The 56595-nt window shown below is 73.3% G+C and carries 50 protein-coding genes, 2 pseudogenes and 2 riboswitches (1 of these 54 cut by a window edge); of the genes and pseudogenes, 16 read left to right on the top strand and 36 right to left on the bottom strand.

Going from position 1 to position 56595, the window contains the following annotated elements:
* Both ACZ56B_RS16650 and ACZ56B_RS16645 read right to left on the bottom strand, forming a co-directional pair.
* Positions 1 to 1157: the 5' portion of an MMPL family transporter gene (locus ACZ56B_RS16650; protein WP_468790477.1), read on the bottom strand. It extends 1090 nt beyond the left edge of the window; only the first 1157 of its 2247 coding nucleotides appear in the window; its start codon is at positions 1155 to 1157; its stop codon lies beyond the left edge, outside the window.
* A 264-nt stretch (positions 1158 to 1421) separates the two neighbouring features.
* The gene (locus tag ACZ56B_RS16645) at positions 1422 to 1898 is read right to left on the bottom strand and encodes a hypothetical protein (RefSeq protein WP_468790475.1); all 477 of its coding nucleotides are present in this window, start codon (positions 1896 to 1898) and stop codon (positions 1422 to 1424) included.
* Positions 1899 to 2085: 187 nt separating this feature from the next.
* Between ACZ56B_RS16645 and ACZ56B_RS16640 the strand changes: the two genes are divergently transcribed.
* Entirely contained in the window at positions 2086 to 2889 is an 804-nt protein-coding gene (locus ACZ56B_RS16640; protein WP_468790473.1) for an SAM-dependent methyltransferase, read from the top strand.
* Between the two features lie 107 nt (positions 2890 to 2996).
* Here the strand turns inward: ACZ56B_RS16640 and gatB are convergent, their stop codons facing one another.
* The 10 genes from gatB to ACZ56B_RS16590 all read right to left on the bottom strand — a co-directional run bounded on the left by gatB (position 2997) and on the right by ACZ56B_RS16590 (position 14481).
* On the bottom strand, positions 2997 to 4511 hold the full coding sequence (gatB, locus tag ACZ56B_RS16635) for an Asp-tRNA(Asn)/Glu-tRNA(Gln) amidotransferase subunit GatB (protein WP_468790471.1): 1515 nt from the start codon (positions 4509 to 4511) through the stop codon (positions 2997 to 2999).
* 15 nt (positions 4512 to 4526) lie between these two features.
* Positions 4527 to 4766 carry a hypothetical protein gene (locus ACZ56B_RS16630; protein WP_468790469.1) on the bottom strand — a complete coding sequence of 80 codons (240 nt, stop codon included), beginning with the start codon at positions 4764 to 4766 and terminating at the stop codon, positions 4527 to 4529.
* Positions 4763 to 6256 carry an Asp-tRNA(Asn)/Glu-tRNA(Gln) amidotransferase subunit GatA gene (gene gatA / locus ACZ56B_RS16625; RefSeq protein WP_468790467.1) on the bottom strand — a complete coding sequence of 498 codons (1494 nt, stop codon included), beginning with the start codon at positions 6254 to 6256 and terminating at the stop codon, positions 4763 to 4765. The genes ACZ56B_RS16630 and gatA overlap by 4 nt, the downstream gene beginning before the upstream one ends.
* A gap of 6 nt (positions 6257 to 6262) precedes the next feature.
* A complete protein-coding gene (gatC, locus tag ACZ56B_RS16620) occupies positions 6263 to 6559 on the bottom strand; it encodes an Asp-tRNA(Asn)/Glu-tRNA(Gln) amidotransferase subunit GatC (RefSeq protein ID WP_004925108.1) in 297 nt (98 codons plus the stop codon).
* A gap of 166 nt (positions 6560 to 6725) precedes the next feature.
* The gene (locus ACZ56B_RS16615) at positions 6726 to 8912 is read right to left on the bottom strand and encodes a putative bifunctional diguanylate cyclase/phosphodiesterase (protein ID WP_468790464.1); all 2187 of its coding nucleotides are present in this window, start codon (positions 8910 to 8912) and stop codon (positions 6726 to 6728) included.
* A 259-nt stretch (positions 8913 to 9171) separates the two neighbouring features.
* Positions 9172 to 11367 carry an NAD-dependent DNA ligase LigA gene (gene ligA / locus ACZ56B_RS16610; RefSeq protein ID WP_468790462.1) on the bottom strand — a complete coding sequence of 732 codons (2196 nt, stop codon included), beginning with the start codon at positions 11365 to 11367 and terminating at the stop codon, positions 9172 to 9174.
* A 14-nt stretch (positions 11368 to 11381) separates the two neighbouring features.
* Positions 11382 to 12389, bottom strand: a complete 1008-nt coding sequence (locus ACZ56B_RS16605) for a methionine synthase (protein WP_468790460.1) — start codon at positions 12387 to 12389, stop codon at positions 11382 to 11384.
* Positions 12390 to 12424: 35 nt separating this feature from the next.
* Positions 12425 to 13123 (bottom strand): SDR family oxidoreductase, encoded by a 699-nt coding sequence (locus ACZ56B_RS16600; RefSeq protein WP_468790458.1) that lies wholly within the window; start codon positions 13121 to 13123, stop codon positions 12425 to 12427.
* 18 nt (positions 13124 to 13141) lie between these two features.
* Positions 13142 to 13681 carry an LOG family protein gene (locus ACZ56B_RS16595; RefSeq protein ID WP_468790456.1) on the bottom strand — a complete coding sequence of 180 codons (540 nt, stop codon included), beginning with the start codon at positions 13679 to 13681 and terminating at the stop codon, positions 13142 to 13144.
* Positions 13678 to 14481 carry a class I SAM-dependent methyltransferase gene (locus ACZ56B_RS16590; protein ID WP_468790454.1) on the bottom strand — a complete coding sequence of 268 codons (804 nt, stop codon included), beginning with the start codon at positions 14479 to 14481 and terminating at the stop codon, positions 13678 to 13680. Before ACZ56B_RS16590 ends, ACZ56B_RS16595 begins: the two co-directional genes overlap by 4 nt.
* 115 nt (positions 14482 to 14596) lie before the next feature.
* Between ACZ56B_RS16590 and ACZ56B_RS16585 the strand changes: the two genes are divergently transcribed.
* The 3 genes and pseudogenes from ACZ56B_RS16585 to ACZ56B_RS16575 form a co-directional block, all read left to right on the top strand.
* Positions 14597 to 14920 carry a DUF427 domain-containing protein gene (locus tag ACZ56B_RS16585; RefSeq protein WP_468790452.1) on the top strand — a complete coding sequence of 108 codons (324 nt, stop codon included), beginning with the start codon at positions 14597 to 14599 and terminating at the stop codon, positions 14918 to 14920.
* Positions 14921 to 15012: 92 nt separating this feature from the next.
* Complete coding sequence (locus tag ACZ56B_RS16580) at positions 15013 to 15792, top strand: alpha/beta fold hydrolase (protein WP_468790450.1); 780 nt, start codon at positions 15013 to 15015, stop codon at positions 15790 to 15792.
* A 31-nt stretch (positions 15793 to 15823) separates the two neighbouring features.
* Positions 15824 to 16087 (top strand): annotated as a pseudogene (locus ACZ56B_RS16575) (VOC family protein); the annotation flags it as partial.
* 179 nt (positions 16088 to 16266) lie between these two features.
* On the opposite strand, the gene mnmA reads toward ACZ56B_RS16575, so the two are convergent.
* Positions 16267 to 17403, bottom strand: coding sequence for a tRNA 2-thiouridine(34) synthase MnmA (mnmA, locus tag ACZ56B_RS16570; protein WP_468790448.1), 1137 nt, complete (start codon positions 17401 to 17403; stop codon positions 16267 to 16269).
* A gap of 60 nt (positions 17404 to 17463) precedes the next feature.
* Between mnmA and ACZ56B_RS16565 the strand changes: the two genes are divergently transcribed.
* Positions 17464 to 18159, top strand: a complete 696-nt coding sequence (locus ACZ56B_RS16565; protein ID WP_468790446.1) for an N-acetylmuramoyl-L-alanine amidase — start codon at positions 17464 to 17466, stop codon at positions 18157 to 18159.
* A 54-nt stretch (positions 18160 to 18213) separates the two neighbouring features.
* Here ACZ56B_RS16565 and ACZ56B_RS16560 read toward each other — a convergent pair whose 3' ends face one another.
* The 3 genes from ACZ56B_RS16560 to ACZ56B_RS16550 form a co-directional block, all read right to left on the bottom strand.
* Complete coding sequence (locus tag ACZ56B_RS16560) at positions 18214 to 19383, bottom strand: cysteine desulfurase family protein (protein ID WP_468790444.1); 1170 nt, start codon at positions 19381 to 19383, stop codon at positions 18214 to 18216.
* A gap of 84 nt (positions 19384 to 19467) precedes the next feature.
* Positions 19468 to 19734, bottom strand: coding sequence for a DUF4190 domain-containing protein (locus ACZ56B_RS16555; protein ID WP_468790442.1), 267 nt, complete (start codon positions 19732 to 19734; stop codon positions 19468 to 19470).
* A gap of 65 nt (positions 19735 to 19799) precedes the next feature.
* Positions 19800 to 19967, bottom strand: coding sequence for a hypothetical protein (locus tag ACZ56B_RS16550; RefSeq protein ID WP_468790440.1), 168 nt, complete (start codon positions 19965 to 19967; stop codon positions 19800 to 19802).
* Between the two features lie 114 nt (positions 19968 to 20081).
* Between ACZ56B_RS16550 and ACZ56B_RS16545 the strand changes: the two genes are divergently transcribed.
* On the top strand, positions 20082 to 20741 hold the full coding sequence (locus ACZ56B_RS16545) for a TetR family transcriptional regulator (RefSeq protein WP_468790438.1): 660 nt from the start codon (positions 20082 to 20084) through the stop codon (positions 20739 to 20741).
* Between the two features lie 58 nt (positions 20742 to 20799).
* Here ACZ56B_RS16545 and ACZ56B_RS16540 read toward each other — a convergent pair whose 3' ends face one another.
* The 10 genes from ACZ56B_RS16540 to ACZ56B_RS16495 form a co-directional block, all read right to left on the bottom strand.
* On the bottom strand, positions 20800 to 21660 hold the full coding sequence (locus ACZ56B_RS16540) for a thioesterase family protein (RefSeq protein ID WP_468790436.1): 861 nt from the start codon (positions 21658 to 21660) through the stop codon (positions 20800 to 20802).
* Between the two features lie 158 nt (positions 21661 to 21818).
* Positions 21819 to 22475, bottom strand: a complete 657-nt coding sequence (locus tag ACZ56B_RS16535) for a trimeric intracellular cation channel family protein (protein WP_468790434.1) — start codon at positions 22473 to 22475, stop codon at positions 21819 to 21821.
* A gap of 121 nt (positions 22476 to 22596) precedes the next feature.
* Positions 22597 to 24042, bottom strand: coding sequence for an ABC transporter ATP-binding protein (locus ACZ56B_RS16530; protein WP_468790432.1), 1446 nt, complete (start codon positions 24040 to 24042; stop codon positions 22597 to 22599).
* Positions 24039 to 25040, bottom strand: a complete 1002-nt coding sequence (locus tag ACZ56B_RS16525; RefSeq protein WP_468790430.1) for an ABC transporter ATP-binding protein — start codon at positions 25038 to 25040, stop codon at positions 24039 to 24041. Before ACZ56B_RS16525 ends, ACZ56B_RS16530 begins: the two co-directional genes overlap by 4 nt.
* A 6-nt stretch (positions 25041 to 25046) precedes the next feature.
* Positions 25047 to 26006 carry an ABC transporter permease gene (locus tag ACZ56B_RS16520; RefSeq protein WP_468790428.1) on the bottom strand — a complete coding sequence of 320 codons (960 nt, stop codon included), beginning with the start codon at positions 26004 to 26006 and terminating at the stop codon, positions 25047 to 25049.
* Position 26007: 1 nt separating this feature from the next.
* A complete protein-coding gene (locus tag ACZ56B_RS16515; protein WP_468790426.1) occupies positions 26008 to 27012 on the bottom strand; it encodes an ABC transporter permease in 1005 nt (334 codons plus the stop codon).
* A 110-nt stretch (positions 27013 to 27122) separates the two neighbouring features.
* Entirely contained in the window at positions 27123 to 28793 is a 1671-nt protein-coding gene (locus ACZ56B_RS16510; RefSeq protein WP_468790424.1) for an ABC transporter substrate-binding protein, read from the bottom strand.
* 441 nt (positions 28794 to 29234) lie between these two features.
* Complete coding sequence (locus ACZ56B_RS16505) at positions 29235 to 30026, bottom strand: enhanced serine sensitivity protein SseB C-terminal domain-containing protein (protein WP_468790422.1); 792 nt, start codon at positions 30024 to 30026, stop codon at positions 29235 to 29237.
* A 126-nt stretch (positions 30027 to 30152) separates the two neighbouring features.
* Positions 30153 to 30923, bottom strand: a complete 771-nt coding sequence (locus ACZ56B_RS16500; protein WP_468790420.1) for an enhanced serine sensitivity protein SseB — start codon at positions 30921 to 30923, stop codon at positions 30153 to 30155.
* A 67-nt stretch (positions 30924 to 30990) separates the two neighbouring features.
* Entirely contained in the window at positions 30991 to 31659 is a 669-nt protein-coding gene (locus ACZ56B_RS16495; protein WP_468790418.1) for an AAA family ATPase, read from the bottom strand.
* A 221-nt stretch (positions 31660 to 31880) separates the two neighbouring features.
* Positions 31881 to 31981: riboswitch (glycine riboswitch) on the top strand.
* Positions 31982 to 32107, top strand: a riboswitch (glycine riboswitch).
* 100 nt (positions 32108 to 32207) lie between these two features.
* Here ACZ56B_RS16495 and gcvT point away from each other — a divergent pair.
* The 5 genes from gcvT (at position 32208) to ACZ56B_RS16470 (ending at position 37301) form a co-directional block, all read left to right on the top strand.
* A complete protein-coding gene (gcvT, locus tag ACZ56B_RS16490) occupies positions 32208 to 33335 on the top strand; it encodes a glycine cleavage system aminomethyltransferase GcvT (RefSeq protein ID WP_468790416.1) in 1128 nt (375 codons plus the stop codon).
* A 127-nt stretch (positions 33336 to 33462) separates the two neighbouring features.
* Positions 33463 to 33840 carry a glycine cleavage system protein GcvH gene (gcvH, locus tag ACZ56B_RS16485; RefSeq protein ID WP_468790414.1) on the top strand — a complete coding sequence of 126 codons (378 nt, stop codon included), beginning with the start codon at positions 33463 to 33465 and terminating at the stop codon, positions 33838 to 33840.
* A gap of 14 nt (positions 33841 to 33854) precedes the next feature.
* The gene (gene glyA / locus ACZ56B_RS16480; protein WP_468790412.1) at positions 33855 to 35114 is read left to right on the top strand and encodes a serine hydroxymethyltransferase; all 1260 of its coding nucleotides are present in this window, start codon (positions 33855 to 33857) and stop codon (positions 35112 to 35114) included.
* 158 nt (positions 35115 to 35272) lie between these two features.
* Positions 35273 to 36640: an L-serine ammonia-lyase gene (locus ACZ56B_RS16475; protein ID WP_468790410.1), complete on the top strand. Its 1368-nt coding sequence runs from the start codon at positions 35273 to 35275 to the stop codon at positions 36638 to 36640.
* A 103-nt stretch (positions 36641 to 36743) separates the two neighbouring features.
* Complete coding sequence (locus tag ACZ56B_RS16470) at positions 36744 to 37301, top strand: glycoside hydrolase family 25 protein (RefSeq protein WP_468790408.1); 558 nt, start codon at positions 36744 to 36746, stop codon at positions 37299 to 37301.
* A gap of 38 nt (positions 37302 to 37339) precedes the next feature.
* On the opposite strand, the gene ACZ56B_RS16465 is transcribed toward ACZ56B_RS16470, so the two are convergent.
* The 6 genes from ACZ56B_RS16465 to ACZ56B_RS16440 form a co-directional block, all read right to left on the bottom strand.
* Complete coding sequence (locus ACZ56B_RS16465) at positions 37340 to 38209, bottom strand: NADPH-dependent F420 reductase (RefSeq protein ID WP_468790406.1); 870 nt, start codon at positions 38207 to 38209, stop codon at positions 37340 to 37342.
* Positions 38206 to 38418: an EF-hand domain-containing protein gene (locus ACZ56B_RS16460; protein WP_468790404.1), complete on the bottom strand. Its 213-nt coding sequence runs from the start codon at positions 38416 to 38418 to the stop codon at positions 38206 to 38208. The genes ACZ56B_RS16465 and ACZ56B_RS16460 overlap by 4 nt, the downstream gene beginning before the upstream one ends.
* Positions 38419 to 39032: 614 nt before the next feature.
* Entirely contained in the window at positions 39033 to 39536 is a 504-nt protein-coding gene (locus tag ACZ56B_RS16455) for an ATP-binding protein (protein ID WP_468790402.1), read from the bottom strand.
* A 288-nt stretch (positions 39537 to 39824) separates the two neighbouring features.
* On the bottom strand, positions 39825 to 40592 hold the full coding sequence (locus ACZ56B_RS16450; RefSeq protein WP_468790400.1) for an enoyl-CoA hydratase/isomerase family protein: 768 nt from the start codon (positions 40590 to 40592) through the stop codon (positions 39825 to 39827).
* Positions 40593 to 40787: 195 nt separating this feature from the next.
* On the bottom strand, positions 40788 to 42023 hold the full coding sequence (locus ACZ56B_RS16445) for a L,D-transpeptidase (RefSeq protein WP_468790398.1): 1236 nt from the start codon (positions 42021 to 42023) through the stop codon (positions 40788 to 40790).
* Between the two features lie 174 nt (positions 42024 to 42197).
* Positions 42198 to 43424, bottom strand: coding sequence for a L,D-transpeptidase (locus ACZ56B_RS16440; protein WP_468790396.1), 1227 nt, complete (start codon positions 43422 to 43424; stop codon positions 42198 to 42200).
* Positions 43425 to 43608: 184 nt separating this feature from the next.
* Between ACZ56B_RS16440 and glgX the strand changes: the two genes are divergently transcribed.
* Entirely contained in the window at positions 43609 to 45867 is a 2259-nt protein-coding gene (gene glgX, locus ACZ56B_RS16435; protein WP_468790394.1) for a glycogen debranching protein GlgX, read from the top strand.
* 25 nt (positions 45868 to 45892) lie between these two features.
* Here the strand turns inward: glgX and ACZ56B_RS16430 are convergent, their stop codons facing one another.
* Genes ACZ56B_RS16430 through ACZ56B_RS16415 form a run of 4 tightly spaced genes read right to left on the bottom strand, consistent with a single transcriptional unit; the run spans position 45893 to position 49530 of the window.
* Positions 45893 to 46537 (bottom strand): response regulator, encoded by a 645-nt coding sequence (locus tag ACZ56B_RS16430; protein WP_468790392.1) that lies wholly within the window; start codon positions 46535 to 46537, stop codon positions 45893 to 45895.
* The gene (locus ACZ56B_RS16425) at positions 46527 to 47831 is read right to left on the bottom strand and encodes a sensor histidine kinase (RefSeq protein WP_468790390.1); all 1305 of its coding nucleotides are present in this window, start codon (positions 47829 to 47831) and stop codon (positions 46527 to 46529) included. The genes ACZ56B_RS16430 and ACZ56B_RS16425 overlap by 11 nt, the downstream gene beginning before the upstream one ends.
* A 29-nt stretch (positions 47832 to 47860) precedes the next feature.
* On the bottom strand, positions 47861 to 48610 hold the full coding sequence (locus ACZ56B_RS16420) for an ABC transporter permease (protein ID WP_468790388.1): 750 nt from the start codon (positions 48608 to 48610) through the stop codon (positions 47861 to 47863).
* Positions 48607 to 49530, bottom strand: a complete 924-nt coding sequence (locus tag ACZ56B_RS16415; RefSeq protein ID WP_468790386.1) for an ABC transporter ATP-binding protein — start codon at positions 49528 to 49530, stop codon at positions 48607 to 48609. The genes ACZ56B_RS16420 and ACZ56B_RS16415 overlap by 4 nt, the downstream gene beginning before the upstream one ends.
* 388 nt (positions 49531 to 49918) lie before the next feature.
* Here ACZ56B_RS16415 and ACZ56B_RS16410 point away from each other — a divergent pair, with 388 nt between their 5' ends.
* The 4 genes and pseudogenes from ACZ56B_RS16410 to ACZ56B_RS16395 all read left to right on the top strand — a co-directional run bounded on the left by ACZ56B_RS16410 (position 49919) and on the right by ACZ56B_RS16395 (position 56489).
* Positions 49919 to 51682, top strand: coding sequence for an ABC transporter ATP-binding protein (locus tag ACZ56B_RS16410; protein WP_468790526.1), 1764 nt, complete (start codon positions 49919 to 49921; stop codon positions 51680 to 51682).
* The gene (locus ACZ56B_RS16405) at positions 51679 to 53532 is read left to right on the top strand and encodes an ABC transporter ATP-binding protein (protein ID WP_468790384.1); all 1854 of its coding nucleotides are present in this window, start codon (positions 51679 to 51681) and stop codon (positions 53530 to 53532) included. The genes ACZ56B_RS16410 and ACZ56B_RS16405 overlap by 4 nt, the downstream gene beginning before the upstream one ends.
* 134 nt (positions 53533 to 53666) lie before the next feature.
* Positions 53667 to 54101 (top strand): annotated as a pseudogene (locus tag ACZ56B_RS16400) (ABC transporter ATP-binding protein); the annotation flags it as partial.
* 339 nt (positions 54102 to 54440) lie between these two features.
* Positions 54441 to 56489: a M4 family metallopeptidase gene (locus ACZ56B_RS16395; RefSeq protein WP_468790524.1), complete on the top strand. Its 2049-nt coding sequence runs from the start codon at positions 54441 to 54443 to the stop codon at positions 56487 to 56489.
* Positions 56490 to 56595: the final 106 nt, after the last annotated feature.

Below are 56595 nucleotides of genomic sequence, written 5' to 3'. Positions count from 1 at the left end.
AGGGAGAGGGTGGGCAGCGCGAGGACGGCCATGACGGCCACCGCGATCGCGCCGAGCAGCCGGGGACGGCGCTCCACGAACGCCGACCAGCGGGCGGCGAGCCCGGTCGGCACCTCCGGCTCGGGCCCGTGCTCGGCCAGCCGGCGCCGTTCGCGGCGGCTGAGCGCGCGCGTGCCGATGAGCGACAGCAGGGCGGGCAGCAGGGTGACCGAGGCGGCGACGGTCAGCACCACGGTGAGGGAGGCGGCCACGGCGACGCCGTTGAGGAAGTTCAGCCGGAGGATCAGCATGCCCAGCAGGGCGATGCACACGGTGGCACCCGCGAACACGACCGCGCGTCCGGTGGTGGCGACGGCGTCGGTGGCGGCCTCGGTGACGGTGAGGCCGCGCTTCAGGCCGCGCCGGTGCCGGGTGACGATGAACAGCGCGTAGTCGATGCCGACGCCGAGACCGATCAGCATGCCGAGCATCGGCGCGAAGTCGGCGACGGTCATGACGTGCCCGAGCAGCCCGATCCCGGCGTAGGCGGTGCCGACGCCGACCAGGGCGGTGGCGATGGGCAGCAGCGAGGCGGCGAGCGAGCCGAAGGCGAGGAAGAGGACGACGGCGGCGACCAGCACGCCGACGACCTCGGCGAGGTGCCCGCCGGGGGCCTCGGTGACCTCGACGGCGCTGCCGCCCAGCTCGACGCGGAGGCCGTCGGTCCCGGCGGCCTCGGCCGCCTCCGCCACGGCGGCGGCCTCGCCCGCGTCGATGTCCTTGGCCTGGTCCTCGAAGGTGACCGTGGCGTACGCGGTGCGGCCGTCCCCGCTGATCCGGCCCGCGCCCTCCTCGCCGTACGGTCCGGTCACGGCGGCGACGCCGGGCAGGTCCTCGATCCGGTCCAGGGCGCGGCTCACGGCCTGCTCGACACCGGCGTCCCGGACGGTGCCGGACGGGGTGTGCCAGACCACGGTGTCGCTGTCGCCGCCGAGTCCCGGGAAGCCCTCCCGGAGCAGCTCGGTGGCGCGCCCGGACTCGGTCCCGGGGACCTCGTAGTCGTTCGAGTAGGCGGAACCGGCGGCGACGGCGGCCGCGGCGGTCCCGCTCAGGGCGAGGAGCCACAGCAGGACGGTGATCAGACGGCGTTGGACACACCAGCGGGCAAGGGCTGCCACGAACGTGCTCCCAGGGTGACTGAGTGCGGCTCTTTGACCGGGTACAGCCGGAACCAGGCTGAACGATCCGCAAAGAACACATGAGCGATGCACTGCCACTGTTGCAGCCGAAAATGATCGTTTGTCGCTTTCGTGGGCTTGTTCACAGCGGAGGGGAGGAGGCTCGCACGGCGTCCGCCCCGCTTCCGCGGCCGAGTGTGACGGTTCTCACCCGGACCGGGCTCCGCGCGGGGGCGCGGGGGCGCGGGGGCGCGGGGGAATCGTTCAGTCGAACTGGTCCCCCAGCGCCATGACCATGACCCCCGCGATCAGCAGCCACAGCGCCCTGCGGGTGCGCCCCCGGGAGCCCAGGAGCGCGGCGAGGGCGCAGACGGCGGCCCCGCAGGCGTAGGCGACCGGGACGAGGGCCGGCGCGGGGCCGGTGAGGCGGAGCAGCGCCGCGGCGGTCCCCGCCAGGGTCAGCACGGCCCCGGTGCCGGCCGCGAGCCACCGGGCCCGCCGCGCGTCCCCCTCGGCGCCGGGGTCGTCCGTGCCGTCCGTGTCATCGGGGTCGTCCGTGCCGTGGGGGTCGTCCGTGCCGCCGGGGCCGCCGGCATCGCCCGGGGCGCCGGTGTCCTGCTCCCGTCCTTCCCCGGCGTGCCCGGCGCCCTCGGCGCCCCGGCCGCCGCCGGTGTCCCGGGTGTCGTCGGTGCCCTCGGCCTGGGTGTCCGGAGAGGTGTCGGAATCAGTGCTTCCCCTCATGGCGCGGGAGCGTAGCGCTTCACGTACGGAAACCCCGGTGCGGGGGTGTGCGGCCACCTGCTAGCGTCCGTCGGTCCGACGTTCCGCGGCAGCCCGCCGCCGGCCGAAGCAGGTGCTTTGATGCTTGTCCGCCCGGTATCCGACGCGACCCTTTCCCCCTTCACGGCCCCGAGGAGCCCGTTCACCGATGCCGGACATCACACCGAACACCCCGCACGACGACCTCGCTAGCCGCCTGACCCTGCCCCGGTACCCGCGCAGCAGTGCCTACGACGCCCGTTGGACCATCGAGAACGCGATGGGCCCGCACCCGCTGTGGCTGCTGGAGTGGCTGGCGCCGGCGCTCGGCCTCGACCGCCTGCGCCCCGGCGCGCGCGTGCTCGACCTGGGCTGCGGACGCGCCATGACGTCGGTCTTCCTGGCCAGGGAGTACGACGTCCAGGTCACCGCCGCCGACCTGTGGATCAGGCCCGGAGAGAACGCGCGCCGCGTCGCCGAGGCGGGCGTCGCCGACCGGGTGCTGCCGGTCCTCGCCGAGGCGCACGACCTGCCCTTCGGGGAGGAGGGCTTCGACGCGATCGTCTCCGTCGACGCGTACCAGTACTTCGGCACCGACGACCTGTACCTGCCGACGCTCACCCGGCTGCTGAAGCCCGGCGGGCGGATCGGCGTCGTCGTCCCGGCGCTGCGCGAGGAGATCGCGGGCAGCGAGCCGCCGGAGCACCTGCGGCCCTTCTGGGAGCCGGCGTACTGGTGCTTCCACTCCCCCGCCTGGTGGCGCCGCCACTGGACCCGCAGCGGGGCCGTGGAGGTCGAGACGGCCGACTGGCTGCCGGACGGCTGGCGCGAGTGGCTGCTGTGGTGCGACGTCGTCGCCGAGGAGAGCACGGACGAGTTCGTCGTGCGCATGAGCCGCGAGAACGCGGAGATGGTGCGTGCGGACGAGGGCCGCACACTCGGCTTCGCCCGTGTGGTGGGGCGCCGTCCCTGATCCCGGCGCACCCCGCCGCGTGCCGGAGACGACGGGGACTGCGGAGACGACCGAGGGGGACGCACCGAGCCCGGTGCGTCCCCCTCGCCGTGTGCGGTACCGGGAGATCAGCCCTCGCCGACGCCCAGCTTCTGGAGGATCAGCTCCTTCACGCGGGCCGCGTCCGCCTGGCCGCGCGTGGCCTTCATGACCGCGCCGACCAGCGCGCCGGCCGCGGCCACCTTGCCGCCGCGGATCTTGTCCGCGACGGCCGGGTTGCCGGCGATGGCCTCGTCCACGGCCGCGGTGAGCGCGCCCTCGTCCGAGACGACCTTCAGGCCGCGCTTCTCGACGACCTCGTCCGGGGTGCCCTCGCCCGCGAGGACGCCCTCGATGACCTGACGGGCCAGCTTGTCGTTCAGGTCGCCGGAGGCCACCAGCTCGGTCACCCGGGCGACCTGCTGCGGCGTGATCGCCAGCTCGTCCAGCGCCTTGCCCGACTCGTTGGCGCTGCGGGCCAGCTCGCCCATCCACCACTTGCGGGCGGAGGCCGCGTCGGCTCCGGCGTCGATGGTGGCGACGATCAGGTCCAGCGCACCGGCGTTGAGGATCGCCTGCATGTCGGTGCCGGAGATCCCCCACTCCTCGCGGAGCCGGTTGCGGCGCACCAGCGGCAGCTCGGGCAGCTGCGCGCGCAGCTTCTCGACCCACTCGCGGGACGGGGCGACCGGGACCAGGTCGGGCTCCGGGAAGTACCGGTAGTCCTCGGCCTCCTCCTTCACGCGGCCGGAGGTCGTCGACCCCGTGTCCTCGTGGAAGTGCCGGGTCTCCTGGACGATCGTGCCGCCGCCGTCCAGCACGGCCGCGTGGCGCTGGATCTCGAACCGGGCGGCGCGCTCCACGGACCGCAGCGAGTTGACGTTCTTGGTCTCGGAGCGGGTGCCGAACTTCTCGGAGCCCTTCGGCATCAGCGACAGGTTCACGTCGCAGCGCATCTGGCCCATCTCCATCCGGGCCTCGGAGACGCCGAGCGCCCGGATGAGCTCGCGCAGCTCGCGGACGTAGGCCCGCGCGACCTCGGGGGCGCGCTCACCGGCGCCCACGATGGGCTTGGTGACGATCTCGATGAGCGGGATGCCGGCGCGGTTGTAGTCGAGCAGGGAGTGGGACGCGCCGTGGATGCGGCCGGTGGCACCGCCGACGTGCGTCGACTTGCCGGTGTCCTCCTCCATGTGGGCGCGCTCGATCTCCACGCGGAAGGTCTCGCCGTCCTCCAGCTGCACGTCGAGGTAGCCGTCGAAGGCGATCGGCTCGTCGTACTGGGAGGTCTGGAAGTTCTTCGGCATGTCCGGATAGAAGTAGTTCTTCCGGGCGAAGCGGCACCACTCGGCGATCTCGCAGTTCAGGGCGAGACCGATCTTGATCGCCGACTCGACGCCGGTCGCGTTGACGACCGGGAGCGCGCCGGGCAGGCCGAGGCAGACCGGGCAGGTCTGGGTGTTCGGGTCGGCGCCGAGCGCGGTCGAGCAGCCGCAGAACATCTTGGTCTTGGTGCCGAGTTCGACATGGACCTCGAGGCCCATGACGGGGTCGTACGACGCGAGTGCGTCCTCGTACGACACCAGGTCGGTCGTGGTGGTCACGGTGAAACTTCCCTCTCAGCCCAGCAGGACGTCGTCGTCGCCCAGCCGCTTCAGCTCGCGGTAGAGGAGGGCGAGGCCGGTGACGATCGAGACGGCGGACACGGTGGCGTCGATCAGGACCAGGGTGTCCTTCTCGGCGCGGGCCGTCCTCAGCCGCTTCGCCACGCCGAGCGCGCCGAACGCCGTGGCGGCCATGGACAGGTACGTGCCGGACCTGGACTTCTTGAAGCCCTTGGCCTTGGTCAGTGCACTCACAGCGACGGAGCCTCCTCGAGCAGCGGGTGGCCCCACTTTTCCACGAAGGCGGCCTCGACGGCGGCACCCACCTTGTAGAGGCGGTCGTCCTTCATGACCGGGGCGATGATCTGCAGTCCGACCGGCAGGCCGTCCTCGGGCGCGAGGCCGCAGGGCAGCGACATGGCGGCGTTGCCGGCCAGGTTGGTCGGGATGGTGCACAGGTCGGCGAGGTACATCGCCATCGGGTCGTCGGCGCGCTCGCCGATCGGGAAGGCGGTGGTCGGGGTCGTCGGGGAGACGATCACGTCGACCTGCTCGAACGCCTTGTCGAAGTCCTGCTTGATCAGCGTGCGGACCTTCTGGGCGCTCCCGTAGTACGCGTCGTAGTAGCCGGAGCTGAGCGCGTAGGTGCCGAGCATGATGCGGCGCTTGACCTCGTCGCCGAAGCCGGCCTCGCGGGTCAGCGAGGTGACCTCCTCGGCGGAGTGCGTGCCGTCGTCACCGGTGCGCAGGCCGTAGCGCAGGCCGTCGAAGCGGGCGAGGTTGGAGGAGCACTCCGAGGGCGCGATCAGGTAGTAGGCCGACAGCGCGAGGTCGAAGGACGGGCAGTCCAGCTCGACGATCTCGGCGCCCAGCTCCTTGAGCAGCTCCACCGACTCGTCGAACCGCTGGACGACGCCGGCCTGGTAGCCCTCGCCGCGGAACTGCTTGACGACACCGACGCGCATGCCGGCCACGGAGCCGTTGCGCGCGGCCTCGACGACCGGCGGGACCGGCTCGTCGACGGAGGTGGAGTCGAGCGGGTCGTGCCCGGCGATCACCTCGTGCAGCAGGGCCGCGTCCAGGACCGTGCGGGCGCAGGGGCCGCCCTGGTCGAGGGAGGAGGAGAACGCCACCATGCCGTAGCGGGACACCGCGCCGTACGTCGGCTTCACGCCGACGGTGCCGGTGACGGCGGCCGGCTGGCGGATGGAGCCGCCGGTGTCGGTGCCGATGGCGAGCGGGGCCATGTGCGCGGCCAGCGCGGCGGAGGAACCGCCGCCGGAGCCGCCCGGGATCCGGGTGAGGTCCCAGGGGTTGCCGGTCGGGCCGTAGGCGCTGTTCTCCGTGGACGACCCCATGGCGAACTCGTCCATGTTGGTCTTGCCGAGGATGACGACGTCGGCGGCCTTGAGCCGCTGGGTGAGCGTCGCGTCGTACGGCGGGATCCAGCCTTCGAGCATCTTCGAGCCGACGGTGGTCGGGATGCCCTCGGTGGTGAAGATGTCCTTGAGCGCGAGGGGCACGCCGGCCAGCGGGCCGAGCTTCTCGCCGCGCTCGCGCTTGGCGTCGACGGCACGGGCCTGGGCGAGGGCGCCCTCGCGGTCGACGTGCAGGAAGGCGTGCACCTTCTCGTCGACCGCCTCGATCCGGGCCAGGTGCGCCTCGGTGACCTCGACGGCCGTGAGCTCGCCGGAGGCGATCTTCTCGGCGGTCTCGGCCGCCGTGAGCCTGATGATGTCCGTCATGGTGGCTTATTCCTCCCCCAGGATCTGCGGCACCTTGAAACGCTGCTGCTCCTGGGCCGGGGCGCCGGAGAGCGCCTGCTCGGGGGTGAGCGAGGGACGGACCTCGTCCGGACGCATGACGTTCGTCAGCGGGAGCGGGTGCGAGGTCGGCGGTACGTCTTGGTCGGCGACCTCGCTGACGCGGGCCACCGCGCCGATGATGTCGTCCAGCTGGCCCGCGAAGTGGTCGAGCTCTTCGGGCTTCAGCTCCAGACGCGCCAGCCGGGCGAGGTGGGCGACCTCCTCGCGCGTAATGCCAGGCATGCAGCGTTCCTCTGGGGTGAGTGTGAGTGGTTTGGGGCCAATCCTAGGGTGCCGGGCCCCGTACCCGTGAAACGGTCGCCGCCCGGCGCCCCGGGGGTCCGCGCGTGCCGCGGGCGCCGGGCGGGCCGCGCCCGGTGGCGGGCCCCGCGGTGTCCCGCCGCGGGCGTCAGCCGACCCGTCCCGTGTCGTCCCCCGCGGCGGCGGGCAGCGCCGCCGCGGGGCGCTGCCAGCCGCGGGAGCCGCGGGCGCGGAGCCAGGCCGTGGTCTCGTCGGGCGGCATCGCGGCCGCGACCAGCCAGCCCTGGACCGCGTCGCAGCCGAGGTCGCGCAGGCGCTCCCAGGTCTCGTCGTCCTCGACGCCCTCGGCGACGACGAGCAGGCCGAGCGAGTGGGCGAGGTCGACGGTGCAGCGCACGATCTCGGCGTCCTCGGTGTCCACGGCCAGCCGGGCCACGAAGGAGCGGTCGATCTTCAGCTCGCTGACCGGCAGCCGCCTCAGGTGCACCAGGGAGGAGTACCCGGTGCCGAAGTCGTCCAGGGACATCTTCACGCCGTGCCCGGTCAGGGCGTTCAGGGTGTCGGCGGCGCGCTGCGGGTCCTCCAGGAGGACGTGCTCGGTGATCTCCAGCTGCAGGGCTCCCGCCGGGACGCCGTGCCGGGCCAGCCGGGCCGCGACGGAGCCGGCGAAGCCGGGGATGTGGATGTCGCGCGGGGAGACGTTGACCGCGACCGGTACGCACAGGCCCTGCGCGCGCCACTCGGCGACCTGGCCGAGCGCGGTCTCCAGCACGTACTCGGTGAGGTGCGGCATCAGCCCGGAGGACTCGGCGATCGCTATGAACTCGTCCGGCGGCACCCTGCCCCGTTCCGGGTGCACCCAGCGGACCAGCGCCTCCAGGCCCGCGACCTGGCCGTCGAAGCGGACCTTGGGCTGGTAGTGGAGCTGGACCTCGTGGGCGTCCAGGGCCCGGCGCAGATCGCCCAGCAGGCCGAGCCGGTCGGGGGTGTTGGAGTCGCGCTTGGACTCGTACACCTCGACGCCCGTGCGGTCCCGCTTGGCCTGGTACATCGCCACGTCCGCCCGCCGCAGCAGCCCTTCCGCGTCGGCCGCGTGGTCGGGGAAGACGGCGACGCCCGCGCTCGCCTCCAAAACGAGGGTGAGGCCGTCGAGGTCGAGGGGGGAGCTGAGGGTCCCGACCAGGCCGCGGGCGACGCGGGTCGCGGACGTCGTGGAGTCGGCGACCGGCAGTAAGACGGCGAACTCGTCGCCCCCGAGCCGCGCGGCCTCCGCCCCGTGCGGCAGTGCCCGTCGCAGCCGGTCGGCGATCTGGAGCAGCAGCCGGTCGCCGGCGAGATGACCGAGGGTGTCGTTGACCGACCGGAAACGGTCGAGGTCGATCAGCATCAGGGCGGCGCGGGCGTCCATGCGCTCGGCGTCGTCGAGCGCGGCCCAGATGCGTTCCTGCAGCCACTGCCGGTTGGGCAGTCCGGTCAGCGGATCGCGCAGCTGCTCCTCCGCCCGGGCGCGGGCCATCCACAGGGTGGAGTCGAGGGCGATCAGCGGGACGGAGAACAGCGGCAGCAGCACCGGTTCGGCGTCCGCGACCACGCAGACCAGGGGCGCTATGCCGAGCAGGGCGACCGCGAGCAGGCCCTGTCTGGCCAGGGCGGTGCGGACGGCGGTGGGCAGTCCGGAGCGCGGTGTCCGCAGGTACCACAGCAGGCAACGGGTCACCGCGAGGTACGCGCCGGCGGCCAGCACCACGCCGGGGACGGTGGAGAGCGTCCAGGTGTCCGGGGTGGCCGGGGACCCGACGGACGGCACGGAGCCGAACGCGGCCAGGGCCAGGGCTCCGGCGCCGATGCCGAGCAGGTCCACCGCGCCGTGCAGGACGCCCTGCCGCCAGTGGCCCCTGCGGGCCAGGCCGACCAGCACCACGACGGTGAGGCTGACCATGCCGGCCGGAAGCCAGCCGTACAGCAGCAGCACGGCGAGGGTGAGGGCGGCGCCCGAGCCGGTGCCGCCCCACCAGCGGGAGCGGCCCAGCATCACCAGGTGGCCGACGACGATCCCGGTCAGCACGGCCAGGGACCAGCCGACGGTGCCGGACGGGAAGAGCGCGTGGCCTTCGGTGAACGCCCGCAGGAGGCCCGCGCCCAGCGCCAAACCGGCCGTCGCGACGACCGCCGCGGGCAACGCGGGCCAGGACGGAGGGCGTTCCGTGTCCGCGTCGGCGCGCTCCCGCGCGCCCGGCCGCCCCGCGGGCCGCCCGTCCCCGCGGCCGCGCCGTGCGAGCGCCCCGCGGCGCAGACGCAGCCGTGAGCCCGGGGCGGCGCTCTCGGTCGGTTCCATTCCCGTCCCTCTCACAGCCGGCGGTGCCCGCGCCACGCGGCCCGATGCCCGACAACCCTCAGCGGCTCCGCGGTGGAAAGCCCTTCCCCGCACCCGTCACGAGCGCGGAGTCGCCCCGACCGCAGCTGGGCACGGCGGGCGCACCTCCCAACAGTAGGCCGCGGAAGGCTTCCACGGGCACCGGTCGCCGACGGTTGCCCGAATGCGCCCCGGCCACCCGTATGCATCTGGTATGCGCCGATCGAGTGGGGTTCAACCGCTACTCCTCGGCCGAAAGGGCGACCTCCGCCGCGGCCTGCGGTCCTTGCTCCAGAAGGACGTCGAAACCCTCCTCGTTCAGGACCGGCACCTTGAGCTGCATCGCTTTGTCGTATTTCGACCCGGGGTTGTCCCCCACGACGACGAACGACGTCTTCTTCGACACCGAACCGGTCACCTTCGCCCCCCGGCTCTGCAGCGCCTCCTTCGCGCCGTCCCGGGTGAAGTGCTCCAGGGTGCCGGTCACGACGACGGTGAGCCCCTGCAGCGGACGGGGGCCCTCGTCCGCCCCGGCCCCCTCCTCCTCCATGCGGACGCCGGCCGCCCTCCACTTGCGGAGGATCTCGCGGTGCCAGTCCTCGGCGAACCACTGCTTGAGGGAGGCCGCGATGGTCGCACCGACGCCCTCGGTGCCGGCCAGCTCCTCCTCGGTGGCCTGCTCGATGCGGTCGATCGAGCGGAACTCGCGGGCCAGCGCCTCGGCGGCGACCGGACCGACGTGACGGATCGACAGGCTGGTGAGCACGCGGGCGAGCGGACGCTCCTTGGCCGCCGCGATGTTCTCCAGCATCGCGAGCGCGTTCTTCTTCGGCTTGCCCTCCTGGTTGGCGAAGACGGTGACGACCTTCTCCTCACCGGTCCTCGGGTCGCGCTTGGGCAGGCCGCTGTCCTGGTCCAGCACGTACGCCTTGATGGGCAGCAACTGCTCGACGGTGAGGTCGAACAGGTCGCCCTCGTCCTTCAGGGGCGGGTCCGCGGGCTCCAGCGGCTTGGTGAGCGCCGTCGCGGCCACGTAGCCGAAGTGCTCGATGTCCAGCGCCTTGCGGCCGGCGAGGTAGAACAGGCGCTCCCGCAACTGGGCGGGGCAGGTGCGGGCGTTGGGGCAGCGCAGGTCGACGTCGCCCTCCTTCATCGGCCGCAGCGGCGTACCGCACTCCGGGCACTCGTCCGGCATCACGAACTCCCGCTCGCTGCCGTCGCGCAGGTCGGCGACCGGGCCGAGGATCTCCGGGATCACGTCACCGGCCTTGCGCAGCACCACCGTGTCGCCGATGAGGACGCCCTTGGCCTTGACCACGTCCTGGTTGTGCAGCGTGGCGAACTCGACCTCGGACCCGGCCACCGTGACCGGCTCGACCTGGGCGTACGGCGTGACCCTGCCCGTACGGCCCACCCCCACGCGGATGTCGACCAGCTTGGTGTTGACCTCCTCGGGCGCGAACTTGTACGCGATGGCCCAGCGCGGGGCGCGCGAGGTGGTGCCGAGGCGCCCCTGGAGCGGGATCTCGTCGAGCTTGACGACCACGCCGTCGATCTCGTGCTCCACGGAGTGGCGGTGCTCGCCGTAGTACGCGATGAACTCCCGCACGCCGTCGAGGCCGTCGACCACCCGGTTGTGCCGGGAGGTGGGCAGGCCCCAGGACTCGAGCAGGTCGTAGCCCTGGGAGAGGCGGGTCATGCCGGCGAGGCCCTCCAGGACGCCGATGCCGTGGACCACCATGTGCAGCGGGCGGGTGGCGGTGACGCGCGGGTCCTTCTGGCGCAGCGAACCGGCCGCCGCGTTGCGGGGGTTGGCGAAGGGCTTGTCGCCGGCCTCCACCAGCCGGCGGTTGAGGTCCTGGAACTTCTCCATCGGGAAGTAGACCTCGCCGCGGATCTCCACGAGGTCGGGCACCTCCTCGCCCTTCAGCCGGTCCGGGATCTCGGCGATGGTGCGGACGTTGGGCGTGATGTCCTCGCCGGTGCGGCCGTCGCCGCGGGTCGCGGCGCGGACGAGCCGGCCGCGCTCGTAGGTGAGGTTGACGGCGAGTCCGTCGACCTTCAGCTCGCACAGGAAGTGGTACTCCTGCTCGCCCAGTTCCTTCCGGACGCGCTCCGTCCAGGCGGCGAGGTCGTCGTCGTTGAAGGTGTTGTCGAGGGAGAGCATGCGCGAGCGGTGCCGGACGGCCGTGAACTCCGTCGCGTACGCCCCGGCGACCTTCTGGGTCGGCGAGTCCGGGGTGCGCAGCTCCGGGTGCTCCTCCTCCAGCGCCTCCAGCTCGCGCAGCAGCCGGTCGAACTCGGCGTCGCTGATGACGGGGGCGTCGTTCACGTAGTACCGGAAGCGGTGCTCCTCGATCTGCTCAGCGAGCTGTGCGTGCTTCTCCCGTGCCTCGGCGGGAACGCTCGTCGTCTCCGCCTGCTGGTCGCCGGCCACCGTGTGTCCTCCCGTTATTCAGGGTCGTCCGCGAGGGATCTCGCCGCCCGGACGCAGTGGGCGTACGCCGCGCGCGCGTACTCGGGGGACGCACCCGCGAGCCCGCACGCCGGGGTGACCGTGACGGCCTCCGGGAGGAGCCCCGGTCGCAGCCCCAGCCTGCGCCACAGTGTCCTGACCCCCATGACGCTACCGGCAGGGTCCGACAACGGGGCGTCCGTGCCCGGGACGACACCGGCGAACAGCCGGGTGCCGCCCTCCACCGCTTCCCCGATCGCCTCGTCGTCACGCTCGGTGAGGAGGGAGAGGTCGAACGAGACCGCCGCCGCGCCCGCCCGGCGCAGCAGGGCGAACGGGACGTCCGGCGCGCAGGAGTGGACCACGACGGGCCCGCCGTCCTGCACCCCGACCACGTCCCGGAGCACGGCCTCGACGACCTGCCGGTCCACCGCGCGGTGGGTGCGGTAGCCACTGGCGGTCCTCACCCGTCCGCGCAGGACGGCGGTGAGGGAGGGCTCGTCGAGCTGGAGGACGAGCCGCGCGCCGGGCACCCGCCGCCGCACCTCGCCGAGGTGCAGGCGCAGCCCCTCGGCGAGGGAGGCGGCGAGGTCGCGGCAGGCGCCCGGGTCGGACAGGGCGGCCTCGCCGTTCCTGAGCTCGAGGCCCGCGGCGAGCGTCCACGGCCCCACCGCCTGCACCTTCAGCGGCCCCTCGTACTCCTGGGTGAACTCCTCCAGCGCGTCGAGGTCCTCGCCGAGCCAGGAGCGGGCCCGCCTGGTGTCCCGCCCCGGCCGGTCCCCGATCCGCCAGCCGCTGGGCTCCAGGCGCGCGTACAGCTCGACGAGCATCCCGGCGGTCCGCCCGATCATGTCCGCGCCCGGTCCGCGGGCGGGCAGCTCGGGCAGGAACGGGAAGTCCTCGAAGCTCCCGGTGACGGTCTTGGCTGCCTCCCGGGCGTCCCCGCCCGGCATGGACCCGACCCCGGTGGCGGGCCCGAACCTGAACTGGCTGTCTTCGCTCACCCGAAAAGCCTAGAGCCTGCCCGGGGACGCCGGGGTCAGCGCCCCGGGCGCACCGTCAGGTCGTTGACCTCCGCGTCCCGGGGCAGGTCCAGGGACATCAGGACGGTCGTGGCGACCGACTCGGGGTCGATCCACCGGCCGGGGTCGTACTCCTTGCCCTCCTGCCGGTGGACCTTGGCCTGCATGGGGCTGGCGGTGCGGCCCGGGTAGACCGAGGTCACCCGGACCCCGCCCGCGTGCTCCTCCTCGCGCAGGGCGTCGGCGAGGGCCTTCAGGCCGTGCTTGGAGGCCGCGTACGCGGCCCAGTCGGCGTGGGCGTTCAGCCCGGCGCCGGAGTTGACGAAGACCACGTGGCCGCGGCTCGCGCGGAGCTGGGGCAGGAAGTGCCGGGTCAGCTCGGCGGGGGCGATCAGGTTGACGTCGAGCTGGTGGCGCCAGGTCTTCGGGGTGAGCTCGCCGACCGGGCCGAGGTCCACCACGCCGGCGATGTGCAGCAGGGAGTCGACCCGGTCCGGGAGCGACTGGTGGGAGAAGGCCCAGCTGAGCCGGTCGGGGTCCGCGAGGTCGCCGACCAGCGTCCGGGCGCCGGGGAACTCGGCGGCCAGCTCCTTCGCGCGGCCGGCGTCGCGCGCGTGCAGCACGAGCTCGTCCCCGCGTGCGTGCAGGCGGCGGGCGACGGCCGCGCCGATGCCGGAACCCGCTCCGGTGATCACATGTGTAGCCATGCCCGCCATGCTCGCATCACCCGGCGGTCACTCCACTCCCCGGCTCTCCTCCAGGTACGCCAGCGCCCCCGCGGGCTCCTCGGCGAAGAACATCAGGTCGGCCAGCGGACGCGGCAGGAAGCCCTCGTCCTCCATGCGGCGGAACTGCTCCTTAAGCCCGTCGTAGAAGCCCGCCGTGTTGAGCAGGACCACCGGCTTGTCGGTGCGCCCGTGCTTCTTCAGCTCCAGGATCTCGGTCGCCTCGTCGAGGGTGCCGGTGCCGCCCACCATGATCACCACCGCGTCGGCCTTCTCCAGCAGCAGCCGCTTGCGCTCGGCGAGGTCCCGGGCGATCACCATCTCGTCGACGCCGTCGCGTGCCTTCGCCGCGAGGAACTCCACGGAGACGCCGCAGAGCCGGCCGCCCGCCTCCTGGACGCCGTCGGCGACGACCTTCATCAGACCGGTGTCCGAGCCGCCCCAGACGAGGGTGTGCCCGCCCTTGCCCAGCAGGCGCGCGAACTCCCGCGCGGGGCGTGTGTAGCGTTCGTCGAGGTCGGCGGCGGAGAGGAAGACGCAGATGTTCACGGACCCACCGTACGGGCCCGGTCGGGCGGCGCGGTCACCCGGATCCTCGACTGCCGGTGCGGCAGCTCCTCCCAGTCCTCCATGAACCGCGCCGCCAGGCCGTGCTCGGCGGCCAGGGCGAGAAGCGTCTCGGTGCGGTAGTAGAAGTCCTCGTGCAGCACCTGGTGCTCCTCCCCCTCCGTGCGGTCGAAGGTGAAGTCGAAGAAGCCGCCCGGCGCGAGCACCCGGCCGACGTGCGCGAAGCACTCCTCGATGACGTGCCGGGGCGAGTGCGAGAAGACGCTGTGCGCGTGCACGACGTCGAAGTGGCCCTCGGGCAGGAAGGCGAGGGTCAGGTCGCCGGCGAGGGTCAGGTGGGGCAGCTTGGCCTGGAGCCCCTCGCGGACCAGGGTGTCCTGGGCGGCGAGCAGGATGTGCGGCGAGATGTCGATGCCGTAGTAGTGGCCGGGCTCCAGGTGGGCGATGAACAGCCGGCCGGCGCGGAGGTTGCCGCAGCCGATCTCCAGCATCCGGTGGTGGGGTTCCAGGCCGTGCCCCACCAGGTAGTCGAACTGCATCCGGCCGATCCTCGCCCACTGCTCGCGCGAGGGGTTGTGGCCCACCGCGGCCTCGGCGCTGCGGGCCGTGTCGGAGGCCATCACCGCGCGGTAGTAGGAGATGTGGTCGCGGTGCAGCAGCCGCAGCCGGGCGTCGCGCAGGGCGCGCCGCGCGTGGGCCGGGACGCGCCGCGGATGGCGCAGGGCGTAGCGCACCCGGTGGGCGAGGGTGCCGCGGTTCCTGCCGGGTTCCCCGGCTCCCATGGGACCTCCTGCGGACGCGGGCCGGGCGGGGCGGTGGTCCGCGCCCCACCGGCGGGAAGAACTCGGCTCCAGCGTGCGCTGTAACCGGCGACACTGCTACCCGGGGAGGGTCATCGTGACCACGGGACACCGCATCACCGTCGAGCCCGGCGACCGGCACGTGCGCGTGGTGCACGGCGGCCGGGAGCTGGCCCGGAGCGACCGGGCGCTGGTGCTGAGGGAGACGGGCTGCCCGGACCGGTACTACATCCCGCCCGAGGACGTGCGCCTGGACCTGCTGACGCCGTCCGGGACGCGCACGTACTGCCCCTTCAAGGGCACCGCGTCCTACTGGTCGCTGCCGGACGCGGCCGACCTGGTCTGGGCGTACCCGGACCCGAAGCCGGAGGTCGCGCGGATCAAGGACCACCTGTGCTTCTACGACACGGAGGTGCGCTGACCGTGCGGACGGCCGCGTAGCGGGGTCCCGATCGGCGGACGCGCCGCCCGCCTCACCGACGAACCCCGCGCCGTGCGGCAGTCTGGTGCGACATGGACAGGAGCATCCTTTCGCGCGACGGCACCCCCCTCGCCTACGAGAGCGCCGGGCGGGGCGCTGCGGTCGTCCTCGTCAGCGGCGCGATGTCGACGGGTGCCACGGTGGCGCCGCTGGCCGCGCCGCTCTCGGAGCGGTTCCGGGTGGTCGTCTACGACCGCCGGGGCCGCGGTGCGAGCGGGGACACCGCGCCGTACGCGGTGGAGCGCGAGGTCGAGGACCTGGCGGCGCTGATCGGGGCGGTGGGCGGCGAGGCGTCGCTGTACGGCGTCTCCTCGGGCGGCGCGCTGGCGCTCAGGGCGGCGGCGAGCGGACTGCCGGTGCGCCACGTCGCCGTGTACGAGACGCCGTACGCGACGTCCGAGGAGGACCTGCGGGAGCGCGCGCAGTACACCGGGCGGCTGACGGCGGCGCTGGCCGAGGGGCGGCGCGGGGACGCGGTGGAGCTCTTCCTGCGGCTGACCGGACTGGACGAGGCGGTGATCCTCAGTGCCCGGCAGTCGCCGATGTGGGCCGGGATGGAGACGATCGCCCCGAGCCTCGCGTACGACGACGCCGTCATGGGCGACGGGAGCGTCCCCGCGCGACTGCTGGCGTCGGTCCGCGTGCCGGTGCTGGCGGTCGCGGGCGACGGGAGCCCGGCGTGGATGCGCGAGGCCGCCCGGGCGATCGCCCGGGCGGCCCCCCGGGGCACGTACCGCGTCCTGGAGGGCCAGACCCACATGGCCGATCCGGACGTCCTGGCGCCGGTGCTGGCGGGGTTCTTCGGGGGGTGAGCGGGACGGCGCCGCGGTCTGCGGTGACCGGATGCTGGAATTCACCGACGTCATCCTCGACTGCCCCGGCCCCTGGGAACCGGCCGGGTTCTACGCCGAGCTGCTGGGCTGGGAGATCGGCACCGGCATCAGCACCGAGGACCGGGGCGACCCGCGCAACGACGGCGTCGAGCCGTCGTTCCAGCGGGTGGAGGACCACCGGCGGCCCAGCCGACCGGGCCGGGAGCGTCCGCAGCAGTTCCGCCTCGACTCCGAGGTGGACGCGTTCGAGCCCGAGCGGCGCCGGGCGACCGAGCCGGGCGCCGCCTTCCGAAAGAGCTTCGTCGGCGAGTCCGGACTACGGCTGGCAGGTCTACACCGGCCCGGCCGGGCATCCGTTCCGCCGGTGCCGCAACCCTCCCCGGTCCTGACCGCACCCGACGCCGGCCGGGGAGCTCCGCCCGCGCGGGGGCGCGCCGTCCGCGCCCCGTGGTGTCAGGCCGTCGTGGCCGCCTCCGTGGCCCGCACCGTCGTCGCGATCGTCGCCGAGCCGACCACGCGCGTGCCGTCGTACAGCACGATCGCCTGGCCGGGGGCGACGCCGCGGACGGGCTCGGCGAAGCGGACCCGCAGCTCGCCGTCGACGGCCTCCGCCCGCACCTCGGTCTCGCCGCCGTGGGCGCGCAGCTGGGCGGTGTAGGTGCCGGGGCCGGTGGGGGCGGCGCCGCACCAGCGGGGCCTGATCGCGGTCAGCGCGGTGACGTCCAGGGCGGCCGCGGGACCGACCGTGACCGTGTTGTCCACCGGGGAGATGTCGAGGACGTAGCGCGGCTTGCCGTCGGGGGCGGGGGTGCCGATCCGGAGGCCCTTGCGCTGGCCGATGGTGAAGCCGTACGCGCCCTCGTGCGTGCCGACCTTGGCGCCGGACTCGTCGACGATGTCGCCCTCGGCCCGGCCGAGGCGGTCCGCGAGGAAGCCCCGGGTGTCGCCGTCGGCGATGAAGCAGATGTCGTGCGAGTCGGGCTTCTTGGCGACGGAGAGGCCGCGGCGCGCGGCCTCCGCGCGGATCTCCTCCTTGGTGGTGGGCGTGTCGCCGAGCGGGAACATCGCGTGCGCGAGCTGGCGGTCGTCCAGCACGCCGAGGACGTAGCTCTGGTCCTTGGCCAGGTCGGCGGCGCGGTGCAGCTCGCGGGTGCCGTCCTCGCGCAGGACCACCTGGGCGTAGTGGCCGGTGCAGACGGCGTCGAAGCCGAGCGCGAGCGCCTTGTCCAGCAGCGCGGCGAACTTGATCTTCTCGTTGCAGCGCAGGCAGGGGTTCGGGGTGCGGCCGGCCTCGTACTCGGCGACGAAGTCCTCGACCACGTCCTCGCGGAAGCGGTCGGCGAGGTCCCACACGTAGAACGGGATGCCGATGACGTCGGCGGCGCGGCGGGCGTCGCGCGAGTCCTCGATGGTGCAACAGCCCCGCGCGCCGGTGCGGAACGACTGCGGGTTCGCCGAGAGCGCGAGGTGGACGCCGGTCACGTCGTGGCCCGCCTCGGCCGCGCGGGCGGCGGCGACGGCGGAGTCGACCCCGCCGGACATGGCGGCCAGGACGCGGAGGGGGCGGGAGGGCTGCGGGGTGTCAGTCATAGCCCCTCCAGGGTACGGGGACCCGGGAACCGGGGCCGCCGCGTGCGCGTTGGAGATCGCATGGGGGCGCGAAGAGCATCCAAGGACAGGGACGGGGACCGGCGCATCGGGCGGCGGGCCCTGATCGTGGGCGGGGCGGCGGCCGCGGCGGGCACGGCGGTGCTGGCCCGGGACGAGCTGGCCCGGTTGTGGTGGCGCGTGCCCGGGGTCGACAAGCCCCGGGAGCGGGGCGCGGTGGACTTCGCGGGCGCGCGCTGGGTGGCCGCCTCGGACGCCAACTGGCGCCGCGCGGACCGGCCCGACGACTACGGCATCGACATGGTGATCGTCCATGTCACCCAGGGCAGCTTCGACAGCGCGGTGCGGGCCTTCCAGGACCCGGGGCACAAGGCGGCCACGCACTACATCGTCGGCCAGGACGGGCGCGTCGCGCAGATGATCCGCGAGCTGGACGTGGCGTACCACGCGGGCAACCGCGACTACAACGAGCGCAGCGTCGGCATCGAGCACGAGGGGTTCGTGGACCGGCCGCAGGACTTCACGGACGAGATGTACGAGGCCTCGGCGCGGCTCACGGCCCGGATATGCGCGCGGTACGACATCCCGGTCGACCGGGAGCACATCATCGGCCATGTCGAGGTGCCGGGCACGGACCACACCGACCCGGGCCCGCACTGGGACTGGGACCGCTACATGGAGCTGGTGCGACGAGCGCGGACGGCACCGCCGACGCCGACGGCGCCGACGCCGGCCTGAGGCGGGCGCCCGCGCGCCCGCCCGCCGTGTCCGCGGCGCCCCCGCCGCGTCGGATCAGGTCAGGCCGGCCGCCCGCGCCCGCTCCACCGCCGGGCCGATGGCCTTGGCCAGGGCCTCCACGTCGGCCTCGGTGGAGGTGTGGCCGAGGGAGAAGCGCAGGGTGCCGCGGGCCAGCTCGGGGTCGGTGCCGGTGGCCAGCAGGACGTGGCTGGGCTGGGCGACGCCGGCGGTGCAGGCGGAGCCGGTGGAGCACTCGATGCCCTGGGCGTCGAGCAGCAGGAGCAGGGAGTCGCCCTCGCAGCCGGGGAAGGTGAAGTGCGCGTTGGCCGGAAGCCGCCCCCCGGGTGCGGGGTCGCCGCCGAGGAGGGCGTCCGGGACGGCCTCGCGGACCGCGGCGACCAGGGCGTCGCGCAGCCGGCCGATCTCGCGGGCGAACCACTCCTGCTGCTCGGCGGCCAGCCGCCCGGCGACCGCGAAGGAGGCGATCGCGGGCACGTCCAGCGTGCCGGAGCGGACGTGGCGCTCCTGGCCGCCCCCGTGCAGGACGGGCACGGGGGCGTGCTCACGGCCCAGGACCAGCGCGCCGATGCCGTACGGGCCGCCGATCTTGTGGCCGGACAGCGTCATCGCGGCGAGCCCGGAGGTGGCGAAGTCCACCGGGACCTGGCCGAAGGCCTGGACCGCGTCGGAGTGCAGCGGGACGCCGAACTCGGCGGCGACCTCGGCGAGTTCGCGGATCGGCAGCAGGGTCCCGATCTCGTTGTTGGCCCACATGACCGTGGCGAGGGCGACGTCGTCGGGGTTGCGGGCGAGGGCCTCGCGCAGGGCGTCCGGGTGGACCCGGCCGTGGGAGTCGACCGGCAGGTACTCGACGGTGGCGCCCTCGTGCTCGCCGAGCCAGTGGACGGCGTCGAGGACGGCGTGGTGCTCGACGGGGCTGGCGAGGACCCGGGTGCGGGCCGGGTCCGCGCCGCGGCGGGACCAGTACAGGCCTTTCACGGCGAGGTTGTCGGCCTCGGTGCCGCCGGAGGTGAAGACCACCTCGCTGGGGCGGGCGCCGAGGGCCTCGGCGAGGGTTTCGCGGGCCTCCTCGACGGTGCGGCGGGCCCGGCGGCCGGCCGCGTGGAGGGAGGAGGCGTTGCCGGTGACGCCCAGGTGCGCGGTGAGTGCCTCGACTGCCTCGGGAAGCATCGGGGTGGTCGCGGCGTGGTCGAGGTAAGCCATGGTGGGGCCGATTCTACGGGCCCCGGCGCACCGGTTCCGGGTCGCGGCCGGACGGGGACGGCGCCGTCCCGCGGGCCCGCCGGCTCACAGGTTCCAGGAGAGCGTCCGGTCCGCCTGGACGAACGCCGCCAGGACCAGCAGGTCGGCGACGCCGAGACCGAGCCCCAGGAGGGCACGGCCGCGCCGGGCGGTGCCCCGCCACAGCGCCGCGCCCGCCAGGGCGATGGCCATCGGGCCGAGGAGGACGTTGAGGACGAGCAGGCCCAGCAGGCCGAGGACGAACGAGGCGACGGCCATGCCGTCGGCGTCCCGGAAACCGGTGCGGCGGTTCGCCGGTGCGGTGAGCTGCATGGTGATCGACTCCCGTGGTCGGGGTGGCCGGGGTGGTCGGGCGGAGGGGACGGCCCCGCCGGGCGTCAGTGCGCCGAGCTGCCGCGTCCGCGGCCGTGGCGCTCGCGCAGGGCGAAGACGCCGAGCCAGACGGCGATGACGGCGCCCAGGGCGACGGAGAAGGGGAGCGGCGCGTGGGCCACGGTGCCCAGGAGCAGGCCCAGCAGCAGGAGGGCCGCGACGAGGAACAGCATGGTACGGATCCTCACATTCCGGTGACCGATCGTGGTGACAGTTGTTCACTGACCACTTGGTCCAGTACCCGTCACGGCTTCCTCATTCCGGTGGACGGCTGTTGACTGCACGGTATGAGCCACCCCCTCGGCGTCCGGCAGGCCCGGAAGCGGAAGACCCGGCGGGCGCTCCTCGACGCGGCCCTGGAACTGCTCGGGGGGCGGAGCCTGGGCAGTCTGGGCCTGCGCGAGGTGACCCGTGCCGCGGGAATCGCCCCGACCGCCTTCTACCGGCACTTCCGCTCCGTCGCGGACCTGGGCGTGGCGCTGGTCGAGGAGGCGCTGGACAGCCTGCACCCGACGATCCGGACGACGGTGTCCGCGGCCGGCGACGGCGAGGAGCGCATCGCGCGCGCCGTCGGGCTGATCGCCGGCCATGTGGACGCGCACCCCGCACACGTCCGGTTCGTCATCCGGGAGCGGCACGGCGGGGTCCGGCCGGTCCGGGAGGCGATACGCGAGCAACTCGCCCGGTTCGCCGGGGAGGTCGGAGAGGCGCTGGCCGACGACCCGGTCTGCGCGGGCTGGAGCGAGGACGACCGGCTGATGCTGGCCCAGCTCTACGTCGACCAGATGCTCGCCACGGCCTCGCTCTTCCTGGAGGCGCTGGAGGCGGAGGCGGGCCCGCGGGAGCGGGAGCGCGCGGCGCGGCTGGCGACCCGCCGGCTGCGGCTGATCGGCATCGGCCGCCGGCACTGGTGCGACGGGCCGGCCGGGGGCGGCGGCACCGCGTGACGGCGGCCGCCCCGGGAGCGGGGCGGCCGTCGTCTCCGTCGGGCCGGGGGCGTGCGGCTCAGCCCAGCCGTACGCGCGCGAGCTGGCGGGACTGGGCCACCAGCCGGTCGGCGCCGTCCCAGACCTCGGCGTCCTCCTCCAGGAAGCCGCCGGCCAGGTTGCGGGTGGTGATCGACACGCGCAGCGGGCCCGGCGCGGGGCGGCAGCGCACGTGCACCGTCAGCTCCACGGTGGGGACCCAGCCGGAGAGCCCGAGTTCGAAGGCGGTCGGCGGCAGCGCGTCCACCGCGAGGAGCAGCGAGAGCGGGTCGGGGTCGCGGCCGTCGGCGAGCCCGAACCAGGCCCGCATCTCCCCCTTGCCGGAGGGCTGCCCGAGCGCCCAGCCCAGGGTCGACGGGTCGAGCTTGAGCATCAGCCGGTCGGTGATGGCGGAGCTGCCCTCGACGGGCGCCGGGCCGTCCTCGGGGCCGAAGCACTGCTCGATCGGGGGGAGGGCGGGCGGCTCGGCGGTCGTACGGACGTCGTCGGGGAGGGAGTCCAGGTCGCCGTAGGAGGCGAGGACGCGGATGCGCTCGACCTCCCGGCCCTGCTCGTCCCGCTGGAACAGGGACGCCTGGCCGGTCGACAGGGTCCGTCCGGTGCGCACGGTCTCGGTGCGGACGACCGCCGGGCCCGGCTGGGAGGCCGTCAGGTAGTGCGCCGAGACGGTGAACGGGTCGGGGTGCGGCAGGGTGTCCGCGAGCGCGCGGCCCAGGACGGCCAGCAGGTAGCCGCCGTTGACGGCGCTGATGATCGTCCAGCCGGCGGAGAGGTCGATGTCGTAGACGCCGGGCGCGCGCGGCGTCACCGCGGTGTCGCGGTCGAACTCACTGGCGCCGATCGTGGCCCGGGTGACCGGGGCGGGGGCTGCATCTGGCATGGGTGCACAGTACAAGAGGAGAATACTAAGCGGTAGCTTTGTTCGGGTCGGGAGGCCGGGATGTGGCGGACGTCCCGTCGTCCGCCCGGGCACCCGGGCGCGGCGGGCGGGCCCCGGCACCCGGCACCCGGCTCCGCCCCGGACGCCGGGGCGGAGCCCTATTCCTCCCGGACGGCCGAACGCCGCTGCCACGCGCGGGGCGCCCGCCAGTGGTAGTGCAGCGCGAGCAGCCGCAGCAGGAAGGCCGTGGCCGCGGCGAGGCTGCTGGTCATCGCGTTCAGCACGTCGTAGCGCAGGCACAGCGCGACCATGGCGGCGCCGACCATGGCCGGGACCGCGTACAGGTCGCGGTCCCAGCGCAGCAGCGAGGGGATCTCGTTGGCGAGCACGTCGCGCAGCACGCCGCCGCCCACCGCGGTGGCCAGGCCCAGACAGGCGGAGGCGGTCAGGCCGAGCCCGTAGTCGTACGCCTTGGTCGTGCCGACGACGCAGAACAGGCCGAGGCCGGCCGCGTCGAAGACGTTGACGGCGGCCTGGATGCGCTCCACGTGCGGGTGGAGGAAGAAGACCAGGGCCGTGGCGAGCAGCGGGGTGAGGAAGTACCCCAGGTCCGTGAAGGCGGCGGGCGGCACGGCACCGATGACCAGGTCGCGGAAGAGCCCGCCGCCCAGGCCGGTGACCTCCGCGAGCACGGCCATGCCGAAGACGTCGAAGTTCTTGCGCACGCCCAGCAGGGCGCCGGAGATCGCGAAGACGAAGATGCCGATCAGGTCGAGCGCGTGCAGGACGGACGGACTGAACAGTTGCTGGAGCACCCTTACATTCTCACCCAGCAAGAACCCCTCGCCTTACAAAGCAAGGCGAGGGGTGGGGTGAGCTTGCCGTCCGGGGGACGAGCCGACGAAGTCCCGGACCCGGGTGGAGACTTGGCGCCGACTACGCGGACTTCTCCGCCTGCGCGGCCTTCCCGGTCTCCTCGGCGGCCTTCTCCGAAGACCCGGTCTCCTCGGTCTCCTCCGGAGTCTCCGCCCGCGCGGGCTCCCCGGCGGGCTCCTCCGAGGACTCCGTCTTCTCGGCCTTCTCGGCCTTCTCCGGGGTCTCCGCCTTCCCGGGCTCCTCGGCGGCCTTCCCCGAGGACTCGGCCTCCTCCGAGGACTCCGTCTTCTCGGCCTTCTCCGGGGTCTCCGCCTTTCCGGGCTCCTCGGCGGCCTTCCCCGAGGACTCGGCCTCCTCCGGGGTCCCGGCCGTCTCCGCCGTCCCGGTGTCCTCCTCCAGCTCCGGCGGGCCGGGCTGCTCCGGCACCGCGGACACTCCGGCTTCCTCGGCGACCGGGCCGTCCTCCACTCCCTCACGGGTCGCCGACACGACCTCGCCCTTGGTCCGCCGCAGCGTCCCGGCCGCGATCTCCTCGGCGTAGTGGCAGGCCACCCGGTGGCCGCCGCCGACGTCCCGCAGCTCGGGCCGTTCGGTCGAGCACCGCTCGGCCTGGGCCCAGGGGCAGCGGGTGTGGAAACGGCAGCCGCTGGGCGGGTTAGCCGGGGAGGGCAGGTCACCGGTGAGCAGGATGCGCTCGCGCTTGTCCTCCACCTCCGGGTCCGGCACCGGCACGGCCGACATCAGGGCCTTGGTGTACGGGTGCTTCGGCTCGGCGTAGAGGGCGTCGCTCGGCGCCTCCTCGACCAGCGAGCCCAGGTACATCACGCCGATCGTGTCGGAGATGTGCCGGACCACCGCGAGGTCGTGGGCGATCACCACGTAGGTCAGGCCGAGTTCCTCCTGGAGTTCCTCCAGCAGGTTGATGACCTGGGCCTGGACCGACACGTCGAGCGCGGAGACCGGCTCGTCGCAGATGATCACGTCCGGTTCGAGGACGAGGGCGCGGGCGATGCCGATGCGCTGGCGCTGGCCGCCGGAGAACTCGTGCGGGTAGCGGGCGAGCGCGTTGGAGGGGAGGCCGACCTTGTCCAGGATCGACTTGATCTTCTCCCGGCGCTCCTCCTGGTCCTTGCCGATGCCGTGGGCGATCATGCCCTCGGACAGGATCGACTCGATGTTCTGCCGGGGGTTGAGCGAGCCCAGCGGGTCCTGGAAGACCATCTGGAGCCGGCGCCGGAAGCGGCGCATCTCCTCGCCGGGCAGCTTCGCCAGGTCGGTGCCGTCGAGGACGACCGAGCCCTCGGTGATGTCCACCAGCCGCAGCACCGACCGCCCCAGGGTGGTCTTGCCGCAGCCGGACTCGCCGACCAGGCCGTACGTCTGACCGGCCTCGACCTTCAGGGACACCCCGTCCACGGCGTACACGTGGCCGACCGTGCGGTCGAACAGGACGCCCTTCTTGATGGGGAAGTGGACCTTGACGCCGTCCAGTTCGAGCAGGCTCATGCGGGGACCTCCTCGGCCTTCGCGTCGTCGAGTACGGGGTTGACGCACCGCACCTGGTGGCCGGCCGCGCGGGGCTCGGTGAGCTGCGGGGTGCCGGTCAGGCAGCCCATCTCGTACCGGTCGCAGCGGGGTGCGAAGGCACAGCCGTCGGCCCAGGCGATGCGGTCGTTGATGGAGCCGCGGATGGGGGTGAGCGGTTCGCCCCGGGGAGCGTCCAGCCGCGGGATGGAGCCCAGCAGTCCGTGCGCGTAGGGGTGGGTGGGGTGGGCGAACAGCTCGCGGCGCCCGGCGGACTCCACGACCTTGCCCGCGTAGAGCACGTTGACCTGGTCGCAGAGGCCGGCGACCACCCCGAGGTCGTGGGTGATCATCAGCAGGGCGGTGCCCTCCTGGTCCACGAGTTCCTTGAGCAGTTCCAGGATCTGCGCCTGGATCGTCACGTCGAGGGCCGTGGTGGGCTCGTCGGCGATGAGCAGGCGCGGGGCGCAGGCCACCGCCATGGCGATCAGCGCGCGCTGGCGCATGCCGCCGGAGAGCTGGTGCGGGTACTCCTTGAGCCGCCGGGTGGGGTCGGGGATGCCGACCCGGTCCAGCAGGTGGGCGGCCTCCTTGCGGGCGGCCTCGCCCTTGAGCCCGCGGTGGCGCTCCAGGATCTCGGTGACCTGCACGCCGATCGGCACGACCGGGTTGAGCGAGGACAGCGGGTCCTGGAAGATCATCGCCATTTCGCTGCCGCGCAGGTCGCGGCGGGCGGACGGGCTCATCGTGAACAGGTCCGTGCCGTCGAACTCGGCACGGCCGCCGATGGTGAGGCCCTTGGCGGGCAGCAGGCCCATCAGGGCCAGGGAGGTGACGGACTTCCCGCAGCCGGACTCGCCGACCAGGCCCACGACCTGGCCCTGGTCGACCTGGAAGGAGACGCCGTCGACCGCCCGGGACTCCTTGCGGCCGCTGCCGCCGAAGGTGACGGTCAGTTCGTCGACAGTGAGCAGAGACATGGTGGTTCAGCCCCTCAGCTTCGGGTCGAGGGCTTCCCGCATGGCCTCGCCGAGGAGGGTGAAGCCGAGGGCGGTGATGATGATGCCGACGGCGGGGTAGACCGCCATCATCGGCGCGTTGTCGAAGAAGCGCTGCGCCTGGGTGAGCATGACGCCCCACTCCGGGACGGCCGGGTCGGGGTTGCCCAGGCCCAGGTAGGACAGGGCGGCCGCCTCGATGATCGCGGTGGCCAGGGAGAGCGTGGCCTGCACGATCACCGGGCTGAGCGAGTTCGGGACGATCTGCGAGAGCACGATGCGCCGCTTGCGCACGCCCAGGGACTGGGCCGCGAGCACGTAGTCCGCGCCGCCCTGCGCCAGCATGGCGCCGCGCAGCAGCCGGGCGAACACCGGGATCTGGACCACACCCACGGCGATCATCACGGTGGTCAGTGACTGCCCCATGACGGCGGCGATGGACACGGCCAGCAGCAGCGAGGGCAGCGCCAGCATGATGTCGATGAAGCGCATGATGACGGAGTCGACGCGCTTGCCGGTCTCGCCGCCGAGGGTGGCGAAGGCACCGGCGAGACCACCGATCAGGAAGCCGGTGACCAGACCGATCAGCGTGGCGACGACACCGACGAGCAGCGTCTGGCGGGCGCCGACCAGCATGCGGGAGAACAGGTCCCGGCCGAGGTGGTCGAGCCCGAACCAGTTCTCGCCGCGCGCGCCGACGAACTCGCCCCGGTTGGGGAAGACCTCGTTCCGCCAGGTCTGGGCGGTCGGGGAGTACGGCGCGATGTACGGGCCGACGATCGCGAGGACGATGAACAGGGCGATGACGACCGCGCCGATGATCGCCATCTTGCTGCGCTTGAGGCGACGGAACGCCTCCCGCCACAGGCTGGCGCCGGTGCTGGTCTCCTTGGTCGCGGCCAGTTCCGCGAGGCGCTGGATCTTGTCGGTCTTGGTGGCGACACTCATGTCAGTGCACCCGCACTCTCGGGTCGATGAGGCTGTACGCCAGGTCCACCAGCAGGTTGATCAGGACGTACACCAGCGCGATGAACATGATGAACCCGACGAGCACGGGGTAGTCGCGGGCGTCGATCGCGGTCCGGATGAAGGAGCCGATGCCTCCGAAGGAGAACACCGACTCGGTCAGGACCGCGCCGGACAGCAGGGAGCCCGTGAGCAGGCCGACCGCCGTCACCACGGGGAGCATCGCGTTGCGCAGCACGTGCCGGCCGCGCACGACGCTCCGCTTGAGGCCCTTGGCCTCGGCGGTGCGGACGTAGTCCTCGTCCTGCACCTCGAGGACGCTGGCACGGGTCATGCGCACGATGACCGCGAGCGGGATGGTGGCCAGCGCGATGGAGGGCAGGATCAGGTGGTGGACCGCGTCCAGGGTGGCGTCGAACTCACCGGTGAGGATGCCGTCCAGGGTGGCGAAGCCGGTCACGTTGGTCGCGTTGATGCCCTGGTCCAGGCGCCCGTAGCTGGGGAAGATCTTGAGCGAGACGGCGAAGACGTCCTTGAGGATCATGGCCAGGAAGAAGACCGGGACGCAGATCCCGACGAGTGATCCGGAGACCGCGCTGACGTCGAGCCAGCCGCCGCGGTTGCGGGCGGCGAAGTAGCCGAGCGGGACACCGACGGCCACGGCGATGAGGATCGCGAAGAGGGACAGTTCCACGGTCGCGGGGAAACGCAGGACGAACTCGTCCCACACCGGCTGTCCGGTCTGGGTGGAGGTCCCCAGGTCGCCCTGGAAGATGCGCTTGAGGAAGCGCCAGTACTGGACGTAGACGGGCTGGTCCAGCCCGAGCGCGCGGTTGATGCGCGCCACTTCGGCCTCGGTGGCCTTCTCCCCCAGGATCGCTGAGGCGGGTCCACCGGGCAGCCGGTCGAGCCACAGGAAGAGCAGAACCGACAGGCCGAGCAGCGTGGGTATGAGCTGGAGCAGTCTTCGTACGACGAGACGCAGCACCCCGCTTGCCCCTTTCTTGCGTGATGTCTTACATGAACGGACTCGCCCGGCCGCCGAGTTGCGACGGCCGGGCGGGTCCCCCGTTTTCTGGTTTCCTGCCGTTTACGCGCTTACTTGAAGGAGGCCTCGGAGAAGACTTCCTGCGTCAGCGGGGAGACGTTCGGCGGGTTGACGTTCTTGGCGAAGGCGATGGCCGGCGGGGAGGAGGAGATCGGGACACCCGGCAGGTAGTCCATGATGACCTCGTTGGCCTTCTGGTAGGCGGCGGTGCGCTCCTCGGCCTTGCCCAGCTTCGAGCCGGCGTTCACGGCGTCGAAGACCTTCTTGTCCTTGAAGCCCCACTGCTTGTCGTACCCGGCGAACCAGGTGCCGATGAAGTTGTAGCCGTCGTTGAAGTCACCGGTCCAGCCGAGCATGTGCAGGGCGCAGGAGCCGGCCTCGGTGGCGTCGATGTAGTCCGGGGCCCACTTCATGGCCTTGGGCTTGACGGTGATGCCGGACTTCTCCAGGTCGGCCTTCATCAGCTCGAACAGGTCCTGCGGGGCAGGCATGTACGGGCGGGTGACCTCGGTCGGGTAGCAGAACTCGATCTCGAGCTTCTCCTCACCGGCCTTCTTGAGGAGGTCCTTGGCCTTGGCGGTGTCGTACGGGTACTTCCTGACGTTCTTGGAGTAGCCCTGGATCGTGTCCGGCATGAACTGGTCCGCGACCTTGCCGCCCTCGGGCAGCTGGGTCTTGACCAGGTTCTCCCGGTCGATGGAGTGCGCGATGGCCTGGCGGACTTCCTTCTTCTGGAGGGCCTTGTTGGCCTCCTGGCTCATGCCCACGTAGAAGAGGTTGAAGACGCCACGGGTCGGGACGACGTAGCCCTGGTCCTCGAGGGTCTTGACGTCGGCCGGGGCGACGAGGTCGTAGCCGTCGATGTCACCGGCCTGGAGCGCCTGGCGGCGGCCCTCCTCGGTGTCGATGGTGCGGAAGACCAGGTTCTTGATCTTCGCCTTCTCGCCCCAGTAGTCGTCGAAGCGCTCGAGGGTGACTTCCTTGTTGCCCTTGTTCCACTTGACGATCTTGTACGGGCCGGTACCGGCGACCGTGCCGGCCTCCTGGCTGTACTTGGGGTACGTGATGGCGTCGCCCTTGGCGGTCGCGTCCTGCTTCTTGTACTCCTCGATCGCCTTCGGCGAGTGGATCGCCAGGGCGTTGAGGGAGAAGCCGCCGGGGAGGTTGGCGGAGGGCTTCTTGACCTCGATGACGGCGGTGTTCTCGTCCTTCGCGGTGCAGGACTTGTAGTTCGCCTCGGGCGTCTCCTTGTCCTCGTTCTTCGCGAAGCCGCCCATGATGGTCTGCCAGTAGTAGGAGACCGCGCTGGACTGGTAGGTGCCCTTCCAGTTGAACCAGTGGTCGTAGTTGGCGCAGACCGCCTCGGCGTTGAGCGTCTCGCCGTCGTGGAACTTCACGCCCTTGCGGAGGTTGAAGGTCCAGACGGTGCCCGCGTCGTTGCTCGACCAGGTCTCGGCGAGGCCGCCGACCAGCTTGGTACCGCCCGACTCGTGCTCGAGGAGGGCCTCGAACGCCTGGCGCGTCACACGGAAGGTTTCACCGTCGCTCGCGAGGGCAGGGTCCAGGGAGCCCGGGTCGCCTGCACCGGCGAAGACGAAGGTGTCCTTCTTGCCGCCGCTCTCGTTGTCGCTGTCCCGCTCGCTGGCGCAGCCCGTGGCGATCAGACCGACCGCGACCGCGGCCGTGATCGCCCGAGCGGCTCGGGGCTTGAATATGCGCATACTGGGGCCACTCCGGGTCCGCTATGTGGATGCATCTTGACCGGCCGAACACTACTCACGTTCGCAGGGAGTCAGGAACAGTCCGGATAGCGGTGATACCTACCTGAGATCTGAACACTTGACATAAGGGACTCTTCAGGCGTCCTCCCGCGGAGAGTTAACCCGTTCGACACATGAGGCACCTCCCCAAGAGCCGCCCGGGAAGCGCCTGATGACGTGGAGGACGGGTGAAACCGCAGGTGACAGGCGGTCAGCGGAGGGTAGCTGAGCGCGCATGGCCGAAAATCTGACGTGAAATCAGCGCTGGGTCGCGGAGGAGTGGATCCCGTCGCCACATGTGTCCACATGCTGGACACGGTGACGCTGCGTCAACGCCGAGCCGGCACGGACGAGGGCCCCGGCGCGGACGGCCGCGCCGGGGCCCTCGGGAGGACGTACCGGTCAGGGCCGGTGCGCGGGCGGGTAGCCGTAGCCCGGGGCGGGGAGCGGCGGCACGGCGCCGTGCGCCTCGCGGTCGTAGAACGGCCGGGAGTTGGCCCGCAGCCACATCACGACCGGGTCGTGCTCGTCGGACATCGCGACGGTCGACACCGGCAGCCCGTCCGGGACGGCCCCGAGGGACTGCTGCATCATGGCGCGCACCGCGTCGACGGCCGGCGGCGAGGTGTCGTACACGTCGAGGCCGATGACGAGGTAGGGCGCGCCCAGCGCGGGCTGCACCCAGGCACGGCGCAGCGCGCGGACCGCCGGGGTGCGGTGGGCGTTCTGCGCGAGCAGGGCGTAGAACTGCGGGACCTCGATGCCGGGTTCGGACAGCCGGAGCGGTCCGGCGGGCTGGCGGTCCAGACCGGTGGCGATGCGGCGCAGGTCCAGCCAGGGGATGCCCACCCCGCCGCCCGGGGCGTGCGGATTGAGCCAGAGGCCGTAGCGGTCGGGGTAGAGCGCGCGGGCCACGTCGAGTCCGTCGACGACCTCGTACGACCGGTTCCAGCCGCTGGCCGACAGCTCCTGGGCGGAGGTGACGCAGGGCGCGTAGCCGAAGCCGTCCACCTCCATGCTCCCGTACTGGGCGTCCGGGGAACCGGCCTGGCCGTGCCACAGCAGCATCCAGACCTGGCCGGTGGAAGGGGTCGCGAGCGCGCGCAGCAACGCCTCGTAGGCGTCGTAACGCCCGGGCGTCACCTGGCGCAGCATGTGCTCGACCTGCCCGGCCGCCGCGGTGCCAGCGCTCACTTCGTATCGCCCTCCGTCACACCTCGCCGGCCAATGAACCTAGCTTAAGCCGCCCGCCGCCCGGCGACCGCTGCCCGTACGGCACGGGGACGGGACGTCGGCACGGGCGGGGCCGCTGCCGCGGGGCTACGGGAGGCGCTGGTAGAAGGGGTGGACCTTCTCGCGCATCCAGTCGCCCACCGGGTCCTGCGCCACGTCCAGCAGGACCAGGTTGACCGGCCACTTCACCGCCGTCCGGCCCAGTGCGCGGCCGAGCGCGTCCATCGGCAGGACCCGCAGGTCCCCCTCGTCCCACCGGGACAGTTCCACGCCGACGAACAGCACCGGATCGTCCGTCTCGATCGCGGCGAGGCAGCGGCGGGCGGTGGCCACCACCCCGATGGTCTCGAACTCGGCCGAGGCCGCGGAGAGGAAGTCCACCGGGTCGTCCTGCCAGTCGGGCTCGAACAGCCGGACCCGGCCGCCGCTCGCCGGGCCCTCCAGCGGGCCGTGCCCGGCCCGGCACAGCTCGGCCACGGCGGGCGGCGGCAGCGGGATGCCGACCACGCCGCCGGGGTTCACCGCGATCCCGGCCTGCGGCGGCAGACCGCGGGCGAACTCCACGGCCGGCGCGACGGTGTACGACATGTGGGAGCCGACGACCTGGCGGAACTGCTCCTCGGAGCTGAACACCGGGACGTACGCCTGGCCGTCGAGTTCCATCGTGGGCAGGTCGAGCGGGCCGCTGTGCGGGCCGCCGCCGCTCGGCAGGGGGACCCAGACGAAGCTGCGGCCCAGCACCTCCACGATCCGGCTGCCCGCCGCGGGGACGCCGAGGGAGGCGGAGAGCACCTCCTCCAGTTCGTTTCCTGGCCATCCGCCGTGCGGGTGAGGGTGTGTCTGCGCCGGGAAGTCCATCTGCCTACCGCCTGCCTGGAACCACTGCTGTGACCAAGAAGGCTAACCGCTGCCGCGCCGCGGTCCGTCAGCCCGCGAAGCCGATGCGGCGCAGCGCGTTCGCCGCGTCCCGGTCGAGCAGGACCGCCGAGCCGCAGCCGTCCGGCAGCTCGCCCCGCTCCGCCGCCTGCAGCAGCCGTCCGCTCGCCGCGCGGTGCCGCAGGAACGCGTACCGGGAGACGCCCCGGCCCCGCTCGCGCTGACCGGCCAGCGCCTGCTGCGGGGGGACGTCCAGGAGCAGCAGGTGCAGACGGGCGCCCCGGCGCCGGGCCTCGCGGGCCAGCCAGCGGCGCACCCACGCCTGCGTGCCGCAGTCGTGCACGACGGCCGCTCCGCCCCCGCGCAGGGTCCTGTGCAGCCCGGTGTAGTGGGCGAGGCGCACCAGCGGGCGGTAGACGGCGTACGGCAGGAGGCGCGGCATGCGGCGCTCCCAGCGGTCGCGGGTGTCCTGGGAGTCGACGCGGACGCCGCGCACCGCGCGCCGCATCAGCGTGGACTTGCCGCTGCCGGGCAGGCCCGTGACCACGACGAGGTCGCGGGGCCCGAAGAGCAGGGCGCGCGGGCTGTCACCGGCGCGCCCGCGCAGGTCCTGGACGACCGGCGCCGGCAGCGCGCCGCGGGCCCCCGGGGCCGGAGCGGCCGGCTGCTCGGGCAGCGCGACGCCCGTGGTGGCGGCGCACGCCGTGGTCCTGTTCACCGTGGTTGTCCTCCCCTGGGGCCGGGCACGCCGGTCCCTTTCCCCGCCGAGTGTAAAGAGAAGGTAATGCCCGAGCCTCCCGTTTCCGTCCGTGTCCCGAAACAGCCCCGTCACAGCCCACTGTGACGGACCGCGCACGGTGTGCATACCCGGTGAAGGTCCCCCTGCCGCACCCCGGGGATGCGTGCAATGATGGGCGCGCCAACTGCATACCGGCCGTTTGAATCCGCGCGGGAGAGTCCCCGGCACCGTGTGCCGCCGGGGCGCCGAAGGAGCAAGTCCCTCCCTTGAATCTCTCAGGCCCCGATACCGCGCGGGCGAGGCACATCTGAAAAGCGGGCCGCCGCGGCAGTGCTCCGGCGGCTCCACCCAAGGTGCAAGCCGTGACCCCTCCCCCGCGGGGACGGTCAGGGCGAACCTCTCAGGTTCCGATGACAGATGGGGAGGATCGTCCTCGCCTCCACGCCCGGTTCTCCCCGTGTCCTCGACCCCGCTCGAGCAGGGGGACCCTCGGTGCGGGGGACCCCATCGCCCTGGGAGACCGCCCGATGAGCAGTACCGAACTCCGCCGGACCGCGCTCGATGCGCTGCATCGTTCGCTCGGCGCGACGATGACCGACTTCGCCGGCTGGGACATGCCCCTGCGCTACGGCTCCGAGCGCGACGAGCACAACGCCGTGCGCACCGGGGCCGGGCTCTTCGACCTCTCGCACATGGGCGAGATCACCGTCTCCGGTCCGCAGGCGGCCGCGTTCCTCGACCACGCCCTGGTGGGCGACATCGGGAGCGTCAAGCCCGGCCGCGCCCGCTACACCATGATCTGCCGCGAGGACGGCGGCATCCTGGACGACCTGATCGTCTACCGGCTCGGCGAGCCCGGGGCCCCCGAGTACCTGGTGGTCGCCAACGCCTCCAACGCCCAGGTGGTGCTGGACGCCCTCGTGGAGCGCTCGGCCGGCTTCGACGCCGAGGTGCGCGACGACCGCGACGCCTACGCGCTGCTCGCCGTGCAGGGCCCGAAGTCCCCGGGCATCCTGAAGGGCCTGACCGACGCCGACCTGGACGGCCTGAAGTACTACTCCGGCCTGCCCGGCACCGTCGCCGGCGTCCCCGCGCTCATCGCCCGCACCGGCTACACCGGCGAGGACGGCTTCGAGCTGTTCGTGAAGCCGGAGCACGCGGCCGGGCTGTGGCGGGCGCTGACCGAGGCGGGCCAGGACGCGGGCCTGGTCCCGTGCGGGCTCTCCTGCCGCGACACGCTGCGCCTGGAGGCGGGCATGCCGCTGTACGGGAACGAGCTGAGCACCTCCCTGACGCCCTTCGACGCCGGTTTCGGCCGGGTGGTGAAGTTCGAGAAGGAGGGCGACTTCGTCGGCCGCGCCGCCCTGGCCGAGGCCGCCGCCCGCACCGAGCAGAACCCGCCGCGCGTCCTGGTCGGCCTGGTCGCCGAGGGCCGGCGGGTCCCGCGCGCCGGGTACGCGGTCGTCGCCGGCGGCGAGGTGATCGGCGAGGTCACCTCCGGCGCGCCCTCCCCGACCCTGGGCAGGCCGATCGCGATGGCGTACGTCGACGCGGCCCACGCGGCGCCGGGCACCGAGGGTGTCGGCGTGGACATCCGCGGCAAGCAGGAGCCGTACGAGGTCGTGGCGCTGCCGTTCTACAAGCGGCAGAAGTGACACCGTCGTAGCGTTTTCGGACAGCCGCCCCACGGGTGCGGCCGGGTGCGCCGTGCCCGGCCACGCGTGCCGCCCGCTGTCCGCCCCCTCATCAGCAGTCCCCACCGCGTACAGGAGAATCCAGGCCATGAGCAACCCCCAGCATCTGCGTTACAGCAAGGAGCACGAGTGGCTGTCGGCCGCCGAGGACGGCGTGTCGACGATCGGCATCACCGAGCACGCGGCCAACGCGCTCGGCGACGTCGTCTACGTCCAGCTCCCCGAGGTCGGTGACGGCGTGACCGCGGGCGAGACCTGCGGCGAGCTGGAGTCGACCAAGTCGGTCAGCGACCTGTACTGCCCGGTCTCCGGCGAGGTCACCGAGGTCAACGAGGACGTGGTGAACGACCCGTCGCTGGTGAACTCGGCCCCCTTCGAGGGCGGCTGGCTGTTCAAGGTGCGCGTCACCGACGAGCCGGCCGACCTGCTGACCGCCGCCGAGTACGACGCCCACATCGCCGGCTGAGGAGACGTCGCCGCATGTCGCTTCTGAACACCCCCCTGCACGAGCTCGACCCGGCCGTCGCCGCGGCGGTCGACGCCGAGCTGCACCGTCAGCAGTCCACCCTCGAGATGATCGCCTCGGAGAACTTCGCCCCGGTCGCGGTCATGGAGGCCCAGGGCTCGGTCCTCACCAACAAGTACGCCGAGGGCTACCCCGGCCGCCGCTACTACGGCGGCTGCGAGCACGTCGACGTGATCGAGCAGATCGCCATCGACCGCGTCAAGGAGCTCTTCGGCGCCGAGCACGCCAACGTGCAGCCGCACTCGGGCGCGCAGGCCAACGCCGCCGCGATGTTCGCGCTGCTCAAGCCCGGCGACACGATCATGGGCCTGAACCTCGCGCACGGCGGGCACCTGACCCACGGCATGAAGATCAACTTCTCCGGCAAGCTCTACGACGTGGTCGCCTACCACGTCGGCGACGACGGCCTGGTCGACATGGCCGAGGTCGAGCGGCTCGCCAAGGAGAGCAGGCCGAAGCTGATCGTCGCCGGCTGGTCGGCGTACCCGAGGCAGCTGGACTTCGCCGCGTTCCGCCGGATCGCGGACGAGGTCGGCGCGTACCTCATGGTCGACATGGCCCACTTCGCCGGCCTGGTGGCCGCGGGTCTGCACCCGAACCCGGTCCCGCACGCCCACGTCGTGACGACCACCACGCACAAGACCCTCGGCGGCCCCCGCGGCGGTGTGATCCTCTCCACGGCCGAGCTGGCCAAGAAGATCAACTCCGCGGTCTTCCCCGGTCAGCAGGGCGGTCCGCTGGAGCACGTGGTCGCCGCCAAGGCGGTCGCCTTCAAGGTGTGCGCCTCCGAGGAGTTCAAGGAGCGGCAGCGCCGCACCCTGGAGGGCGCCCGCATCCTGGCCGAACGCCTGGTCAGGGACGACGTCAAGGCCGTGGGCGTGGACGTGCTGTCCGGCGGCACGGACGTGCACCTGGTCCTGGTCGACCTGCGCGACTCGGAGCTGGACGGCCGGCAGGCCGAGGACCGGCTGCACGAGGTCGGCATCACCGTCAACCGCAACGCGATCCCGAACGACCCGCGTCCGCCCATGGTCACCTCGGGCCTGCGCATCGGCACGCCCGCCCTGGCCACCCGCGGCTTCACGGCCGAGGACTTCGCGGAGGTCGCGGACGTGATCGCCGAGACGCTCAAGCCGTCCTACGACGCCGAGGCGCTGCGGGCACGGGTCACGGCTCTCGCCGAGAAGCATCCGCTGTACCCCGGTCTGCAGTAATTTCGTACACTTTTCCCTGTACGGACATCCGGGGCACCGCGCCCACTGGGTCAGTGGGCGCGGTGCCCCGCCCCATGCGACCGCCCCCGACCGTCCCTTTCCCGACCCGCCCCTCCCCGGTGGACAGCGCCGTCCGCCGAACCCCTAGGAGTCCTCCCGTGGCCATCTCGGTCTTCGACCTGTTCTCGATCGGCATCGGCCCGTCCAGCTCGCACACGGTCGGCCCGATGCGGGCGGCCCGCATGTTCGCCCGGCGGCTGCGCAACGAGGACCTGCTGGAGTCGGTCGCCTCGGTCCGGGCCGAGCTGTACGGTTCCCTCGGCGCCACCGGCCACGGCCACGGCACGCCCAAGGCGGTGCTGCTCGGGCTGGAGGGCGACTCGCCGCGCACCGTGGACGTGGAGACGGCCGACGAACGGGTGGAGAAGATCAAGGACGGCGGCCGGATCCGCCTCCTCGGCGAGCACGAGATCGCGTTCTCCTTCGACGACGACCTGGTGCTGCACCGCCGCGAGACGCTCCCCTACCACGCCAACGGCATGACCCTGGGGGCGTACGACGCGTCCGGTGCCGAGGTGCTGTCGAAGACGTACTACTCGGTGGGCGGCGGCTTCGTCGTCGACGAGGAGGCGGTGGGCGCGGACCGCATAAAACTGGACGACACCGTCCTGAAGTACCCCTTCCGCACGGGCGACGAGCTGCTGCGCCTGACCCGGGAGACGGGCCTGTCCATCTCCGCCCTGATGCTGGAGAACGAGCGCGCCTGGCGGACCGAGGAGGAGATCCGCGAGGGCCTGCTGGAGATCTGGCGGGTGATGCGGGCGTGCGTCGACCGCGGCATGTCCCGCGAGGGCATCCTGCCGGGCGGTCTGAAGGTGCGCCGCCGCGCCGCGAACACCGCGCGCAAGCTGCGCTCCGAGGGCGACCCGCAGGCCCTCGCCATGGAGTGGATCACCCTCTACGCGATGGCGGTGAACGAGGAGAACGCGGCCGGCGGCCGCGTCGTCACCGCCCCGACCAACGGCGCGGCCGGCATCATCCCGGCGGTGCTGCACTACTACGTCAACTTCGTGCCGGGCGCCGACGAGGAGGGCGTGGTCCGCTTCCTGCTCGCGGCCGGCGCCATCGGCATGCTCTTCAAGGAGAACGCCTCCATCTCCGGCGCCGAGGTCGGCTGCCAGGGCGAGGTCGGCTCCGCCTGCTCGATGGCCGCGGGCGCCCTCGCCGAGGTGCTCGGCGGCTCCCCGGAGCAGGTCGAGAACGCCGCCGAGATCGGCATGGAGCACAACCTGGGCCTGACCTGCGACCCGGTCGGCGGCCTGGTCCAGATCCCGTGCATCGAGCGCAACGGCATGGCCGCGGTGAAGGCGGTCACGGCGGCACGGATGGCGATGCGCGGCGACGGCTCGCACAAGGTGTCCCTGGACAAGGTCATCAAGACGATGAAGGAGACCGGCGCCGACATGTCGGTCAAGTACAAGGAGACGGCCCGGGGCGGGCTGGCGGTCAACATCATCGAGTGCTGAGGCGCCGGCGCCGGAGTTCCCCGCCGCGCGGACGGGTCGTCGGTGCCGGGGAGGGGAATGAGTCACTCGACTCCCCTCCCCGCCGGCACGTCAGGGAGCCCGCATGCTGCGTGGCATCGATGTGAGCGCTTATCAGCCCTCCTCCTACGACACCGACGGCCTGTCCTTCGTCTTCGTCAAGGCGACCGAGGGCCGTTCGTACACCAACCCCAGGCTCTGCGCCCAGACGAAGACGGCCCGTGACGCCGGTCTGGTCGTCGGCTTCTACCACTTCCTCTGGCCGGGCAACCTCACGGCCCAGGCGGAGTACTTCGTGAGCAGGGCCCCGGAGAAGCGGGGGGACCTCCTCGCCGTCGACTGGGAGCGGACCGGTGCGGGCACGTACGCGAGCGACAAGGAGAAGGACCGCTTCATCCGCGCGGTGAAGGAGCTGCGGCCGCACCACCGGGTCGTCCTCTACTGCAACCGGGACTTCTGGCTGAACGTCGACACGACCTCCTACGCCGGCGACGGTCTCTGGATCGCCGACTACGTCACCGCGGGCAGGCCCCGCGTCAAGGCGAAGTGGCGCTTCCACCAGTACACCGACGACCCGCTGGACAAGAACGTCGCCGACTTCTCCGACGAGGCCGCGCTGAGGGAGTGGGCCGGGAGCGCCTGACCTCCGTGCGCGGGACGGAGGCCAGGCCCGGGCGCGGGTTACGCCCGGAACTCGGGGGTGCGGTCCGGGGACGCCTTCGCCAGTGCCTCGGTGACGGCCTCGGTCCCCGCCCTCAGTCCGTAGACCGGGGTGCCCGGCTGCTGGCGCCAGGAGTCGTCGATGCCGCCCGCGTCGACGGTGTCGAAGCCGAGCTCCTCGATCAGGTCCCGCACCTTCCGCTTGGCCGCCGCGTCGTCGCCGGCGACGGGGAGGGCCATCCGGTCGGGGGCCCCGGCGGGGCGGTGGCGCTCCAGGATGTCCTGGGCGTACGTGCCGTTGAAGGCCTTGATCACGGGGTGGCCGATCTGCCGCTCCGTCCAGCGGCTCTCGGTGAGGCCCTCGTCCTCGATCCCCGCGATCCTCCCGTCCCGCTGCTGCGGGTAGTAGTTGCCGGTGTCGATGACGGCGACGTCCTCCGCGGCCCCGTCGAGCAGCCCGGGCGGCAGGTCCGGTACCGCCTTCAGCGGCACGGTGACCACCACGACCTCCGCGCCCCGGGCCGCCTCCTCGGCCCGCACCGGGGTCGCGCCGGTCTCCTCGGCCAGGTCCGTGAGCGTGTGCGGGCCGCGGGAGTTGGCGACGGAGACGTCGTGGCCGAGCGCCGTGAGCCGCCGCGTGAGGTTCCCGCCGATGTTCCCCGCTCCGATGATGCCGATCTTCATGTCCGACTCGCCTCGCCCTTCCGGGGATCGGTGTCCGTTCCGGTTCCCTCCGGGAACCGCCGTGGTCGGCGTCAACCCCCGGGGCGGGCGGGCTATTCCGGTCCCGTGGGCCGTACGGGTGACACCGGTCCGGGCCGCGCCGGCACGGCGCGGGGGCCCGGCCGCGCGTGGTGGCCGCGCGTGCCGGGCCCCCGCGGGCGGGCTCACTTGTCCAGGTGGGCCCGGAACTCGTCGAAGGAGAGGACCTTGTCGCCGTCCAGGTCGCGGGACTTGATGATCGCTTCCGCGACCGACTCGGTGACGTTCCAGTCGCCGCCCTGGGCGAGCGCGGTCTTGAACTCGGCGGCGGTGATGAATCCGTCCCCGTCCGTGTCGATCCGCTCGAACTGCTTGCGCGCTTCCTCGATGTCCGCCACCGATCCGCCCCTTTTCTCGTACTGTGCCGGACTTCCCGGCAGTCCTGATGACGCGGGTCAGATTAGCCGCCCGCGCGGGCCCGCAGTGCGGCGACCACCCACCCGGACTCCGTCCCTGCGGGAGGACGGCGGTTCCGGTCCGTCCACGGGCGCGGGGAGTGCGCGGCAGCGGGCGGGGCGGACGTCCGTCGCCGCCGCGAGGCGTTCCGGACGGCGGCCGGGCCGTCGTCGCCGCTCGCGCTGGAGGGGACCGGGGATCCCGGCCGTCCCCGGGCGGCGAGCGCCCGCGTGCGGCGCGACCGCGTGCGGGTGCGGGCGGCGGACGGGAGCGCGCTGCTCCTGGGGCGCGGGGCGGCCGGAGGCCGGGGTGGGGGTGGCGGAGGGGGCACGGCGGCGGGGCCTGGGGCGGCGGCCGGCGCCTGCGGCGCGGCACCCGGCCGGGGGGCGAGCCGGCGCGGGCGCGGACCTCCCCGGGGAGCGCCCGCAGCCTGCGGGCGCTCCAGGCGGCCGGTCACCGGCCGGGGGGTCCGGAGGCGCCGCTCCTCGCGCCGTGGTGCCCGCGGGGGGATGACTCGGGTGTCCGTCCCGTGCGGCGCGCGGTCGCCGGCGCGGGGTCAGCGGTCCCCGACGCGCATCTCGAACCAGGTGGTCTTGCCCCGGGGCAGCAGGTCGACGCCCCAGCGGTCGGCGAGCTTGTCGACGAGGAAGAGGCCGCGTCCGCTGACGTCCGTCTCCTGGACCGGCATCAGGCAGGGCAGGCCGCGGGAGGGGTCGCGGACCTCGACGCGGATCCAGCCGCGCCGGCGGCGCAGCCGCAGCACGAAGACGCGGGCGCCGGTGTGGCGCACGGCGTTGCCGACGAGTTCGGAGACGAGCAGGACGGCGTCCTCGGTGATCCTGGCGCCGAGTCCCCACTGGCGCAGGATCACGACCTGGGTGAGCCGGCGCGCGGTGGCGGCGGACTCGGGGAGGGAGGGCAGCGGAACATCCGCCTCTGCCGGGTTGCCGAACAACTCCAGTGCCTTCAGGGCGCGTTCGTCCTCGACCGTCGGCGACCAGCGCGACGCGGTCGCACGTCCGTCCTCCCGCGGCTGCTCCATGCCCTCCAGCCCCGCCATGCCCTCATCATGGACGTCCGCGGGACCCCCCGGGGCCGTTCCGGGGGAATGCGCCCCCCGTACGCCCCCGCTCCGCGACGGCTCGTCGGCATGTGCCGATGGCATCCCGGAGCCGTCAGCGTCCCGCCCGGCCTGCGGAAACGGTTCGCTGTGCGGCAATCGACGGGCTCCCTCGACACGAGCGGCTTAAGGGCGCCTTAAGGCTGCCATAAACCGCTCCGCCGAGGGGCCCGGATGAGACATCGCGTCAATTGCAAGGCCTGAAGAGGACTTTCGGGGGTTCCGGGGTCAGAGGAACTTCGCCTTGCCGGGACCCTCCTCCACGAAGCTGCGCATCCCCCGCTCGCGGTCCTCGGTGGCGAACAGGCCCGCGAACCAGTTGCGCTCGACGGCGAGACCGGTGTCGATGTCCGTCTCGAGGCCGGTGTCGACGGCCTCCTTGGCGGCCCGCAGGGCGATCGCCGGCCCCTTCGCCAGCTTCGCGGCCCACGCGTGCGCCTGCGCGTAGACCTCCTCGGCGGGGACCACGCGGTCCACCAGGCCGAGCGCCAGCGCCTCGTCGGCCCTGACCTGACGGCCCGTGAAGATGAGGTCCTTCGCCCGGGACGGGCCGATCAGCCGGGACAGGCGCTGGGTGCCGCCCGCGCCGGGGATGAGGCCGAGCAGGATCTCGGGCTGGCCCAGCTTGGCGTTCTCCCCGGCGATGCGGTAGTCGGCGCAGAGCGCGAGCTCGCAGCCGCCGCCGAGCGCGTAGCCCGTCACCGCGGCCACCACCGGCTTGGGGATGCGGGCCACGGCGGTGAAGGAGTCCTGCAGGGCGCGGGCGCGCAGGACCATCGCGGTGTGGTCCATGGCTTGCATCTCCTTGATGTCCGCGCCCGCCGCGAACACCTTCTCGCCGCCGTAGATCACCACGGCGCGCACGTCGTCGCGGCGCGCGGCCTCCTCGGCGAGTTCCTTCAGCCGGTCCTGCGTGGCGACGTCCAGCGCGTTCATGGGCGGGCGGTCCAGGCGCAGCGTGCCGACGCCGTCCGCGACTTCGAGGTGTACGGTCATGCCAGCAGGTTAACGGTGACTAACGGCAACGGGGCCGGTGCGGTCGCTCACACCCGGACGGGGGGCCGGGGGGTCGCCCCCGGGCAGGCACAGCACGGTGACTAACGGCACCGGGGCCGGTGCGGTCGCCCACACCCGGACGGCGACGGCCCCGGTGCCGTGGGTCGCACCGGGGCCGCGCGGGTCGTACGGCGGTTACGCCTTCCACTCCTCCCAGGGCATGTTCCAGCCGTTGAGGCCGTTGTCCGGGGCGATGGTGGCGTCCTTGGAGTTCTTGACGACCACCACGTCACCGATCATGGAGTTGTCGAAGAACCAGGCGCCCGGGGCCTTCTTGTCCCAGCCGCCGCGGGTGTCGCGCAGGCCGATGCAGCCGTGGCTGGCGTTGTAGTTGCCGAAGGCGTCGCCGCCCCAGTAGTTGCCGTGGATGAAGGTGCCCGAGGTGCTCAGGCGCATGGCGTGCGGGACGTCCTTGATGTCGTACTCGCCGCCGAACCCGACCGTCTCGCCGTTCATGCGGGTGACCTTCAGCCGTTCGGTGATGACCATCTGGCCGTTCCAGGTCTCGGTGCCCGGGGCGCCGGTGGTGACCGGGATGGTCTTGATGACCTTGCCGTCCCGCTTCACCTCCATGGTGTGCTTCTCGGCGTCGACGACGGAGACCTGTTCGCGGCCGATGGTGAAGGAGACGGTCTTGTCCTGCTCGCCGTAGACGCCGGGCCGGCCCTCGACGCCGTCGAGGCCAAGGTCGACGGTGACCTTGGTGCCGGGCTTCCAGTACTTCTCCGGGCGGAAGTCGAGGCGGTCGTTGCCGAACCAGTGGCCCTCGACCTCGACGGCGGGCTCCGTGGTGATGCGGATGGCCTTCTCCACGGCGTCGGGGTCGGTGATGCCCCGGGTGAAGCGGAGGGAGAACGGCATCCCGACGCCGACCTCGGAGCCGTCCTCGGGGGTGAAGTGCCCGATGAAGGTCTTCTTCGGCGTCAGGGTGGTGAAGCGGGAGTCCTCGGCGGCGGTGCGGCCCTCGGCGTCCTTGGCGACCGCGTGCACGGTGTACGTGGTGGAGGCCGCCAGGTGGGTGGCCGGCGTCCAGGTGGCGCCGTCGCCGGATATCTCCCCCTCGACCCTCCCGCCGTCCGGGTCCTTGACGACGACCTCGGTCAGCTTGCCCTTGGCGGCGCTCACCTTCAGCGCGCCGCTGGTCTTCACGGACTCCGCGCCGTCCTCGGGCGCGATGCTGACGACGGCCTCGGACTGCTTGTTCTGGACGGCGGCCGCCTCCTTGCCCTTGCCCTCGGCGGGGGCGGAGACCCGGTCCGTCTCCCCGCCGCCGCAGGCGGTCGCCGCCAGCACCACCCCGAGCGCCAGTGCCGCCAGCCTCCGGCCGCCGCGCCCCCGCGCGCCCACCGACGCCCCCGATATCGGCCCCATGTGCAACGTGTTCTCCCCTCGGCGGGGCCAGGCCCCAGCCGCCCCGCGCCCCCGCGCGCCCCTCGCGCGCTCCGGCGCATAGTAACCACAGGCCAGGGGCGTCGGACGCGGCGGAATGGTCACCGTTCCGTCCCAACTTCACCGGCCCGGGGAGAACGGCCCGCCGGCCGGGGCTCACTTCACCGCGCTGCCCGCCTTCCACTTCGCCCAGGACATGTTCCAGCCGCCGAGGCCGTTGTCGGGGGCGACCTTCTTGTCCTTGCTGTTGACCACCTCGACGATGTCGCCGACGAGGCTGCGGTCGAAGAACCAGCCGGCCGGGGTGTCCGCGCCGCCGCCCTGCACGTCGCGCAGGCCGATGCAGCCGTGGCTGACGTTCCGGCGGCCGAACACGTCGCTCCCGGCCCAGTAGTTGCCGTGCAGGAAGGTGCCGGACTTCGTCAGGCGGATGGCGTGCGGGACGTCGGGGATGTCGTACTCGCCGCCGAAGCCGACCGTGCGGCTGTCCATGCGGGTGACCTCGAGCATCTCGGAGATCACCATCTTGCCGTTGTACGTGGTGGTCTTCGGCGCTCCCGCCGTGACCGGCACGGTGGTGAGCAGTTCGCCGTCCCGCCTGACCTCCATGGTGTGCTTCTCGGCGTCGACGACGGAGACCTGGCTGCGGCCGACGGTGAAGGAGAACGTGCGGTGCTGGAGGCCGTAGACGCCGGGCGCTCCCTCCACGTCGCGCAGCCGCAGCTCGACGGTGACCCGGGTGCCCGGCTTCCAGTAGTGCTCGGGGCGGAAGTCCAGGCGGGAGCCGCCGAACCAGTGCGGGCGGATCTCGACGGCGGGACGGGAGGTGACCCGGACGGCGCGTTCCACCGCCGCACGGTGGACGACCTCCCGGTTGAACTCCAGGGAGACGATCATCCCGGTGCCGACGGTGGAGCGGTCCTCCGGGGTGACGTAACCGATGAAGCGCTCCTCGGGGACGTGGGTGGTGAAGGTGGTGTGGCGGGCCGAGCGGCGCCCGTCGCCGTCCACGGCCACCGCGTCGACGGTGTACTTCGCGGCCAGCGCCAGGCGTTCGTCGTCGGGCTTCCAGGTCAGCCCGTCGGCCGAGACGCGCCCGGGGACCGGCGTCCGGCGCGCGTCCCGCTCCATGACGACCTTCACCGACTCCAGCCGTCCCTCCGGCACCCGCACCCGCACCCGCAGCCCGGCGTCGGGGCGCACGCCCTTGCTGCCGTCGCCGGGGGCGACGTGGATGACCTCCTCGGGTGCCGGGGAGCCGGACGCACCGCCGACGGGGCCGGCCGGGGAACAGCCGGCGGTTCCGGCCAGCAGTCCCGCCCATGCCAGTACGGCGGCCAGTGCAACCCTCGCGCGCCGCGCGCGCCCTTGTACGTGCCTCACGCGGTACCCAACGACGGTCCGTGTCCCCGGGAAACGACCATGCCCCCTCCCGGGGAAACGTGAGTGCGAGGCAGGCTCTGGGCAGAACAGTGGGGAGGACGACGCGCCGGGAGCCGCGAGCGGGAGCGAGGGCCGCCGCACACCCCTGTCCGCCGTCGTTCCACGAGCCGCGGGAGGCTGACAGGTGTCCAGCGCAGCCGAGCAGGAGGCGGTGGCCGGGGAGCGGGCCACCGGGGACGGGCGTCCGGTGGTCGTCGTGGACGGCGCGCGGCCGGTGACGCCCGTGCCCGCGGTGCCCGTGCGGCCGGGCCGGCCGGTGCCGCTGGGTGCCCGGTTCCGGGTGGCCCCGGACGGGGTGGCGGGGACGAACTTCGCGTTGTGGGCGGGCGGGGCGGAGGGCGTCGAGCTGTGCCTGTTCGACGAGCGGGGCAGGGAGAGCCGGGCCCGGCTCGCCGAGCTGACGCACGGGATCTGGCACGGCTTCGTGCCGGGTGTGCTGCCGGGGCAGCGCTACGGCTACCGGGTGCACGGCCGCTGGGACCCGTGGACCGGCGCCCGGTGGAACCCGGCGAAACTGCTGCTCGACCCGTACGCGCGGGCGGTGGACGGCGACTACGCCCCCGGCGGGCTGGCGCCCGAGGTGTACGGGCACGTGCGCGACTGGCCGGAGCAGCACGTCGCGGACACCGTGCGCGACGACCGGGACTCCGCCCCGCACGTCCCCAAGGGCGTCGTCGTCCACGACGACGACGACTGGTCCGACGACCGCCGCCCGAAGACGCCGTGGGCGGACTCGGTCATCTACGAGCTGCACGTCAAGGGGTTCACGCAGCGCCACCCCGGCATACCCCGGGAGCTGCGCGGCACGTACGCCGGTCTCGCGCACCCCGCGGCGGTCGAGCACCTGGTGCGGCTGGGCGTCACGGCCGTGGAGCTGCTGCCGGTGCACCAGTTCGCGCACGAGGACCACCTGCTGCGGCGGGGCCTGCGCAACTACTGGGGCTACAACTCGATCGGCTACTTCGCCCCGCACGCCGGCTACGCCGCCTCCGGGACGCGGGGGCAGCAGGTCGGCGAGTTCAAGCGGATGGTGCGCGCCCTGCACGCGGCGGGCATCGAGGTGATCCTCGACGTGGTCTACAACCACACGGCCGAGGCGGGCGAGCTGGGCCCCACGCTGTCCCTGAAGGGCGTCGACAACCGCGGTTACTACCGCCTCCAGCCCGACGCCCGCCGCTACGCCGACTACACCGGCTGCGGCAACACCCTGCACGTCGTGCAGCCGCACGTGCTGCGGCTGATCACGGACTCGCTGCGCTACTGGGTGACCGAGATGGGGGTGGACGGCTTCCGCTTCGACCTGGCGGCGGCACTGGCCCGTTCCATGCACGACGTCGACATGCTCTCCCCCTTCCTCGCGGTGATCGCCCAGGACCCGGTGCTGCGCCGGGTGAAACTGATCGCCGAGCCGTGGGACGTGGGGGCGGGCGGCTACCAGGTGGGGGCGTTCCCGCCGTTGTGGACGGAGTGGAACGACCGGTACCGCGACGCGGTGCGGGACTTCTGGCGGCACGCCCTGCCGGACGTGCGGGAGATGGGATACCGGCTGTCCGGTTCGAGCGACCTGTACGCCTGGGGCGGGCGGCGCCCGTACGCCTCGGTCAACTACGTCACCGCGCACGACGGGTTCACCCTGCGCGACCTGGTGAGCTACGACCGCAAGCACAACGAGGCCAACGGCGAGGGCAACCGGGACGGCACCGACGACAACCGCTCCTGGAACTGCGGCGCCGAGGGCGACACCGGTGACGGGCGGGTCCTGGCGCTGCGGCGGCGGCAGCTGCGGAACCTGCTGACCACGCTGCTGCTGTCGACGGGGGTGCCGATGCTGGTCGCCGGCGACGAGATGGGCCGCACCCAGGGCGGCAACAACAACGCCTACTGCCAGGACAACGAGACCGGCTGGGTGGACTGGAGCCTGCTGGAGGACCCCGGCTGGAAGGCCCTGTTCGCCCTGACCTCCCGGCTGATCGCGCTGCGCCACCGGCATCCGGTGCTGCGCCGCCGGGCCTTCTTCTCCGGGCGGGCGCACTCCGCGGACGGGCTGCGCGACCTGGCCTGGTTCACCCCGCGGGGCGCGGAGATGACCGAGGGCGACTGGTACGCGCCCGCCGCCACGCTCGGCATGTACCTCTCCGGCCGGGACATCCCGGGCCGCGACGAGTACGGGGCGCAGGTCCTCGACGACAGTTTCCTCGCCGTCCTGCACGCCGGGGACGGACCGGTGGAGTTCGTGCTGCCGGGGCCGCCGTGGGCCGAGCGGTACGAGGTGGTCGTCGACACCGGGCGGGAGGAGCAGGAGGCGGCGCCGGACGTGGAGCACCGGGCCGGGACGGCGATCACGGTGCCGGGGCGGACGGTGCTGCTGCTGCGGGCGCGCTGAACGGGGGGCCGCGGGGAGCGCGGCGTCAGCCCAGGATGCCCCGGTCGTAGGCCGCCGCGACGGCCGCGGCCCGGTCCTTGACGCCCAGCTTGGCGTACAGGTGGGTGAGGTGGGTCTTCACCGTGGCCTCGCTGATGAACAGTTCGCGGGCGATCTCGCGGTTGGAGGTGCCGCGGGCGACCAGGACGAGGACCTCGCGCTCCCGGGCGGACAGCGGCGCGCCGCCGGCCGTGCGGGGAGCGCGGACCGCGGAGACCAGGCGGGAGGCGACCGCCGGGGAGAGGACGGTGCGGCCGTCGGCCGCCGCCCGCACCGCGGTGAACAGCTCCTCGCGCGGCGCGTCCTTCAGCAGGTAGCCGGTCGCGCCCGCCTCGATGGCGGGGAGGGTGTCGGAGTCGGTGTCGTAGGTGGTGAGCACGAGCACCTCGGCGCGGGCGCCGCGGCGGGTCAGCTCCCGGATGGCGTCCACTCCCCCGCCGCCCGGCATGCGCAGGTCCATGAGGATGACGTCCGGGTCCAGGGCGGCGGCCCGCTCCAGGGCCTCCACGCCGTTCGCCGCCTCGCCGAGGACGCGGAAACCGGGCGCGGAGGCGAACATGCCGCGCAGGCCGTCCCGTACGACGGGGTGGTCGTCGACGATGAGGAGGGAGATCACGGCGTCATCGGTCATGGCGGACCAACGGTACGCGGGCCGAGACCGCCGTCCCCTGGCCGGGTTCGGACTCGACGTCGAGGGTGCCCGCGATGCGCTCGGCGCGGGTCCGCATCCCGTCGAGGCCGAAGCCGCCGGTGGGGGTCCCCCCGCCCGGACGAAGCCGGGAGTGGGGGCGGGCGGGGCGCGGGCGCGGGTCGAAGCCGCGCCCGTCGTCGCGGACGTCGAGGGTGACCTCGTCGCCCATGTAGGAGAGGGTGACGCCGACCCGGCCGGCCCGCGCGTGCCGCGCGGCGTTGGACAGGGCCTCCTGGGCGATGCGCAGGAGGGTGGCCGCCACCTCGTCGTGGAGCGGCTCGACGGTCCCGGTGGTGGTGAACCGCGCCGGGACGCCCGTGCGCTCCTCCCATTCCGCCACCGTCTTCTCCAGCGCCTGCGGCAGGCCGTCGTCGGCCAGGGCGGCCGGGGCGAGGTTGTGCACGGAGCGGCGGGCCTCGCCGAGGCTGTGGCGGGCCAGGGCGGTGGCCCGGTCCACGTGCTCGCGCGCCAGGGCGGGGTCCGGGGTGTTCGCCACGGCCTGGAGCTGGGCGATGATGCCGGTCAGCCCCTGGGCGAGGGTGTCGTGGATCTCGGCGGCCAGCCGCCGGCGCTCGTCGGCGACCCCGGCCTCCCTGGCCTGGACGAGGAGCTGGGCGTGCAGGGCGGCGTTCTCGTCGAGGGCCTGCTGCAACGCCGTGTTGGTGCGCTCCAGTTCGGCGATGGTGGCGGCCTGGGTGCGGGTGCGCTCCTCCTCCAGGCGGGCGATGTGGGAGAAGACGAGGAGCAGCGCGGCGTTGACGGCCAGGACGCCGCCGAAGACCAGCCAGCCGGTCCGGTCGCGCGGCGGCAGCCCGCCGCTCTGCGAACCGGCGACCGTGACGGCGGCGGCCAGCAGCCCGGGGGCGACGAGCCGCCGCGGCAGCAGCCGCCCGATGTCGATGTAGTTGATGGCCGCCTGGAACGCGAACAGCGGGTTCATCCAGGTCAGGGCGAAGCTGATCGCCATGCGCAGCGTGAAGTAGACCGTGCTCGCCGGGGACGGCCCCGGGCGGCTGCGCGCCGCCCGCCCCCACCACAGCTGGAGCACGAGGGCCGCGGCGACGAGCGCGCCGCAGGCGTACGCCTCCGCGCGGGTCATGCCGATCACCGAGGCGGTGCCCGCCGCCAGCACGGTGCCGGTGCCGAGCAGGGCGTACGGCCCCCAGCGGTGGAACAGCGCCCACCTCTGCTCGAGCCTCGACGTCCCCCGTGCGCCGTCCTCCGTCCGCGTCATCGCACCAGTGTCGGGCACGCCGCCGTCCCTCACTCCCAGCGGAACCAGCGGGCGGCGGCCGCCGTCAGCAGCACCGTCCAGGCCGCCGTGACGCCCAGGTGGGTCCAGCCGGGCCAGTCGCCGGCGGCGGCGTCGTTCAGGGCCTCGGCGGCGGCGCCGAACGGGGTCCGGCCGACGATGCGGGCGAGGAGGTCCGGCATGGCCTGCACGGGCAGCCACACGCCCGCGCAGAACATCGCGGGGAACAGCGCCGCGGACCCGGCCGCCGCCGCGATCCTCGTCGTGCGGGACACGGCGGAGAGCAGGGCTCCGAGGGCGAGGCAGGCGCAGACGGCCAGCAGCAGCGCGAGGAGGTATCCGGCCGGGTGGCCCGGCAGCCGTACGCCGAAGACCAGCCGGCCGACCGCGAGCGCGAGCAGCGCGGAGACCAGGGCGGCTCCGCCGAACACCAGCATCTGCGCGGACAGCAGGGCGGCGGCCCGGACCGGTGTGGTGGCCATCCGGCGCAGGATGCCGTGCTCGCGGTACCCGGTGAGGGTCTGCGGCATCCCCTGCACCCCGGCGATGATCACGCCGAGCAGCACGGCGACGGGTACGTAGACGTCGATCGCGCGCAGTCCGCCGAGGGCGGGGTCGACGCCGCGGAAGGAGGGGATGGCGCCGAGGATCCCCAGCAGGACGCTGGGGAAGAGCATGATCCAGAAGAGGTTGCCGGGCTCGCGCCGGAACAGGCGGATCTCGGTGCGCAGGACGGCGGTGCTGAGCAGGGGGGTGGTCATGCCGGGAGCTCCTCGGCCGGGTGGGGCGTGCCGGTCAGGTCCAGGAACGCGTCGTCCAGCGTGGCGTCGGTGACCCGGAGCTGGTGGGCGGTGACGCGGGTGCGGGCGATCAGCGTGATGACGGCGTCGACGGTCTCGTCGGTGCCGGACAGCGTGACGCGGTCGCCCCGGTGCCCGACCGAGGCCAGGCCGGGCAGTGCGTCCAGGTCCCGCTCGTCCAGCGGCGCGGAGGGGGTGAAGCTGATGACGGTGGCGCCGGCCGAGCGGCGGATGAGTCCGGCCGGGGTGTCCAGGGCGGCCACCCGGCCCTTGTCGATCACCGCGATCCGGTCGCAGAGCCGCTGGGCCTCCTCCATGAAGTGGGTGACCAGCAGGACGGTGACGCCGTTCGCCCGGATGTCCTCGATGAGCTGCCAGGTGTCGCGGCGGGCGCGCGGGTCGAGGCCGGTGGTCAGCTCGTCGAGCACGACGATCCGGGGGTCGCCGACCAGCGCGAGCGCGATGAACAGGCGTTGCTTCTGGCCCCCGGAGAGCTTGCCGAACCGGGTGTCCGCCTTCTCCTCCAGGCCGAGGCGTCCGGCCAGGGGCCGCCAGTCGGCGGGCCGCGGGTGGAAGGCGGAGTACAGCTCCAGGGCCTCGCGGACGGTGAGCTTGGCCTGGAGTTCGCTCTGCTGGAGCTGGACGCCGAGGACGCGGGCCACCCGCTCGTGGTCGGCGACGGGGTCGAGGCCGGTGACGCGGACCCGGCCCGCGTCGGGGACGCGCAGGCCCTCGACGCATTCGACGGTGGTGGTCTTGCCGGCGCCGTTGGGGCCGAGGATCCCGAAGATCTCGCCCTCCTCGACGGTGAAGGACACACCGTCGACGACGGGCCGACCGCCGTAGGACTTGCGCAGACCGGTGACTTCGATGACGGGCATGGCCCCAGCGTCGCGGGGCGCGGGGCGGGCGCGCATCGGCCGTCGCGCTCGAAGCGGCATCAGCCGATCGGCTGATGCGGCGGTACGACGTGCGGGGCCGGGCGGCGCGGCCGGGCGGACGCACGTCCGGTGCGCGGCCGGCCGGCTCCCGGGCGTGCGTCCGGCCGGGACCCCGGTGTGCGCCCGGCCGGAGTGCCGGCGTGCGCCCGGTCGTACCCGCAGGTCGTAGGACCGGGGACCGAGTCGGGTCCGGCCGAAACTCGGTGGGCAGTGTCAGCCGCGATCCGTAGTCTCACTGCTGATGGCCACGACACTCCCACCCCCCGAAGCGCCCCCCGAAGCGCCCTCCGACGCCTCCTCCGGAGCCCCCGTCGAGGCCCGTTCCACCGTGCGCACGCTGCTGCGGCTGTGGCCGTACGTGCGGCCCGTGCGGGCGCGGCTGTTCACCGCCGCCTTCATCGCGATCCTCGCCTCCTGCATCGGGCTGGTCATCCCGCTCGTCCTGAAGTGGATGGTGGACGGGCCGATCGCCGACCGGGACCCGGCGGGCGTGTGGCTCGGCGCGCTGTACCTGCTGCTGCTCGGGCTGGCGGAGGCGCTGCTGTTCGGGTTCCGGCGCTGGCTGGTGGCCCGGCCGCTGTCGGGGGTCGAGGCGGCGATGCGGGCGGACCTCTACCGGCACCTGCAGCGGCTGCCGATCGCCTTCCACGACCGCTGGCCGTCCGGGCAGCTGCTCTCCCGCGGCACCACGGATCTGATGCTGCTGCGCATGTTCCTGGCCTTCCCGCTGACGTTCCTCCTGGTCAACGGGGTGACGATCCTCGTCGGTGTGATCATCATGCTGATCCAGGACTGGAGCCTGGGGCTGGTGATCCTCGTCCCCGCCGTGCCGGTGATGGTCACCTGCGTGGTCTTCGAGAAGCGGTACTCCCGGGCGGCGCGGCGCGCGCAGGACCAGGTCGGCGACCTGACCACGGTCGTCGAGGAGAGCGTGCTCGGCATCCGCGTCATCAAGGGGTTCGGCCGGCACCGCAGTCAGGCGCGGGCGTTCCGGGAGCTGTCGGGGAAGCTGCGCGGCACGGAGCTGCACAAGGCCCGGCTGCTGGCCACGATCCTGGGCGTCATCGTGACGCTGCCGGAGCTGGCCATCGGGGCGGCGCTGGTGCTCGGGGCCGTGCGGGTGGCCGACGGGGACCTGTCCGCGGGCACGCTGGTGGCGTTCCTGTCGACGGCCCTCGCGCTGCGCTGGCCGGTGGACTCGATCGGGTTCCTGCTGGCGATGAGCCAGGAGGCGGCCACCGCCACCGAGCGGTACTTCGAGGTGATGGACGCGCGGGAGGAGGACGGCGGCCCGGGCCCCGCCGGGCAGGCCCCCCCGCCCGTCCCCGGCGGCGACGGCGGGCTGCGGTTCCACGACGTCACCTTCCGCTATCCGGACGCCCCCGCCGGCTCCCCGCCCGTCCTGGACCGCGTCGACCTGCACGTCCGCCCCGGTGAGTCCCTGGCCCTGGTCGGCGCGACCGGCAGCGGCAAGACCACGCTGACCGCCCTGGTGCCGCGGCTGCACGAGGTGACCTCGGGGCGGATCACCCTGGACGGCACCGACATCAGGGCCATGTCCCGCGAGGAGCTGCGCTCCAGGGTCGCCGTCGCCTTCGAGGAGCCGACGCTGTTCTCGGCAAGCGTCGGGGAGAACGTGCTGATGGGCGCCGGGGGCGCCGCCGGACGGGGTGAGCTGGAGCGGGCGCTCGGCGTGGCGCAGGCCGACTTCGTGCACGCGCTGCCGCAGGGCGTGGACACCCAGGTCGGCGAGCAGGGGCTCAGCCTCTCCGGCGGGCAGCGCCAGCGCCTCGCGCTGGCCCGGGCCGTGGTCGGCCGGCCCGACTTCCTGGTGCTGGACGACCCGCTGTCCGCGCTCGACGTGCACACGGAGGCCGCGGTCGAGGCCGCCCTGCGCCGGGTGCTCGCGGACACCACGGCCCTGATCGTGGCGCACCGCCCCTCCACGGTCCTGCTGGCCGACCGCGTCGCCCTGCTCTCCGGCGGCCGGATCACCGCCGTCGGCACCCACCACGAACTGCTGCGCACCCACCCGGAGTACGCCCACCTCATGTCCGGCGGCCCGGCGGGGGAACAGGAGGACACCCGATGACGGCGGCCACCACCGCGCCCGCCCGGGACGAGGACGACGACCGGTCGCCGGAGGAAACCGGCGACCCCTTCGACCGGGACGTCCTGCCCGCTCCCCCGGGCGCCACCGGCGCGCTCCTGCGTTCCCTGCTCTCCCCCCTGCGCGGCCGGGTCGCCCTCACCGCGCTGCTGCTGCTCCTCCAGCAGGCGGCCGTGCAGGCGGGCCCGCTGCTGGTGGCGTACGCGATCGACCGCGCGGTGCCCGCGTTCCGGGCCGACGACCATGGGCCGCTGGTCGCGGTGGCCGCAGGCTACCTGCTGTGCGCCGCGGCGGCCGGCGTGCTGCAGTACGCGTTCGTCGCCGCCTCCGCCCGGGTCAGCCAGGACGTGCTGCTCGACCTGCGCGGCCGGATCTTCCGGCACGCGCAGGAGCTCAGCGTCGACTTCCACGAGCGCTACACCTCGGGCCGGCTCATCTCCCGCTCCACCACCGACGTCGAGTCGCTGCGCGAGCTGCTGGAGGAGGGCCTGCAGGAACTGGTGACGGTCGTCCTGTCCTGCGTCTACATCGCGGTGCTGCTGCTCTGGCTGGACCTGGGGCTCGGCGCGGTCGCGGTGGCGTCGTTCGTGCCGCTGTACGCGCTGGTGCGGTCCTACCAGCGGCGGGCGGGCCGGGTGTACCGCAGGCGGTCCACCGCCATCGCGGCGGTGATCGTGAAGTTCGTCGAGACGATGAACGGCATCCGGCCGGTGCGCGCCTTCCGCCGGGAGGCCGCCAACGACGCCGACTTCGCGGTGCTGAACCGGCGGCACGAGCGGACCAACGGCGACGCGCTGCTGGAGATGGCCCGCTACGTCGTCGGCTCGCGGGTGATCGCCAACACCACGGTGGCGCTGATCGTGCTGTGGGGCGCCTACCGGGTGGCGGACGGGTCCCTGGCGCTGGGCGTGCTGGCCGCGGCGGTGCTGTACCTGCGGCGGCTGTACGACCCGATCGACCGGCTCGGCATGTTCCTCAACTCCTACCAGTCGGCGGCCGCCTCGCTGGAGAAGATCGCCGGGCTGCTGGCGCAGACCCCGTCCGTGCCCGAGCCGGCCTCCCCCCGGGAACTGCCGGAGCGGCGCTCGGAGCACCCCGGCCGCGAGGTCGTCTTCGACGGGGTCCGGTTCGCCTACCGCACCGGCGGCGAGGTGCTGCCCCGCTTCGACCTCACCCTCCCGGCCGGGCAGACCGTCGCGGTGGTCGGCTCCACCGGCGCGGGCAAGTCGACCCTGGCCAAGCTGCTCGCCCGCTTCTACGACCCGACCGACGGCCGGGTGCTGCTCGACGGGGTCGACCTGCGCGACCTCTCGGGGCCCGACCTGCGGCGCGGGGTGGTCATGGTGACGCAGGAGGCGTTCCTGTTCTCCGGCACGGTCGCCGAGAACATCGCCATCGGCCGGCCGGACGCCACCCGCGGGGAGATCGAGCGGGCGGCGAAGGAGATCGGCGCGCACGACTTCATCGCCGCGCTGCCCGACGGCTACGACACCGACGTCCGCAAGCGCGGCGGCCGCATCTCGGCCGGGCAGCGCCAGCTGGTGGCCTTCGCGCGGGCGCTGCTGGCGGACCCGGCCGTGCTGATCCTGGACGAGGCGACCAGCTCGCTGGACGTCCCCGGGGAGCGGGCGGTGCAGCGGGCCATGGCGACGGTGCTGAGGGGGCGTACGGCGGTGGTGATCGCGCACCGGCTGTCGACGGTGGAGATCGCGGACCGGGTGCTGGTGATGGAGCACGGACGGATCGTGGAGGACGGCGGCCCGGCCGAACTCATCGCCGGGACGGGGCGGTTCGCCGATCTGCACCGGGCCTGGCGGGACAGCCTGGCATAGGCGCACCGGTCGAGGGGGGCGGATGATCGACGCGTACGAGGACCCCGGCACGCCCGGCCGCCGGGGCGGGGCGCGCTACCTGTGGTGGCTGGTCCGGCGGCAGCCGGGGCGCTGCGCGGCGGGAGCGGCGCTCAGCCGCCGGGGACGGGGAGTTGTGGGCGGCTCTGGCCGCGGTCGGCGCCGACGGGTGGGTGCGGGAGCTGCCGGGCGGCCTGGACGCGGAGCTGGGCGAGGGAGGCCTGGCCGTCGACGGTCCGCAGGCCCGGCAACTGGCCCTGGCCCGCGTGGTGCTGGCGGATCCGCACACCCTGATCCTGGACGAGGCCACCGCCCTGCTCGACCCGGCGACCGCCCGGCACACCGAGCGCGCGCCGGCCGCCGTGCTGGAGGGGCGCACCGTCATCGCCGTCGCGCACCGGCTGCACACCGCGCACGACGCGGACCGCGTGGCGGTGCTGGAGGACGGCCGGCTGACCGAACTCGGCACGCACGGGGAACTGGTGGCGGCGGGCGGGGCGTACGCGGCGCTGTGGCGCTCCTGGCACGGGGACGGGACGGCCGCCCGGTGACGCCGCCCGGGTGACGCCCCGCCCGCGGCGCCCCGCGCCCGGTGAAGGGGCCGCCGCCAGCGGATCCGCATATCGAACCCGGCCTCCCGTCCACCGAACGGTTTCCGGCCAAGTTTCTGACGCGCCCCTGACAGAAACCGCGATCCCCTGCGACTCTTCCCACGGCCGCCTCACAGCAACCCCACAGCGTCGGCCCACCGCCGCGCCGCGGCCGCAGCTCCCGCACAGCCGCACGTGTCTCCGCGTACCGCCGAGCACCGCCCGGCCGGCCCACCCGCCGGCCGGTCTCCCCTGGCCGCGCGATCCGCGGCCGCGCAGAAGGAGTCAGTGTTGAGCAGGTTGAGCAACGGTTCCTCCCACAGACGCACCCCCCGCGCCGCGCACCGCCGCGCCGCGGCCGTCGCCCTCGCCGGGGTGGCCGCCCTGGTCGCCACGGCCGTGCAGTCCGGCAGCGCCACCGCGGCCCCCGAGCAGGCGCCCTCTGCCGCGGGCACGGCGCAGCCGGGCTCCGAGTCGGTCAGGCTCACCCCCGCCCAGCGCGCCGCGCTGATCCGCGAGGCCGACGCCGCCAAGGCGAGGACCGCCGAGGACCTCGGCCTGGGCGCCGAGGAGAAGCTGGTCGTCCGCGACGTCCTCAAGGACCGCGACGGCACCGTGCACGTCCGCTACGAGCGCACCTACGACGGCCTGCCCGTCCTCGGCGGCGACCTGGTCGTCCAGGGCGAGCGGCCCGGCGGGACCGACTCCGTCGTCAGGGCCACCCGCGCCGCGGTGAAGCCCGCGACCACCACCGCCGAGGTGCCGGCCGCCCGGGCCGAGCAGCAGGCGCTGGCCGCCGCGAAGGCCGAGGGCGCCGGGGACTCCGGCGTCGACCGCGCCCCGCGCAAGGTGGTCTGGGCGGCCGGCGGCGAGCCGGTCCTGGCCTACGAGACGGTCGTCGGCGGACTCCAGCACGACGGCACCCCGCAGGAGCTGCACGTCGTCACGGACGCCACCACCGGCGAGAAGCTGTACGAGTGGGAGGCCGTCCGGACCGGGACCGGCCACACCGTCTACAGCGGCACCGTCGACCTGACGACCACCCGGTCGGGGTCGGCGTACCACCTCACCGACGGGGCGCGCGGCAACCACCGGACGTACCACCTCAACCGCTCCACCTCCGGCACCGGCACGCTGTTCTCCGGTCCCGACGACGTGTGGGGCGACGGCACTCCGTCCAACCCGGAGTCGGCCGCCGCCGACGCCCACTACGGGGCCGCGCTGACCTGGGACTACTACAAGAACGTGCACGGCCGCAACGGCATCCGCGGCGACGGCGCGGGCGCCTACTCCCGGGTCCACTACGGCAACAACTACGTCAACGCCTTCTGGTCCGACAGCTGCTTCTGCATGACCTACGGCGACGGCTCCGGCAACGCCAACCCGCTCACCTCGATCGACGTGGCCGCCCACGAGATGACCCACGGGCTGACGTCGAACACCGCGGGCCTGGTCTACAGCGGCGAGTCCGGCGGCCTCAACGAGGCGACCAGCGACATCTTCGGCGCGACGGTCGAGTTCTACGCGAACAACCCCTCCGACCCCGGTGACTACCTCATCGGCGAGGAGATCGACATCAACGGCGACGGCACCCCGCTGCGCCACATGGACAGGCCCAGCAAGGACGGCCGGTCCAAGGACGCCTGGTACTCCGGCATCGGCTCGATCGACGTGCACTACTCCTCGGGCCCCGCGAACCACTTCTTCTACCTGCTGGCCGAGGGCAGCGGCACCAAGACCGTCAACGGCGTCACCTACGACTCGCCCACCTCGGACGGCCTCCCGGTCGCCGGCATCGGCCGCGCCAAGGCGGAGAAGATCTGGTTCCGCGCGCTGACCACCAAGTTCACCTCCACCACCAACTACGCGGGCGCCCGCACCGGCACCCTGGCGGCGGCCGGCGAGCTGTACGGCACGGACAGCGCCGAGTACCGGGCGGTGCAGGACGCCTGGGCGGGCGTCAACGTCGGCCCGCGCTCCGGTGACGGCGGCGGAGGCGGCACGTCCTTCGAGAACACCACCGACGTGGCCGTCCCGGACAACGGCGCCGCGGTGACGTCCTCGATCACCGTGACCGGACGGGGCGGCAACGCGCCCTCGAACCTCCGGGTCTCGGTGGACATCGTGCACACCTGGCGCGGCGACCTGGTCGTCGACCTGCTGGCCCCGGACGGCACGGCGTACCGCCTGAAGAGCCGCAGCGCGGGCGACTCGGCGGACGACGTCAAGGAGACCTACACGGTCGACGCCTCCTCCGAGACCGCCAACGGCACCTGGCGGCTGCGGGTGCAGGACCAGGCGTCCCGGGACACCGGCTACATCAACGGCTGGAGGCTCACCTTCCCGTAGGGGGCGCCACGGCCGGAGCGGGGGGGGGGGGGGGGGGGGGGGGGGGGGGGGGGGGGGGGGGGGGGGGGGGGGGGGGGGGGGGAGGGGGGGGGGGGTGGGGGTGTGT

The sequence above is a fragment of the Streptomyces sp. NPDC034670 genome (assembly GCF_055574875.1).
Note: the sequence above shows the minus strand (reverse complement) of the source record. Positions and strands in the feature narration are given on the sequence as shown.

Bases quoted from the DNA above. Each gene is read 5' to 3' on its own strand.
- ACZ56B_RS16520 (WP_468790428.1), bottom strand. From the start codon at position 26,006: ATGAGTGTCGCCACCAAGACCGACAAGATCCAGCGCCTCGCGGAACTG.
- ACZ56B_RS16580 (WP_468790450.1), top strand. From the start codon at position 15,013: ATGGACAGGAGCATCCTTTCGCGCGACGGCACCCCCCTCGCCTACGAG.
- ACZ56B_RS16615 (WP_468790464.1), bottom strand. From the start codon at position 8,912: ATGGAACCGACCGAGAGCGCCGCCCCGGGCTCACGGCTGCGTCTGCGC.
- ACZ56B_RS16425 (WP_468790390.1), bottom strand. From the start codon at position 47,831: ATGACGCGGACGGAGGACGGCGCACGGGGGACGTCGAGGCTCGAGCAG.
- ACZ56B_RS16470 (WP_468790408.1), top strand. From the start codon at position 36,744: ATGCTGCGTGGCATCGATGTGAGCGCTTATCAGCCCTCCTCCTACGAC.
- ACZ56B_RS16455 (WP_468790402.1), bottom strand. From the start codon at position 39,536: ATGGCGGGGCTGGAGGGCATGGAGCAGCCGCGGGAGGACGGACGTGCG.
- mnmA (WP_468790448.1), bottom strand. From the start codon at position 17,403: ATGACTGACACCCCGCAGCCCTCCCGCCCCCTCCGCGTCCTGGCCGCC.
- ACZ56B_RS16445 (WP_468790398.1), bottom strand. From the start codon at position 42,023: ATGGGGCCGATATCGGGGGCGTCGGTGGGCGCGCGGGGGCGCGGCGGC.
- glyA (WP_468790412.1), top strand. From the start codon at position 33,855: ATGTCGCTTCTGAACACCCCCCTGCACGAGCTCGACCCGGCCGTCGCC.
- ACZ56B_RS16565 (WP_468790446.1), top strand. From the start codon at position 17,464: ATGGGGGCGCGAAGAGCATCCAAGGACAGGGACGGGGACCGGCGCATC.
- ACZ56B_RS16405 (WP_468790384.1), top strand. From the start codon at position 51,679: ATGACGGCGGCCACCACCGCGCCCGCCCGGGACGAGGACGACGACCGG.
- ACZ56B_RS16600 (WP_468790458.1), bottom strand. From the start codon at position 13,123: ATGGCGGGCATGGCTACACATGTGATCACCGGAGCGGGTTCCGGCATC.
- gcvH (WP_468790414.1), top strand. From the start codon at position 33,463: ATGAGCAACCCCCAGCATCTGCGTTACAGCAAGGAGCACGAGTGGCTG.
- ACZ56B_RS16450 (WP_468790400.1), bottom strand. From the start codon at position 40,592: ATGACCGTACACCTCGAAGTCGCGGACGGCGTCGGCACGCTGCGCCTG.
- ACZ56B_RS16510 (WP_468790424.1), bottom strand. From the start codon at position 28,793: ATGCGCATATTCAAGCCCCGAGCCGCTCGGGCGATCACGGCCGCGGTC.
- gatA (WP_468790467.1), bottom strand. From the start codon at position 6,256: ATGACGGACATCATCAGGCTCACGGCGGCCGAGACCGCCGAGAAGATC.
- ACZ56B_RS16420 (WP_468790388.1), bottom strand. From the start codon at position 48,610: ATGACCACCCCCCTGCTCAGCACCGCCGTCCTGCGCACCGAGATCCGC.
- ACZ56B_RS16430 (WP_468790392.1), bottom strand. From the start codon at position 46,537: ATGACCGATGACGCCGTGATCTCCCTCCTCATCGTCGACGACCACCCC.
- ACZ56B_RS16590 (WP_468790454.1), bottom strand. From the start codon at position 14,481: ATGGGAGCCGGGGAACCCGGCAGGAACCGCGGCACCCTCGCCCACCGG.
- ACZ56B_RS16500 (WP_468790420.1), bottom strand. From the start codon at position 30,923: ATGGACTTCCCGGCGCAGACACACCCTCACCCGCACGGCGGATGGCCA.
- ACZ56B_RS16645 (WP_468790475.1), bottom strand. From the start codon at position 1,898: ATGAGGGGAAGCACTGATTCCGACACCTCTCCGGACACCCAGGCCGAG.
- ACZ56B_RS16550 (WP_468790440.1), bottom strand. From the start codon at position 19,967: ATGCTGTTCCTCGTCGCGGCCCTCCTGCTGCTGGGCCTGCTCCTGGGC.
- gatC (WP_004925108.1), bottom strand. From the start codon at position 6,559: ATGCCTGGCATTACGCGCGAGGAGGTCGCCCACCTCGCCCGGCTGGCG.
- ACZ56B_RS16545 (WP_468790438.1), top strand. From the start codon at position 20,082: ATGAGCCACCCCCTCGGCGTCCGGCAGGCCCGGAAGCGGAAGACCCGG.
- ACZ56B_RS16540 (WP_468790436.1), bottom strand. From the start codon at position 21,660: ATGCCAGATGCAGCCCCCGCCCCGGTCACCCGGGCCACGATCGGCGCC.
- ACZ56B_RS16525 (WP_468790430.1), bottom strand. From the start codon at position 25,040: ATGTCTCTGCTCACTGTCGACGAACTGACCGTCACCTTCGGCGGCAGC.
- ACZ56B_RS16415 (WP_468790386.1), bottom strand. From the start codon at position 49,530: ATGCCCGTCATCGAAGTCACCGGTCTGCGCAAGTCCTACGGCGGTCGG.
- gcvT (WP_468790416.1), top strand. From the start codon at position 32,208: ATGAGCAGTACCGAACTCCGCCGGACCGCGCTCGATGCGCTGCATCGT.
- ACZ56B_RS16530 (WP_468790432.1), bottom strand. From the start codon at position 24,042: ATGAGCCTGCTCGAACTGGACGGCGTCAAGGTCCACTTCCCCATCAAG.
- ACZ56B_RS16640 (WP_468790473.1), top strand. From the start codon at position 2,086: ATGCCGGACATCACACCGAACACCCCGCACGACGACCTCGCTAGCCGC.
- ACZ56B_RS16555 (WP_468790442.1), bottom strand. From the start codon at position 19,734: ATGCAGCTCACCGCACCGGCGAACCGCCGCACCGGTTTCCGGGACGCC.
- ACZ56B_RS16560 (WP_468790444.1), bottom strand. From the start codon at position 19,383: ATGGCTTACCTCGACCACGCCGCGACCACCCCGATGCTTCCCGAGGCA.